The organism is Citrobacter amalonaticus, assembly GCF_018252635.1.
Lineage (GTDB): Bacteria > Pseudomonadota > Gammaproteobacteria > Enterobacterales > Enterobacteriaceae > Citrobacter_A > Citrobacter_A amalonaticus_E.
On the sequence record NZ_JAGTXM010000006.1, the window covers coordinates 1 to 57671 of the forward strand.

The 57671-nt window shown below is 55.0% G+C and carries 49 protein-coding genes and 2 pseudogenes (1 of these 51 running past the window's edge); 30 read left to right on the forward strand and 21 right to left on the reverse strand.

The features are described from left to right. The first annotated feature begins 435 nt into the window (after positions 1–435). Positions 436–1734, forward strand: a complete 1299-nt coding sequence (locus tag KE671_RS17665) for an MFS transporter (RefSeq protein ID WP_206164502.1) — start codon at positions 436–438, stop codon at positions 1732–1734. Here KE671_RS17665 and KE671_RS17670 read toward each other — a convergent pair. From KE671_RS17670 to trxC, 5 genes are all read right to left on the reverse strand, one after another. Next, positions 1731–2054 carry a YfiM family lipoprotein gene (locus KE671_RS17670; protein WP_206164501.1) on the reverse strand — a complete coding sequence of 108 codons (324 nt, stop codon included), beginning with the start codon at positions 2052–2054 and terminating at the stop codon, positions 1731–1733. The genes KE671_RS17665 and KE671_RS17670 overlap by 4 nt on opposite strands. A gap of 46 nt (positions 2055–2100) precedes the next feature. Continuing rightward, positions 2101–3456 (reverse strand): CDP-diacylglycerol--serine O-phosphatidyltransferase, encoded by a 1356-nt coding sequence (gene pssA / locus KE671_RS17675; RefSeq protein WP_206164507.1) that lies wholly within the window; start codon positions 3454–3456, stop codon positions 2101–2103. 113 nt (positions 3457–3569) lie between these two features. Continuing rightward, positions 3570–6230: a bifunctional acetate--CoA ligase family protein/GNAT family N-acetyltransferase gene (locus KE671_RS17680; RefSeq protein ID WP_206164500.1), complete on the reverse strand. Its 2661-nt coding sequence runs from the start codon at positions 6228–6230 to the stop codon at positions 3570–3572. A 35-nt stretch (positions 6231–6265) separates the two neighbouring features. Continuing rightward, positions 6266–6964 carry a tRNA-uridine aminocarboxypropyltransferase gene (gene tapT, locus KE671_RS17685; RefSeq protein WP_206164499.1) on the reverse strand — a complete coding sequence of 233 codons (699 nt, stop codon included), beginning with the start codon at positions 6962–6964 and terminating at the stop codon, positions 6266–6268. A gap of 68 nt (positions 6965–7032) precedes the next feature. Then, on the reverse strand, positions 7033–7452 hold the full coding sequence (trxC, locus tag KE671_RS17690) for a thioredoxin TrxC (RefSeq protein WP_042317510.1): 420 nt from the start codon (positions 7450–7452) through the stop codon (positions 7033–7035). Positions 7453–7658: 206 nt separating this feature from the next. Between trxC and KE671_RS17695 the strand changes: the two genes are divergently transcribed. Next, complete coding sequence (locus KE671_RS17695; RefSeq protein ID WP_206164498.1) at positions 7659–8696, forward strand: tRNA/rRNA methyltransferase; 1038 nt, start codon at positions 7659–7661, stop codon at positions 8694–8696. 32 nt (positions 8697–8728) lie between these two features. On the opposite strand, the gene ung is transcribed toward KE671_RS17695, so the two are convergent. Beyond that, positions 8729–9418: a uracil-DNA glycosylase gene (gene ung, locus KE671_RS17700; protein WP_206164497.1), complete on the reverse strand. Its 690-nt coding sequence runs from the start codon at positions 9416–9418 to the stop codon at positions 8729–8731. Positions 9419–9736: 318 nt separating this feature from the next. Between ung and grcA the strand changes: the two genes are divergently transcribed. Then, a complete protein-coding gene (grcA, locus tag KE671_RS17705; RefSeq protein WP_044253162.1) occupies positions 9737–10120 on the forward strand; it encodes an autonomous glycyl radical cofactor GrcA in 384 nt (127 codons plus the stop codon). 44 nt (positions 10121–10164) lie between these two features. On the opposite strand, the gene srmB is transcribed toward grcA, so the two are convergent. Beyond that, positions 10165–11499: an ATP-dependent RNA helicase SrmB gene (srmB, locus tag KE671_RS17710; RefSeq protein WP_206164496.1), complete on the reverse strand. Its 1335-nt coding sequence runs from the start codon at positions 11497–11499 to the stop codon at positions 10165–10167. 131 nt (positions 11500–11630) lie between these two features. On the opposite strand from srmB, the gene trmN reads away from it, so the two are divergent. Next, positions 11631–12368, forward strand: a complete 738-nt coding sequence (gene trmN, locus KE671_RS17715; RefSeq protein WP_206164495.1) for a tRNA(1)(Val) (adenine(37)-N(6))-methyltransferase TrmN — start codon at positions 11631–11633, stop codon at positions 12366–12368. On the opposite strand, the gene nadB is transcribed toward trmN, so the two are convergent. Further along, entirely contained in the window at positions 12353–13975 is a 1623-nt protein-coding gene (gene nadB, locus KE671_RS17720; protein WP_206164494.1) for an L-aspartate oxidase, read from the reverse strand. The two genes, trmN and nadB, sit on opposite strands and share 16 nt — an antisense overlap. A gap of 260 nt (positions 13976–14235) precedes the next feature. Between nadB and rseD the strand changes: the two are divergent. The 12 genes and pseudogenes from rseD to acpS all read left to right on the forward strand — a co-directional run bounded on the left by rseD (position 14236) and on the right by acpS (position 23884). Beyond that, a pseudogene (gene rseD / locus KE671_RS17725) lies at positions 14236–14401 on the forward strand (rpoE leader peptide RseD). Then, the gene (gene rpoE, locus KE671_RS17730) at positions 14398–14973 is read left to right on the forward strand and encodes an RNA polymerase sigma factor RpoE (RefSeq protein ID WP_000003307.1); all 576 of its coding nucleotides are present in this window, start codon (positions 14398–14400) and stop codon (positions 14971–14973) included. Before rseD ends, rpoE begins: the two are co-directional and overlap by 4 nt. A gap of 31 nt (positions 14974–15004) precedes the next feature. Then, positions 15005–15655, forward strand: a complete 651-nt coding sequence (gene rseA / locus KE671_RS17735) for an anti-sigma-E factor RseA (protein ID WP_206164493.1) — start codon at positions 15005–15007, stop codon at positions 15653–15655. Beyond that, positions 15655–16611, forward strand: coding sequence for a sigma-E factor regulatory protein RseB (gene rseB / locus KE671_RS17740; RefSeq protein ID WP_206164492.1), 957 nt, complete (start codon positions 15655–15657; stop codon positions 16609–16611). The genes rseA and rseB overlap by 1 nt, the downstream gene beginning before the upstream one ends. Further along, entirely contained in the window at positions 16608–17087 is a 480-nt protein-coding gene (gene rseC / locus KE671_RS17745) for a SoxR-reducing system protein RseC (protein WP_206164491.1), read from the forward strand. Before rseB ends, rseC begins: the two co-directional genes overlap by 4 nt. A 282-nt stretch (positions 17088–17369) precedes the next feature. Further along, positions 17370–19169 carry a translation elongation factor 4 gene (lepA, locus tag KE671_RS17750; RefSeq protein ID WP_206164490.1) on the forward strand — a complete coding sequence of 600 codons (1800 nt, stop codon included), beginning with the start codon at positions 17370–17372 and terminating at the stop codon, positions 19167–19169. 16 nt (positions 19170–19185) lie between these two features. After that, positions 19186–20160 carry a signal peptidase I gene (gene lepB, locus KE671_RS17755; protein WP_206164489.1) on the forward strand — a complete coding sequence of 325 codons (975 nt, stop codon included), beginning with the start codon at positions 19186–19188 and terminating at the stop codon, positions 20158–20160. Positions 20161–20433: 273 nt separating this feature from the next. Beyond that, entirely contained in the window at positions 20434–21114 is a 681-nt protein-coding gene (rnc, locus tag KE671_RS17760) for a ribonuclease III (protein WP_042291512.1), read from the forward strand. Beyond that, positions 21111–22016: a GTPase Era gene (gene era, locus KE671_RS17765; RefSeq protein ID WP_206164488.1), complete on the forward strand. Its 906-nt coding sequence runs from the start codon at positions 21111–21113 to the stop codon at positions 22014–22016. Before rnc ends, era begins: the two co-directional genes overlap by 4 nt. 29 nt (positions 22017–22045) lie before the next feature. After that, positions 22046–22756: a DNA repair protein RecO gene (gene recO / locus KE671_RS17770; RefSeq protein WP_206164506.1), complete on the forward strand. Its 711-nt coding sequence runs from the start codon at positions 22046–22048 to the stop codon at positions 22754–22756. Positions 22757–22772: 16 nt separating this feature from the next. Then, positions 22773–23504 carry a pyridoxine 5'-phosphate synthase gene (pdxJ, locus tag KE671_RS17775; RefSeq protein WP_206164487.1) on the forward strand — a complete coding sequence of 244 codons (732 nt, stop codon included), beginning with the start codon at positions 22773–22775 and terminating at the stop codon, positions 23502–23504. After that, on the forward strand, positions 23504–23884 hold the full coding sequence (gene acpS, locus KE671_RS17780; RefSeq protein ID WP_206164486.1) for a holo-ACP synthase: 381 nt from the start codon (positions 23504–23506) through the stop codon (positions 23882–23884). The genes pdxJ and acpS overlap by 1 nt, the downstream gene beginning before the upstream one ends. Here acpS and KE671_RS17785 read toward each other — a convergent pair. Next, entirely contained in the window at positions 23881–24141 is a 261-nt protein-coding gene (locus KE671_RS17785) for a YfhL family 4Fe-4S dicluster ferredoxin (RefSeq protein WP_042999785.1), read from the reverse strand. The two genes, acpS and KE671_RS17785, sit on opposite strands and share 4 nt — an antisense overlap. Positions 24142–24196: 55 nt before the next feature. Further along, positions 24197–25045, reverse strand: coding sequence for a MurR/RpiR family transcriptional regulator (locus KE671_RS17790; RefSeq protein ID WP_206164485.1), 849 nt, complete (start codon positions 25043–25045; stop codon positions 24197–24199). A 116-nt stretch (positions 25046–25161) separates the two neighbouring features. Here KE671_RS17790 and murQ point away from each other — a divergent pair, with 116 nt between their 5' ends. Genes murQ through tadA form a run of 4 tightly spaced genes read left to right on the forward strand, consistent with a single transcriptional unit; the run spans position 25162 to position 28632 of the window. After that, entirely contained in the window at positions 25162–26064 is a 903-nt protein-coding gene (gene murQ / locus KE671_RS17795; protein ID WP_206164484.1) for an N-acetylmuramic acid 6-phosphate etherase, read from the forward strand. A gap of 2 nt (positions 26065–26066) precedes the next feature. Continuing rightward, positions 26067–27431, forward strand: a complete 1365-nt coding sequence (locus tag KE671_RS17800; RefSeq protein ID WP_206164483.1) for a PTS transporter subunit EIIC — start codon at positions 26067–26069, stop codon at positions 27429–27431. 3 nt (positions 27432–27434) lie between these two features. After that, positions 27435–28070 (forward strand): phosphatidylglycerophosphatase C, encoded by a 636-nt coding sequence (gene yfhb / locus KE671_RS17805; RefSeq protein ID WP_206164482.1) that lies wholly within the window; start codon positions 27435–27437, stop codon positions 28068–28070. 25 nt (positions 28071–28095) lie between these two features. Further along, on the forward strand, positions 28096–28632 hold the full coding sequence (gene tadA, locus KE671_RS17810) for a tRNA adenosine(34) deaminase TadA (protein WP_432759339.1): 537 nt from the start codon (positions 28096–28098) through the stop codon (positions 28630–28632). A gap of 14 nt (positions 28633–28646) precedes the next feature. On the opposite strand, the gene mltF is transcribed toward tadA, so the two are convergent. Further along, a complete protein-coding gene (mltF, locus tag KE671_RS17815) occupies positions 28647–30197 on the reverse strand; it encodes a membrane-bound lytic murein transglycosylase MltF (protein WP_206164481.1) in 1551 nt (516 codons plus the stop codon). A 256-nt stretch (positions 30198–30453) separates the two neighbouring features. On the opposite strand from mltF, the gene purL reads away from it, so the two are divergent. The 5 genes from purL to glnB all read left to right on the forward strand — a co-directional run bounded on the left by purL (position 30454) and on the right by glnB (position 39053). After that, the gene (purL, locus tag KE671_RS17825; protein ID WP_206164480.1) at positions 30454–34341 is read left to right on the forward strand and encodes a phosphoribosylformylglycinamidine synthase; all 3888 of its coding nucleotides are present in this window, start codon (positions 30454–30456) and stop codon (positions 34339–34341) included. Positions 34342–35011: 670 nt separating this feature from the next. Next, positions 35012–36442, forward strand: coding sequence for a sensor histidine kinase (qseE, locus tag KE671_RS17830; protein ID WP_206164479.1), 1431 nt, complete (start codon positions 35012–35014; stop codon positions 36440–36442). A gap of 21 nt (positions 36443–36463) precedes the next feature. After that, the gene (gene qseG, locus KE671_RS17835) at positions 36464–37195 is read left to right on the forward strand and encodes a two-component system QseEF-associated lipoprotein QseG (protein ID WP_206164478.1); all 732 of its coding nucleotides are present in this window, start codon (positions 36464–36466) and stop codon (positions 37193–37195) included. Next, positions 37195–38529 (forward strand): two-component system response regulator GlrR, encoded by a 1335-nt coding sequence (glrR, locus tag KE671_RS17840; RefSeq protein WP_086512879.1) that lies wholly within the window; start codon positions 37195–37197, stop codon positions 38527–38529. Before qseG ends, glrR begins: the two co-directional genes overlap by 1 nt. A 185-nt stretch (positions 38530–38714) precedes the next feature. Next, the gene (gene glnB / locus KE671_RS17845) at positions 38715–39053 is read left to right on the forward strand and encodes a nitrogen regulatory protein P-II (protein ID WP_012906673.1); all 339 of its coding nucleotides are present in this window, start codon (positions 38715–38717) and stop codon (positions 39051–39053) included. Here glnB and KE671_RS23110 read toward each other — a convergent pair. Further along, positions 39050–39145: pseudogene (locus KE671_RS23110) on the reverse strand (hypothetical protein); the annotation flags it as partial. The gene glnB and the pseudogene KE671_RS23110 overlap by 4 nt on opposite strands. Before the next feature lie 4 nt (positions 39146–39149). After that, a complete protein-coding gene (hmpA, locus tag KE671_RS17850) occupies positions 39150–40340 on the reverse strand; it encodes an NO-inducible flavohemoprotein (protein ID WP_206164477.1) in 1191 nt (396 codons plus the stop codon). 327 nt (positions 40341–40667) lie between these two features. Here hmpA and glyA point away from each other — a divergent pair, with 327 nt between their 5' ends. Further along, entirely contained in the window at positions 40668–41921 is a 1254-nt protein-coding gene (gene glyA / locus KE671_RS17855; protein WP_042999800.1) for a serine hydroxymethyltransferase, read from the forward strand. Between the two features lie 48 nt (positions 41922–41969). Here glyA and KE671_RS17860 read toward each other — a convergent pair whose 3' ends face one another. Both KE671_RS17860 and KE671_RS17865 read right to left on the reverse strand, forming a co-directional pair. Next, complete coding sequence (locus KE671_RS17860; protein WP_206164476.1) at positions 41970–42392, reverse strand: DoxX family protein; 423 nt, start codon at positions 42390–42392, stop codon at positions 41970–41972. A 75-nt stretch (positions 42393–42467) separates the two neighbouring features. Further along, positions 42468–43661, reverse strand: coding sequence for an ROK family transcriptional regulator (locus KE671_RS17865; protein ID WP_206164475.1), 1194 nt, complete (start codon positions 43659–43661; stop codon positions 42468–42470). A gap of 113 nt (positions 43662–43774) precedes the next feature. Here KE671_RS17865 and KE671_RS17870 point away from each other — a divergent pair, with 113 nt between their 5' ends. The 4 genes from KE671_RS17870 to KE671_RS17885 all read left to right on the forward strand — a co-directional run bounded on the left by KE671_RS17870 (position 43775) and on the right by KE671_RS17885 (position 50622). Further along, positions 43775–47041 carry a DUF5107 domain-containing protein gene (locus KE671_RS17870; protein ID WP_206164474.1) on the forward strand — a complete coding sequence of 1089 codons (3267 nt, stop codon included), beginning with the start codon at positions 43775–43777 and terminating at the stop codon, positions 47039–47041. 71 nt (positions 47042–47112) lie between these two features. Next, positions 47113–48552, forward strand: coding sequence for a sugar porter family MFS transporter (locus KE671_RS17875; protein WP_206164473.1), 1440 nt, complete (start codon positions 47113–47115; stop codon positions 48550–48552). Further along, entirely contained in the window at positions 48552–49394 is an 843-nt protein-coding gene (locus tag KE671_RS17880) for an aldose 1-epimerase (protein WP_206164472.1), read from the forward strand. Before KE671_RS17875 ends, KE671_RS17880 begins: the two co-directional genes overlap by 1 nt. 88 nt (positions 49395–49482) lie before the next feature. Next, positions 49483–50622, forward strand: coding sequence for a 3-phenylpropionate MFS transporter (locus KE671_RS17885; protein ID WP_206164471.1), 1140 nt, complete (start codon positions 49483–49485; stop codon positions 50620–50622). On the opposite strand, the gene csiE is transcribed toward KE671_RS17885, so the two are convergent. The 6 genes from csiE to KE671_RS17915 all read right to left on the reverse strand — a co-directional run. Next, positions 50614–51894, reverse strand: a complete 1281-nt coding sequence (gene csiE / locus KE671_RS17890) for a stationary phase inducible protein CsiE (RefSeq protein ID WP_206164470.1) — start codon at positions 51892–51894, stop codon at positions 50614–50616. The two genes, KE671_RS17885 and csiE, sit on opposite strands and share 9 nt — an antisense overlap. A gap of 234 nt (positions 51895–52128) precedes the next feature. Further along, the gene (locus KE671_RS17895; RefSeq protein WP_206164469.1) at positions 52129–52728 is read right to left on the reverse strand and encodes a KpsF/GutQ family sugar-phosphate isomerase; all 600 of its coding nucleotides are present in this window, start codon (positions 52726–52728) and stop codon (positions 52129–52131) included. Continuing rightward, positions 52725–54362, reverse strand: a complete 1638-nt coding sequence (locus tag KE671_RS17900; RefSeq protein ID WP_206164468.1) for an FGGY-family carbohydrate kinase — start codon at positions 54360–54362, stop codon at positions 52725–52727. The genes KE671_RS17895 and KE671_RS17900 overlap by 4 nt, the downstream gene beginning before the upstream one ends. A gap of 16 nt (positions 54363–54378) precedes the next feature. After that, positions 54379–55332, reverse strand: a complete 954-nt coding sequence (locus KE671_RS17905) for an ABC transporter permease (RefSeq protein ID WP_206164467.1) — start codon at positions 55330–55332, stop codon at positions 54379–54381. Between the two features lies 1 nt (position 55333). Then, positions 55334–56323 carry an ABC transporter permease gene (locus KE671_RS17910; protein WP_206164466.1) on the reverse strand — a complete coding sequence of 330 codons (990 nt, stop codon included), beginning with the start codon at positions 56321–56323 and terminating at the stop codon, positions 55334–55336. Next, on the reverse strand, positions 56316–57671 hold the 3' portion of the coding sequence (locus tag KE671_RS17915; protein WP_206164465.1) for a sugar ABC transporter ATP-binding protein. It continues 153 nt past the right edge of the window; the window shows 1356 of its 1509 coding nt (coding positions 154–1509); the start codon falls outside the window, past its right edge; its stop codon occupies positions 56316–56318. The genes KE671_RS17910 and KE671_RS17915 overlap by 8 nt, the downstream gene beginning before the upstream one ends.

The window sequence follows — 57671 nt, forward strand, 5'->3', positions numbered from 1 at the left end:
AACGCCGTAGCGCCGATGGTAGTGTGGGGTCTCCCCATGCGAGAGTAGGGAACTGCCAGGCATCAAACAGTGAAAAAGCCCATCCTGACGGATGGGCTTTTTTGCGTCTGTAGTAAGCCTGTGACAGGTGCAGATAAGCGCAGCGCCATCAGGCAGAACGCCGGATGGCGGCTTCGCCTTATCCGGCCTACAGTCAGAACGAGGCACCCTGATAACGTAAATGCAATAACGGATATGGCCGCCCAGGATCGTCGACCTCTGCACGCCCCGTCACTCTTAATCTCTGCACTTATTCCGAAATTCTTTCCCTGCTAATTAAAACCGCGATCGCTGTCACACAACAACACATAACAATTATATAACATTTCATTTACTAAAAAGACAGCAAACACAACCGACAAGCACAATCGGATCTTTGGCAGGAGTACAATTTTAATGACTGAAAGCAGTGTAACTGCGAACGGGTCACTGACTGATAGTGATACCCGCCGTCGCATATGGGCAATTGTAGGCGCGTCATCCGGGAATCTGGTTGAATGGTTTGATTTCTATGTTTACTCGTTTTGCTCGCTCTATTTTGCACACATCTTCTTTCCCTCTGGAAACGCGACAACGCAGCTACTGCAAACCGCAGGTGTTTTTGCGGCAGGGTTCTTAATGCGCCCTATTGGCGGTTGGCTATTTGGTCGTATCGCCGATAAACATGGCCGTAAGAAATCCATGCTTTTGTCCGTGTGCATGATGTGTCTGGGATCGCTGGTGATCGCTTGCTTGCCGGGTTATGAAACGATAGGAACCTGGGCACCGGCGCTGTTACTGCTGGCGCGTTTATTCCAGGGGTTATCCGTTGGCGGTGAGTATGGCACCAGCGCAACTTATATGAGTGAAGTTGCTGTTGAAGGTCGTAAGGGGTTCTACGCCTCTTTCCAGTACGTCACGCTTATCGGTGGTCAATTGTTGGCACTGTTGGTTGTGGTTATCTTACAGCAGACCATGGAAGATTCTGCACTCAGAGAGTGGGGATGGCGTATTCCTTTCGCATTAGGTGCGGTACTGGCGGTTGTGGCGCTCTGGTTACGTCGTCAACTGGATGAAACGTCAAAGCAGGAAACACGTGCGCTGAAGGAGGCGGGATCGCTGAAAGGGTTATGGCGTAACCGTAGAGCATTCATTATGGTGCTCGGGTTTACGGCGGCTGGATCGCTGTGCTTCTATACCTTCACCACCTATATGCAAAAGTATCTGGTGAACACCGCAGGTATGCACGCCAATGTGGCCAGCGGCATCATGACGGCGGCGTTATTTGTCTATATGCTCATACAACCGCTGTTTGGCGCGTTGTCGGATAAAATTGGTCGACGTACCTCTATGTTGTGTTTTGGCGCACTGGCAACACTTTTTACTGTACCCATTTTGACCGCGCTTCAGAATGTAACTTCACCCTATGCAGCATTTGGTCTGGTGATGTGTGCGCTGCTGATCGTCAGTTTCTACACCTCGATCAGCGGTATATTGAAAGCTGAAATGTTTCCGGCACAGGTTCGTGCATTAGGAGTGGGGCTTTCTTACGCCGTGGCGAATGCTCTGTTTGGTGGTTCTGCGGAATACGTGGCGTTGTCGCTGAAGTCTGTTGGTATGGAGACTTCGTTCTTCTGGTATGTCACCGTTATGTCGATTGTCGCATTTTTGGTCTCGTTGACGCTGCATCGCAAAGGGAAAGGTCTGCGCCTCTAGCGATGCGCCATTTGCCAGAGGGTATAGCCGGTCGTTGCACCGGCGACATCCCAGGCAAAATCTTTCCAGCTCCAGCCACTCCCTGCGGGGCGACTATCCCAAAGCTCCTTTGCCGCCCCCAGGCTGACCGAGAACATAAACCCCACCATTGCACTACGATCGCGACTCATTCCCTGATGTTGCGCGTACTCATTACCTGCGGCTGAGAGCATCGCGGAAGCAATAAAGTGCTGCGCTTTGTCCTGCCCACTCCAGCGGTCCTGCACCATATGACTACAGCCTGACAGAATAAGGGTACTCAAAAGTAAAATAACGCGCACCCGTGGCCTCCATAGAAAAAACCCCGTTCAGGACGGGGTTTCACTTTTACAGAATACGGCTTATCAGCCTGTCGATTCGAATACGACGTAATCGACGGATCAGTTTGCGAACTTTTACCGGGTAATCGGCAATGCTCTGCAAGTCACGATAGTGCTTAACGACCGTGGTATGCGTACGAATCAGCGCCAGCTCTTTCTCGCGCTGCGCAGCCAGCTCTTGCTTAGGATCGTGGATCAGAATCGCATTTTCCAGATCCAGGCGCCAGGCACGCGGGTTGAGGTTATTGCCGGTCAGCAGCATCCACTTATCATCGATCCACATCCCTTTGAGATGGTAGGTATTGTCGTCATCTTTCCACAAGCGAACGACGAGTTGATCGGTATTGACGTAATACTGCAAACGGCTCAGGAAGCGACGCAGGTTAATCTCATAGAGATAGGGCAGTGCGCCGATGATCTTAAATGGTTCATTTTCCGGGATATAAAAGTCGTTGGCGGTTTTATCACCCACAATGATCTCAACCTTCTTCCCTTCGCGTAACAGTTGAATGATGTTACGGACAAGAATTGCTGGCAGGTTGAAATAGGGGGTGCAAATCGTGAGCTTATGCTCCGCACAGGGCATAAGATGGAAAATGGTTTTGTTTAGTAGGCTGGATTTCCCCAGACCGACCAATGGCGTCACGGACAACTGTTCATTATCGGCATCGCCCTGGAAGTGATAAGCTGCGTCACGAAGCTCCTGGCGGTATAAACGAATGTCGTTTTTAATCTCCGGGCTTTTCGGACGCTGGGTATTATCCAGACGATTCACGCCACGACCGTTCATCAGATTCTGGGTTACCCACTCGAACATGATGTCAGCCATTCTGGCGTTGCGGATTAACTGGTAGCGGTCATAGCGATATTTATCGTGCTGATGCAGATAAACATCGTTCAGACTGGCGCCACTGTACAAGACGCTATCATCAATGATAAAGCCTTTAAAGTGCAGAACGCCGAGGGCTTCACGAGTATTGATCGGTACGCCATATACCGGAACATCGACACCCGGATTTTCATGCGCCATTCGGCAATACCAGTCGGCATTGGTGTTAGATGCTGCTGCGCCAATACGTCCACGCTGCGCACGATGCCAGTCGACGAGGACCCGAACATCCAGATCAGGACGCTGCCGTTTCGCCTCGTAAAGCGCGCTAAGAATGCCTTTGCCACCATCATCCTGTTCCAGGTACAGGGCAATAATGCAAATGCGCTGCTTCGCGCTGGCGATCTTTTCCAGCAGGGTCTCCCTGAACCTGGCGGGAGCATAAAAGAAATCGACATCATCAACTGATTGAGAAATCTTAGGTAGTTGGGCAAGGTGTTGTTGATGTTTATTACGCTTAAATTTTGACAACATCACAGTGCATTTCTTCTCTGTTCATTGAAGGGTCCTCTGTGCTATGCAGACGACATAAGCGGGCAATGATAACACCGTCCCCGTTAAAGTGGTCAACATTTCCAGTACCTTACTCACGATTCCTCGGGCGGAGCCAGATCCAACGACAGCCCGACGATTCCCTCTTCGAGCTGGATATCCACGCTAAACCCAAGCTTACGCGCCAGCGCGACCATGCCACGATTATTTGGCATCGTAATACCATTCAGCCTTCTCAGTCCGTGATCTCGTGTATAGGTAATCAATTTTTCCAGCAATCGACGACCCAACCCTAACCCTTTGAGATCGGAACGAACCAGTACGGCAAATTCAGCATCAATATTATCCGGATCGGAGATCGCTCGCGTCACCCCCAGGATCTCCTCCGTTCGTTCAACGCGCCTCACTGCAACAAACGCCATTTCCCGATCGTAGTCGATCTGCGTCATGTTGGCTAAATCCTCATGAGTAAATTCATTGATCTCGCTGAAATAGCGGTAATAAAGATCTTCCTTGGTGACCCGGGAAATAAACTGCTGAAGCTGGGGTTCATCTTCTGGCAGGATAGGACGGAACAGACATTGCTCGCCATTTTTCATCTCCACCCACTCTTCCAGTTGATGCGGATAGGGGCGAACGGCAAGACGGCTTTCGTTGTCGCCCTCGAATGGGGCGATATCCAGCGTGACATCCAGCGCGGTGAATTCACCAGCGGAGGCCAGCAGCGGGTGAATATCCAGACGCTGAATCTCCGGACAGTCGACAATCAGGTTTGAGACCTGAACCAACAGCTGGCTTAATCCCGCGACATCCAGCGGGCGCAACGCACTGCGGCCGCGGATCTTTTTATTCTTGATCGCCTGAATCACTAAATAGCGCGCCAGGTTCATGTTCAACGGAGGTAACGCCACCACGGCCTGCTCTTCAGGTCGCCACTCCACGCCACCTTCACCCAACATGATCAATGGGCCAAATACAGGATCGTGCTCAACCACCACGCGCAGCTCCTGCGCCCCTGCACGGTTCGCCATACTCTGCACCAGCAGACCATGGATCCGCGCCTGCGGCCAGGCCATTTTCACGCGATCGATAATGGCATTGGCCGCCTGCTGAACTTCATTTGCCGTGCGCAGGTATAGCATTACGCCCTGAACTTCAGACTTGTGCGGGATGTCCGGCGAACGCAGTTTTAGCGCAACCGGGTAGCCAATCTGTTCAGCAATATGGACGGCTTCGATGCTGTCGCCGGCAATCCAGGTCGGGAGCGTATGCAAGCCATAAGCCTGCAGGATCGGCTGCACCTCATGGGTATCGAGTGAGGTTGCTCCCTCGGCAATTGCTTGCTGAAGCAGGTCGTGGGCCTGGGTCGTGTTTGAGGTCAGATTGCTGGGTAGGGCCGGCGTTTCACGCAGTTGTTTCTGGTTGCGCCGGTACTCGACCATATGCATAAACGCGGTGATCGTCCCTTCCGGGGTGCGATAGGTAGGGAGCCCGGCTTCACTGAACAGTCTGCGGGCTTCCTGAGAGGAAAACTCGCCACACCAGTTGGTCAACAGTGAGACAAATTTGCCACGAGAATGGTGCTTAACGGTATCAATCAGTGCCTGAGCACACTCGGTGGCGGGGGCGGCGGCGCTGGGAGAATGGATCACCATCAGCGCGTCAAAATCCTGACTGGCGAGCAGAATATCCAGCGTTCGGGTGTAATGCTCAATGCTGGCATCGTCACGCAGATCCAGCGGGTTGGCGATCTCAACATGGGCAGGTAGCGCATCGCGCAACGTCTGGCAGGTCTCTTCACTTAGCATGGCCAGTTTGCCATTGCGGGACCAGAGTTGATCAAGCGCCAGCGCCGCAGGCGCGGCACCGTTACTGATGATCATCAGCCTGTCACCGCGCAGAGGGCGCATATGGCTGAGCGTTTCCACAGCGGAAAAGAGCTCATGGGTATCTTTTACGCGCAGCAAACCGGCACGCTGGATGGCGGCATCCCAGGCAGGGTCCATTCCGGCGCTGGTATGCAATAGCCGCTGTGCCGCCGGGCTACGACCGCTCTTAATCACCAGGATTGGCTTATTACGAGCGGCGCTACGGGCGGCGGATACAAAGCGGCGGGCGTCGCTGAGATGTTCGAGATAGAGCAAAATGGCGCTGGTTTTGCTGTCACGTGCCAGATAATCCAGGAGCTCATCAACATCAATATCCAGGCTGTCTCCAAGCGCAATAAAGTAGGAGAACCCCATTTCCCGCTGCTGCGCCCAGTCGAGGATAGTGTTGGAAACAGCGGCGGACTGAGAAATAAATGCCAGCTTGCCGCGTTTAATCGGAACCGGTGAGAAGCTGGCATTCAGCCCCTGCCAGGGGGCCAGCAGACCAAGACTGTTAGGGCCAAGCAGACGCATGTTGTAGCGTTGCGCACAGGCCAGCAATTCTGCATGTTGTGCGCCAGGGGCCGAGAGAATAATGCAGGTTTTACAGCCTTTCTCGCCGAGCGCTTCCAGCAAGGCCAGATTGCGGCGGGCATTAGTACACAACACGGCAAGGTCGGGGGTGAAGGGCAGACTGGCGACATCGGGCCAGGCCAGGACGCCCAACACGGCTTTCCAGGCCGGTGTTACCGGCAAAACGGGACCGTTAAATCCTCCCGCCAGCAGGTTGCGCATCATCAGATATCCCGCCCGATTGGGCTTCATCGATGCTCCAATTACCGCGATCGATTTTGGTCGCAGAAGCGCTTCCAGTCCTCGCTGGCTCATACCGGTTTCCCTTACACAGAAGTGACCGAATGATTCTAAACGCTTTCTGCGGATTCTGCTGTGATGCTTCCCTGATGTTGGGTTTTTCCTGCAAGGTAGCGCGTTTTAAAGCGGGTAAAGTGCTCGCCGAGGCTGCTTGCCGCACGGGTATCACCGGCCAGATCCAGCAGCGCAATGGCGACTTCTGCCGTGCAATATTGTCCTTCGGCATGGACCTCGCGCAGGTGATAGGCCGACAGACGCGACAGATCGACTGAGATCACAGGGAGAGCGTCAAGATACGGGCTTTTGCGGAACATCTTACGCGCTTCCGGCCAGGTGCCGTCGAGCATAATAAACAGCGGAGGCTTCCCTGCCGGTGGGGCGAAAATCACCTCACGTTCGTCGCCGGCATACGATGCGGGAAACACCACCATCGGTTGATAATCCGGGTTTTTCACCAGATCCAGCAACGCCTGCGGCGGTTCTGTCCGTGACCACTGAAACGCAGTGGTGTCCGGTAGGATATCGGCGATAAGACGTCCGGTATTGCTCGGTTTCATCGGTTCAGTATCAAACATCACCAGGCAAAAACGGCTCGTTGCCTGAGAAGGCGACAGCGTCGCGCACAGACAAAGTTTTAGTGGCAGCAAGCAGCGCTGGCAACGACGAACGCGATTGCCTCGGGCGAGAAAAGGGCGGGTGGCGCGCGCCAGACGTTCAGCGCGAAGCTTGAGAACAGCGTTTTCAGTCATAGGGAATGCATTGAAAAACGCTATTGTCGCAGAGGTGAAAACGGGGCACAAGATGTGCCCCGTAGCGTTTACAGCGATTCGTTCAGCCAACTGTCAAAGGGTGCCTTGGGGACCGCGCCATTCAGCATGTCGACAACCTGACCCTTTTTGAAGATCATAATGGTGGGAATACTGCGGATACCAAAGCGTGCGCTGAGCTCACGTTCCGCCTCCGTGTTGACTTTCACAAAGCGGACTTTGCCGCTGCGTTCTTCGGCAACATCTTCAAAGATGGGCGCGAAGTTACGGCACGGACCGCACCACGGTGCCCAGAAATCGATCACCACCGGCAGATCGTCTTTGAGCAGTTTATCCAGTGTTTCACCGGTCGCATTGATCACCTCCCCGTCGAACAGGTCGTGACCACAGCGTCCGCATTTTGCCGCATCCTCAACCCGATCGTCGGGAATGCGGTTGATGGCCTGGCAGCTGGTACAAACGGTATTCATAACTAACCTCTGGATGCGTCGGGGTATTGAACGGCAGTGACGCCGATATGTTTCTAATATGTTACATATTATCGATGAGACTGTTTTAAACGACAATCTGTTTTATTCAATGAGTACAATAGTCATAAGCTTTTAAATGAAATAATGGCTAACCTGGTGCACATCGGGTAATCTGCGCGCTTCGCGCAGCGCTGGTGGAGAAAAGCATGAACGATGAATTGAAAAACAAAAGCGGCAAGGTCAAAGTGATGTATGTCCGCAGTGATGATGATTCTGATAAACGTACCCATAACCCGCGTACCGGGAAAGGTGGCGGGCGTCCAGGAAAATCTCGTGCTGACGGTGGCCGTCGCCCCGCCCGCGATGAAAGACCCTCTCAGAACCGCGATCGCAAGCGTGAAGACTCACCGTGGCGGACCGTGTCCCGTGCCCCGGGTGATGAGACGCCTGAAAAAGCCGATCACGGTGGTATCAGCGGTAAAAGCTTTATCGATCCTGAAGTCTTGCGTCGTCAACGTGCGGAAGAGACCCGCGTTTACGGTGAAAATGCCTGTCAGGCCCTGTTCCAGAGTCGCCCGGAAGCGATTGTCCGCGCCTGGTTCATTCAAAGCGTCACGCCACGCTTCAAAGAAGCATTACGCTGGATGGCGGCAAATCGTAAAGCGTACCATGTCGTTGATGAAGCGGAACTGACGAAAGCCTCAGGGACCGAGCATCACGGCGGCGTTTGCTTCCTGATTAAGAAACGTAATGGTACGACGGTTAAACAGTGGGTAAGCCAGGCGGGCGCGCAGGACTGTGTGTTAGCGCTGGAGGATATTTCGAACCCGCACAACCTTGGCGGCATGATGCGTAGCTGCGCGCACTTCGGTGTGAAAGGTGTGGTGGTACAGGACGCGGCGCTGCTGGAGTCCGGTGCGGCGATTCGTACCGCAGAAGGCGGTGCCGAACATGTTCAACCGATTACTGGCGACAGCATCGTTGATGTGCTGGATGATTTCCGTCAGTCGGGCTACACCGTGGTGACAACCTCCAGTGAGCACGGTAAGCCGCTGTTTAAAACTGAACTGCCAGAGAAAATCGTCATGGTGTTAGGTCAGGACGTTGACGGTTTGCCGGATGCGGCGCGCGATGCCAGCGATCTGTGCGTGAAAATCGACGGTACAGGTCTTGTTGAAAGCCTGAACGTCTCGGTGGCAGCCGGTGTGTTGCTTGCCGAATGGTGGCGTCAGAACAAAGCCTGACGGAAAAATGCCAGCGAATCGCTGGCATTTTTTTATTCGCTCTCGGCCGGTAAAACGGGCATCCAGTCAATCGGCTTCTCGCCGCGCTGTTCCAGCCACTGATTTGCCAACACAAAATGGTTACAGCCAAAGAACCCACGATGCGCCGAGAGTGGAGAGGGATGAGGTGCTTTCAGAACATGATGACGTTTCTGATCAATGATCGCGCCTTTCTTCTGCGCATGAGAGCCCCATAGCAGGAAAACCACCCCTTCACGATGCTGGTTGATCAGGCCAATCACTTTATCGGTGAACGTTTCCCATCCCAGACTGGCATGAGAGTGTGCCTGACCTGCCCGCACGGTTAATACTGTATTAAGCAGCAGAACGCCCTGATGCGCCCAGCTTTCAAGATAACCGTGGGCAGGACGAGTGAAACCGGGGATCGACCCTTCCAGTTCCTTATACATGTTCAGCAGCGAAGGAGGTATCGCAATACCGGGGCGAACAGAAAATGCCAGACCATGCGCCTGGCCGGGACCGTGGTAGGGATCCTGTCCAAGGATCACGACCTTGACATCACCCAGCTCAGTGAAGCGAAACGCATTGAACACATCTTTTTGCGGCGGATAAACTGTGATCCCCGACTGACGCTCTCCGGCGACGGTATGCAGCGTATTGATAAAGTAGGGCTGCTGTTTCTCTTCAGCCAGCACATCGTGCCAGGTTAATTCAGTGGCCATCTCGCTCTCCTGCGAATTACTCAATCGTCATAGCTTAACTGCTTCTTTCGATGGCGCAAAATTCTCTCCGCGATGATAAGCGCTATGCACTTAATAAAGTTGAAAATTTGTGTAAAAAGTTTATGTCTGCACATAGCGTAAGTTGATGTAAAACAATAAAATCATCTCAATCACTTACTTGGTTTGTGGATTTTATTGATTTAAATCAATGAATAGAGGGTGTCAGGGGGGTATATATACACTCAAGCAACAATGGTTTTACCAATTGGCCGCGAGCCGGCCAACCCTAATCAAATACTTTGCCGGGGAGGCATCACAATGATTACAGGTATCCAGATTACTAAAGCCGCTAATGACGATCTGCTGAATTCCTTCTGGCTGCTGGACAGCGAAAAAGGCGAAGCGCGTTGCATCGCGGCTAAAGCCGGTTTTGCCGAAGATGAAGTGGTAGCGGTTAGCAAACTGGGTGAAATTGAGTACCGCGAAATTCCGATGGAAGTAAAACCGGAAGTTCGTGTGGAAGGTGGTCAGCACCTGAACGTTAACGTTCTGCGTCGTGAAACGCTGGAAGATGCGGTTAAGCATCCGGAAAAATACCCGCAGCTGACTATCCGTGTATCTGGCTATGCCGTGCGCTTTAACTCACTGACGCCGGAGCAGCAGCGCGACGTTATCGCACGTACCTTTACTGAAAGCCTGTAAGGCTTAACGTTTAAATAAAAACGCCGGGAAATCCCGGCGTTTTTTTATTCTTCGTTTGACTCCTGCGGCGCCGTTGCCGTACTCGGCTTACGACGTTTACCAATGTTCCTGGTATCGCGATGGCGTTTCTTCACGCGCGGTTTATCTTTGTCTTTTTCTTTTTTCTTCTCTTCACGTTTGGCGAGCGCTTTCTTCGACGGTTTGCCTGTCATCTTTTCGCTCGGCGCACGTGAGGTTGGGCGCAACGCATCAATCACCCGGGATTTCAGTGGTTCTTCAATGTAGCGACCAATTTTCAGCAGCAGCAGGTGATCGTGCGCTTCAACCAGCGAGATTGCGGTACCCTTGCGCCCGGCGCGGCCCGTACGGCCAATGCGGTGCAGATAGGTGTCTCCGCTACGCGGCATGTCGAAGTTAATCACATGGCTGACGTCAGGAATATCGATTCCGCGCGCGGCTACGTCGGTGGCGACCAGCACGTTAACGCGACCATCGGTAAGACGCTTAATGCCTTCGTTACGCTTGATCTGCGCCATCTCCCCTTCAAGATAGCAGTTGTTGATCCCCGCCAGACGCAGCATTTCAGCCAGTTCGTGCACGCGCTCGCGCTTGCGGACAAACACGATGGTACGGGTGGCGTCGTCTTGTTTCAGCAGGTGCTTCAGCAGTTCGAATTTGTGTTCGAAGTTATCCGCACGATAATACCACTGGTGGATCTTCTTACGCTCGCGAGTGGATGGCGTTGCGGAGACTTCAACCGGCTCTTCCAGCAGACGTTCGGCAAAATCTTTAATCGCATCGCCTTCCAGCGTGGCGGAGAACAGCATCGTCTGTTTGCGCCAGCGCGTTTCCCCGGCGATGTGCTCGATGTCCTGGGCAAACCCCATATCCAGCATCCGATCCGCTTCGTCGAGGATCAGCGTTTCCACGGCGCGGCAGTCAAAATTCTCTTCTTTAATATATTGCAGCAGACGCCCGGTGGTGGCGACCACAATATCCTGGTTTTCGCTGAACACTTCGGCGTGGTTCATGTACGCTACGCCACCGGTAATCGTCGCGATATCCAGGTGGGTGTTTTTAGCCAGTTCGCGGGCATGATCGGCGACCTGCATCGCCAGTTCGCGAGTTGGGGTCAGGATTAAAATACGCGGCGGGCCAGATTTTTTACGCGGAAAGTCGAGCAGGTGCTGCAACGCGGGCAGCAGATACGCCGCCGTTTTACCGGTGCCTGTCGGCGCAGAACCGAGTACGTCACGGCCTTCGAGCGCAGGCGGAATGGCGGCAGCCTGAATGGCGGTCGGGCGAGTGAAACCTTTTTCCTGGAGGGCATCCAGCAGGCTTTCATCGAGTTCAAGTTCGGAAAAAGTCGTTACAGTCATGTTCTACCTCTGTGTGGGGCGCTGATTATAGACGTTACGGCTGCAATCTTCATCTGTTTGTATGGATATCGCTTCTCAGGTATTGTTTTCACCTGGTGCTGTTGCCGTTTTTCCTGCAAGGTTTTTAATTCATGCCTCAGTCTACATCCGTCCTTCGTCGTAATGGATTTACGTTTAAACAGTTTTTTGTCGCGCACGATCGTTGTGCGATGAAAGTCGGAACAGATGGGATTCTGTTAGGGGCATGGGCTCCGGTGGCGGGCGTAAAGCGGATCCTTGATATCGGTACTGGCAGCGGACTATTGGCGCTGATGCTGGCGCAGCGAACTGATGAAAGCGTCACCGTGGATGCCGTTGAACTGGATAGCGACGCCGCGGCGCAGGCGCAGGAAAACGTTGCCCAGTCGCCATGGGCGGATAGGGTGATGGTGTTGGAGAATGATGTCCAGCACTGGGCTGAGCGCCAGACCGTGAAATATGACCTCATCATCAGCAACCCACCTTATTACGAGCAGGGCGTCGAGTGCGCCACACCGCAGCGGGAACAGGCACGCTATACCACGATGCTGGATCATTCCGCATTGTTAGCGACGGCGACGGGGCTTATTACGGAAGAGGGGTTCTTGTGCGTCGTGCTGCCGGAAAGTATAGGCAATACCTTCACGCAGCAGGCGTTAAATATGGGCTGGCATTTACGGCTACGCACCGACGTTGCTGAAACCCAGGCGCGGTTGCCGCACAGGGTGCTGTTGGCATTCTCCCCAAAAAAGGGGGAATGCTTTAGCGACAGGCTGGTGATTCGCGGGCCGGATCAGCGTTACTCCGAAGGTTATACGGCGCTGACCCAGGCATTTTACCTGTTCATGTGAGCATGTAACGGTGAGAGCACCGATGGGCCCGATTCCTCCAGCAGTGCCGGATAATCGAGCGTGTAGTGCAGACCGCGGCTTTCTTTACGCATCATCGCACAGCGAACAATGAGCTCGGCGACCTGAACCAGGTTGCGTAGCTCCAGCAAATTATTCGAGACGCGGAAATGGGCATAATACTCGTCGATCTCCTGCTGTAACATGGTGATACGGCGCAGGGCGCGCTCCAGGCGTTTGGTGGTGCGCACAATTCCCACGTAGTCCCACATAAACAGCCGCAGCTCATGCCAGTTATGCTGGATCACCACCAGTTCGTCAGGGTTGTCGACGCGACTTTCATCCCAGGCGGGCAGCACAGTGACGCTACGGGCGTAAGGCATTCGTCTGTCGATATCTTCCGCTGCGGACCATCCGTATACCAGACACTCCAGCAGCGAGTTTGAGGCCATCCGGTTCGCGCCGTGCAGGCCGGTATAGCTCACTTCCCCGATCGCATACAGGCCGTCCACATCGGTACGACCGAAGTCGTCAACCATCACGCCACCGCAGGTGTAGTGTGCTGCCGGCACGATGGGCACCGGTTCTTTGGTCAGGTCGATACCCAGGCCCAGCAGCTTTTCGTAAATCATTGGGAAATGCTGGCGTACAAAGGCTTCTGGCTTATGGCTGATATCAAGGAACATACAGTCCGCACCGAGACGCTTCATTTCATGGTCGATAGCGCGGGCGACGATATCGCGCGGCGCCAGTTCCCCTCGCGCGTCAAAGTCCGGCATAAACCGCGTGCCGTCCGGGCGTTTGAGATGGGCGCCTTCTCCACGCAGCGCTTCGGTAAGCAGGAAATTACGTGCCTGAGGATGATACAGCGCAGTTGGGTGGAACTGATTAAATTCGAGATTGGCGACCCTGCACCCTGCACGCCAGGCCATCGCAATACCGTCGCCAGAGGAAATGTCCGGATTCGTTGTATATTGATACACCTTTGATGCGCCGCCGGTCGCCAGCACGACAGACTTCGCGTGACAGGTTTCCACTGCTTCTTTATTCCGATTCCAGACCCATGCCCCAACGACGCGGCGGGTACCGGGCAGGCCAATTTTGTCGGAAATGATGAGATCGACGGCGTTACTGCGTTCCAGTACCCGAATGTTCGGATGACTTTGCGCTTTGCTGACCAGCGTCGTTTCCACCTCTTTACCGGTGGCGTCAGCAGCATGCAAAATGCGGCGATGACTATGGCCGCCTTCACGCGTCAAATGATAACTCTCTTCGCCGTTAGGCTGAACCTGGGTATCAAACAACACTCCCTGGTCAATCAACCACTGTACGCAGGGGCGGGCGTTACTGGCGACAAACTCCACCGCATGGCGATCGCAAATACCGGCGCCGGCAATGAGCGTATCTTCTACATGTGAATCAATGCTGTCGGTTTCATCGAAAACGGCGGCAATCCCGCCCTGCGCATAGAATGTGGAGCCTTCGCTGACGGGACCTTTACTCAGAACAATCACCTGGTGCTTTTCAGCCAGGCGTAGCGCCAGAGAGAGTCCGGCAGCGCCGCTACCAATAATTAACACGTCACAAGAAAGTTCAGGCGTAGTTTTCATGATTTTTGTTTAATGTACTAAACAGTGTTTGGCCAGCATAGCACCAGAATCAGCAAATCAGCACGTTTTATTTTCAGTGTTGTTGTAATGACTAAACAAACCGGTGTGATGTAAACAGATGTCTACCGGGGAAATAATTTTGCGCGGCGGGCCGTAAGCATCAGATTAGAGGATGAAATAAAGTGGCCATTGGGTTACTCTGCAACCGGTTTATGGGCATTTTTAAAGATAGTGCGTTGTTCGGACTCGGTAGACTTATAATGAGAGATAATGACCGTCTACAACATGACAAACAAAAAACAGATGCGTAACGGAACTTTACAAAAACGAGACACTCTAACCTGTTGCTTGCTCATAGTGCAGCTAATGGAGTGGCGTTTCGCGAACGCGTGGAAATTTGGTTTGGGGAGACTTTACCTCGGATGAGCGAGCAGTTAACGGACCAGGTCCTGGTTGAACGGGTCCAGAAGGGAGATCAGAAAGCCTTCAATTTACTGGTAGTACGCTACCAGCATAAAGTGGCGAGTCTGGTTTCCCGCTATGTCCCGTCGGGCGATGTTCCCGATGTGGTGCAAGAATCATTTATTAAAGCCTATCGTGCGCTGGATTCATTCCGGGGAGATAGCGCTTTTTATACCTGGCTGTATCGCATTGCGGTGAATACAGCGAAGAATTACCTGGTGGCTCAGGGGCGTCGTCCGCCATCAAGCGATGTGGATGCGATTGAAGCAGAAAACTTCGAAAGTGGCGGTGCGCTGAAAGAAATTTCGAACCCTGAGAACTTAATGTTGTCAGAAGAACTGAGACAGATAGTTTTCCGAACTATTGAGTCCCTCCCGGAAGATTTACGTATGGCAATAACCTTGCGGGAGCTGGATGGCCTGAGCTATGAAGAGATAGCCGCTATCATGGATTGTCCGGTGGGTACGGTGCGTTCACGTATCTTCCGAGCGCGGGAAGCTATTGATAATAAAGTTCAACCGCTTATCAGGCGTTGACGATAGCGGGATACTGGAAAAGGTATTAGGCATGCAGAAAGAAAAACTTTCCGCTTTAATGGATGGCGAAACGCTGGATAGTGAGCTGCTCAACGAACTGGCTCATGACCCGGAAATGCAAAAAACCTGGGAAGGCTATCACCTGATCCGCGATTCTATGCGGGGTGACACGCCCGACATGCTTCATTTCGATATTTCCGCTCGCGTAATGGCCGCTATTGAAGATGAGCCGGTACGCCAGACGGTGCCATTCATTCCAGAGGCCCAGCCTGCGCCACAGCAATGGCAGAAAATGCCATTCTGGCAAAAAATGCGTCCATGGGCCGCGCAACTTACCCAAATGGGCGTTGCCGCGTGCGTATCGCTTGCAGTTATCGTTGGTGTCCAGCACTATAATGGACAATCTGAAACGTCCCAGCAGCCTGAAACGCCGGTGTTCAATACTTTGCCAATGATGGGTAAAGCCAGCCCGGTCAGCCTGGGAGTACCTTCTGATGCGACCGCGAACGGTGGACAACAGCAGCAGGTACAGGAGCAGCGTCGTCGGATCAACGCTATGTTGCAGGATTACGAACTGCAACGCCGACTGCACTCCGAACAGCTTCAGTTTGAGCAGGCACAGACACAGCAAGCCGCTGTTCAGGTGCCAGGAATTCAAACTCTAGGAACGCAATCGCAGTAATGAAGCAACTTTGGTTTGCCATGTCACTTGTGACGGGTAGCCTGTTCTTCTCTGTCAACGCCTCGGCCAACACTGCGTCCGGGGCGTTGTTGCAGCAGATGAACGTGGCGAGCCAGTCACTCAATTACGAGCTGTCATTCGTCAGCATCACGAAACAAGGCGTTGAGTCTCTGCGTTATCGCCATGCACGCCTGGAAAACCGTCCGCTTGCACAACTGTTGCAAATGGATGGTCCGCGTCGTGAGGTGGTCCAGCGTGGGAATGAAATCAGCTACTTCGAACCCGGACTTGAACCGTTCACCCTGAACGGTGACTACATTGTTGACTCCCTGCCATCGCTTATTTATACCGATTTCAAACGTCTCGCCCCCTACTATGATTTCATTGCAGTGGGTCGTACCCGGATTGCCGATCGCCTGTGCGAGGTGATTCGCGTGGTGGCGCGTGATGGTACGCGATACAGCTATATTGTCTGGATGGATACGGAAACGAAGCTGCCGATGCGGGTTGATCTTCTCGATCGTGATGGCGAAACATTAGAGCAATTCCGGGTGATCGCTTTCACTGTGAATCAGGATATTGGCAGCGGAATGCAGACGCTGGCGAAAGCCAGTTTGCCGCCGCTGCTCTCCGTTCCGGCGGGTGAAAAAGCCAAATTCAGTTGGAACCCGACCTGGCTTCCTAAAGGGTTTAGCGAAGTGTCCAGCGGGCGCAGACCGTTGCCGACGATGGACAACATGCCGATTGAATCGCGTCTCTACTCCGACGGTCTGTTTAGCTTCTCGATTAACGTCAACCGGGCGACGCAGGCCAGCACCGACCAGATGCTGCGCACCGGGCGCAGAACGGTCAGCACGAGCGTACGCGACAACGCGGAAATCACCATTGTCGGTGAATTGCCGCCGCAGACAGCGAAGCGTATTGCCGACACCATTAAGTTTGGAGCCGCGCAATGATCAAAGAATGGGCTACCGTGGTGTCATGGCAAAACGGAGAGGCATTGGTGAGCTGCGATGTGAAAGCGTCCTGTAGCAGTTGCGCTTCACGTTCCGGATGTGGCACCCGCGTGCTAAACAAACTCGGGCCGCAGACCACGCATACCATTGTGGTGGCGAGCGATGTGCCGTTAGAGCCTGGGCAGAAAGTGGAACTGGGGATTGCCGAAGGCAGTCTGCTGGGTTCTGCCATGCTGGTTTATCTGTCGCCGCTGGTGGGGTTATTTCTCATCGCATCGCTTTTTCAGGTGCTGTTTGGCTCTGATCTTGCGGCGTTAAGCGGCGCGATACTCGGTGGCGTCGGCGGATTCCTGATTGCCCGCGGCTATTCCCGCAAACTTGCCGCACGTGAAGCCTGGCAGCCGGTTATCTTAAACGTCGCCCTTGCACCAGGTCTGGTGCGCGTTGAAACACCCTCTACCGAAACGACCCCATGATATTCTTGCCGGATGGCGGCTTCGCCTTATCTGGCCTACAAACGATCGGCAAGCCAGGTAGGCCCGATAAGCTTGCGCCATCGGGCATCATGCCTCTCTTACTCTGTTTTACATCAGAAAAGCGATGCCGTTTCCAGTTCCCGCTATCCTGACTCTATGAACATTTCCTCGCCTTCGCGTTGTAGTGTAGAATGCGGCGTTTCAGTTAAACAGACGTTAAGCTCAGAACAGCGACTTCTCAAAGCCTGTCGAACCAGGCGTAAGGCACAATAATTACACTCTATGAAGAACATACGTAACTTTTCGATCATTGCTCACATCGACCACGGTAAATCGACGCTGTCTGACCGTATTATTCAGATCTGCGGTGGCCTGTCTGACCGTGAAATGGAAGCGCAGGTTCTCGACTCGATGGATCTTGAGCGTGAGCGCGGTATTACTATCAAAGCGCAGAGCGTAACGCTCGATTTCAAATCCGCTGATGGTGAAACTTACCAGCTTAACTTCATCGACACCCCAGGCCACGTTGACTTCTCGTATGAAGTTTCTCGTTCGCTTGCCGCTTGTGAAGGCGCACTGCTGGTGGTGGATGCCGGGCAGGGCGTTGAAGCGCAAACCCTGGCAAACTGCTACACCGCGATGGAAATGGATCTCGAAGTGGTGCCGGTCCTCAACAAAATTGACCTGCCAGCCGCCGATCCCGAGCGTGTCGCCGAAGAGATTGAAGACATCGTCGGTATTGATGCGACCGATGCCGTGCGCTGCTCGGCGAAAACCGGCGTGGGCGTGACTGACGTTCTGGAACGTCTGGTGCGTGATATTCCGCCGCCGCAGGGCGATCCGGATGGCCCATTACAGGCGCTGATCATCGACTCCTGGTTCGATAACTATCTCGGCGTTGTCTCGCTGGTGCGTATTAAAAACGGCACCCTGCGAAAAGGTGAGAAAATCAAAGTGATGAGTACCGGTCAGACCTATAACGCTGACCGTCTGGGGATCTTCACGCCTAAACAGGTTGATCGTACCGAGCTGAAATGCGGCGAGGTAGGTTGGCTGGTGTGCGCTATTAAAGACATCCTCGGCGCACCGGTTGGCGATACCCTGACTCAGGCACGTAACCCGGCAGAAAAAGCGCTGCCAGGCTTTAAAAAGGTGAAACCGCAGGTTTATGCGGGCCTGTTCCCGGTCAGCTCTGATGATTATGAAAACTTCCGCGACGCGCTTGGCAAGCTGAGCCTCAACGACGCCTCTTTGTTCTATGAACCGGAAAGTTCTACTGCGCTGGGCTTCGGCTTCCGCTGTGGCTTCCTGGGGCTGTTGCACATGGAGATCATTCAGGAGCGTCTGGAGCGTGAATACGATCTGGACCTGATCACCACCGCGCCGACCGTAGTATATGAAGTCGAAACTACCGCGAAAGAGACGATTTACGTCGACAGTCCGTCCAAGCTGCCGCCGCTAAACAACATCTATGAGTTGCGTGAGCCGATCGCGGAATGTCACATGCTGCTGCCTCAGGCATACCTCGGTAACGTGATTACCCTGTGTGTTGAGAAACGTGGCGTACAGACCAACATGGTTTACCACGGTAACCAGGTGGCGCTGACCTATGAAATCCCGATGGCTGAAGTGGTCCTCGACTTCTTCGATCGCCTGAAATCCACCTCGCGCGGTTATGCATCGCTGGATTACAACTTCAAACGCTTCCAGGCTTCCGACATGGTGCGTGTTGATGTCTTGATCAACAACGAACGTGTCGATGCGCTGGCGCTGATCACTCACCGTGATAACTCGCAGAGTCGTGGTCGCGAACTGGTGGAGAAAATGAAAGATCTGATCCCACGTCAGCAGTTCGATATCGCCATCCAGGCAGCAATCGGGACGCACATCATTGCGCGCTCTACTGTGAAACAGTTGCGTAAAAACGTTCTGGCAAAATGCTATGGCGGTGATATCAGCCGTAAGAAAAAGCTGCTGCAGAAGCAGAAAGAGGGTAAGAAGCGTATGAAGCAGATCGGTAACGTTGAGCTGCCTCAGGAAGCGTTCCTCGCCATTCTGCATGTCGGTAAAGACAGCAAATAATCCTTAAGGAGTTGGCATGGCGAATATGTTTGCCCTGATTCTGGTGATTGCCACATTAGTCACGGGCATTTTATGGTGCGCAGATAAGTTTATTTTCGCGCCAAAACGTCGGGAGCGTCAGGCGGCAGCGCAGGCTGCTGCCGGAGATTCACTGGATAAGGCAACGTTGAAGAAAGTTTCGCCGAAGCCTGGCTGGCTGGAAACGGGCGCTTCGGTATTTCCGGTGTTGGCTATCGTGCTGATCGTGCGTTCGTTTATCTATGAACCTTTCCAGATCCCGTCGGGTTCGATGATGCCGACGCTGTTGATCGGTGACTTTATCCTGGTGGAGAAATTCGCTTACGGTATTAAAGATCCGATTTATCAGAAGACCCTGATCGAAACGGGTCATCCCAAACGCGGTGATATCGTGGTCTTTAAATACCCGGAAGATCCACGTCTGGATTACATCAAGCGTGCAGTCGGCTTACCGGGTGATAAAGTGACCTACGATCCCGTTGCGAAAGAAGTGACTATTCAGCCGGGCTGTCGTTCAGGTCAGGCGTGTGAAAACGCGCTGCCGGTCACCTATAGCGACGTTCAGCCGAGCGATTTTGTGCAGACATTTGCACGTCGTAACGGTGGTGAAGCGACCAGTGGTTTCTTCGAGATCCCGCTGAGCGAAACGAATGAGAACGGTATTCGTCTGTCTGAGCGTAAAGAGACGCTGGGCGAGGTGACGCACCGCATTCTGACCGTGCCGATTGCTCAGGATCAGGTGGGGATGTATTACCAGCAGCCAGGACAGCCGCTGGCGACCTGGATTGTGCCGCCGGGCCAGTACTTCATGATGGGCGACAACCGCGACAATAGCGCGGATAGCCGTTATTGGGGCTTTGTCCCGGAAGCGAATCTGGTCGGTAAAGCTACTGCCATCTGGATGAGTTTTGACAAACAAGAAGGCGAATGGCCGACGGGCGTTCGTTTAAGCCGCATTGGTGGTATCCACTAATTGCCGCGAATCGTTCACGTTGTCGTCGTTATGACGGCAACGTGAATTATTTCTTCGATAAATCCGCCCAGACTAACGACATCCCTTGTCGTTGTGTATAGAATATTCCCCCGAAGTTTCAGGTTGGCGCCTCCAGGTCGCCACGGCACACGAAACAGCGTTGGTCCCCCTATATGAGCAAACATAAGCTGCTTAATGCGGCCGGAAGAATGCTACATATATCAGGTCTGTTTCGTGTGCTGAATTGTTGACGCATTTATTTATTGGTATCGCATGAACCCCATCGTAATTAATCGGCTTCAACGGAAGCTGGGCTACACTTTTACTCATCAGGAGTTGTTGCAGCAGGCATTAACTCACCGCAGTGCCAGCAGCAAACATAACGAGCGCTTAGAGTTTCTTGGTGACTCAATTTTAAGTTTTGTGATTGCGAATGCGCTATATCACCGTTTCCCGCGGGTAGACGAAGGTGATATGAGTCGTATGCGCGCAACGCTGGTGCGTGGGAATACGCTGGCTGAATTAGCCCGTGAGTTTGATCTGGGCGAATGTCTGCGCTTAGGGCCGGGAGAACTGAAAAGTGGTGGCTTCCGTCGTGAGTCGATTCTGGCCGATACCGTCGAGGCGCTGATTGGCGGGGTTTTCCTCGACAGCGATATCCAGACCGTTGAAAAGCTGATCCTCAACTGGTATCAGACTCGTCTGGACGAAATCAGTCCAGGCGATAAGCAAAAAGATCCGAAAACGCGTTTGCAGGAATATTTGCAGGGTCGCCATCTGCCACTGCCCTCCTATCTGGTGGTGCAGGTGCGTGGTGAAGCGCACGATCAAGAATTTACTATCCACTGCCAGGTCAGCGGCCTGAGTGAACCGGTGGTTGGCACAGGTTCGAGCCGTCGCAAGGCGGAACAGGCTGCCGCCGAACAGGCGCTGAAAAAACTGGAGCTGGAATGAGCGACGAAAAAACGTATTGCGGATTTATTGCCATTGTCGGTCGCCCAAACGTTGGTAAATCCACGCTGTTGAATAACCTGCTCGGGCAGAAGATTTCGATCACCTCCCGTAAAGCGCAGACCACGCGTCACCGTATTGTCGGGATCCATACCGAAGGGGCTTATCAGGCGATTTACGTGGATACCCCGGGTCTGCACATGGAAGAGAAGCGTGCAATTAACCGTCTGATGAACAAAGCGGCCAGCAGCTCCATTGGTGATGTTGAACTGGTGATCTTTGTGGTGGAAGGTACCCGCTGGACGCCGGATGACGAGATGGTGCTCAACAAACTGCGTGGCGGTAAAGCGCCGGTGATTCTGGCCGTCAATAAAGTGGATAACGTGCAGGATAAAGCCGAGCTGCTGCCGCATCTACAGTTTCTGGCCAGCCAGATGGACTTCCTCGACATCGTGCCGCTCTCAGCGGAAACCGGGATGAATGTCGATACCGTCGCGGGCATCGTGCGCAAGCATCTTCCGGAAGCGGAGCATCACTTCCCGGAAGATTACATCACCGATCGTTCACAGCGTTTTATGGCGTCTGAAATTATCCGTGAAAAGCTGATGCGTTTCCTTGGTGCTGAACTGCCATACTCCGTGACCGTAGAAATCGAACGCTTCGTGTCAAACGAGCGCGGCGGTTATGACATCAACGGGCTGATCCTTGTCGAACGCGAAGGGCAGAAGAAGATGGTCATTGGCAACAAAGGGGCCAAAATCAAGACCATTGGTATTGAAGCGCGTAAAGACATGCAGGAAATGTTTGAAGCGCCGGTTCACCTTGAACTGTGGGTGAAAGTGAAATCTGGCTGGGCCGATGACGAACGCGCGCTGCGCAGTCTCGGTTACGGCGACGATCTCTAAACCTGCGCTCTGAACAGGCGACGAGTATGATGGAGGGCTGGCAGCGCGCATTTGTCCTGCATAGTCGTCCCTGGAGCGAAACCAGCCTGATGCTGGACGTATTCACGGAAGAGTCGGGTCGTGTGCGCCTGGTTGCCAAAGGTGCACGTTCTAAACGCTCTAATCTGAAAGGCGCCCTCCAGCCTTTTACCCCCCTGTTAGTTCGCTTTGGCGGACGTGGCGAAGTCAAAACGCTGCGTAGCGCGGAAGCGGTTTCTCTGGCGCTTCCTCTAAGCGGTATCACGCTGTACAGCGGCCTGTATATCAACGAACTGCTTGCTCGTGTGCTGGAGCACGAAACCCGCTTTTCTGAACTCTTCTTCGATTACCTGCACTGCATTCAGGCACTGGCGGGGGCAACGGGAACGCCGGAGCCGGTGCTGCGCCGTTTTGAACTGGCGCTACTCGGTCATCTTGGCTATGGGGTTGATTTCCTGCACTGTGCGGGCAGCGGCGAGCCGGTGGAAGACACTATGACCTACCGCTACCGAGAAGAAAAAGGCTTTATCGCCAGCGTCGTGATTGACAACAGCACCTTTACCGGACGCCATTTGCGGGCGCTGGCAGAACGCGAATTCCCGGATGTCGATACGCTACGTGCGGCGAAACGCTTTACCCGCATAGCCCTGAAGCCGTATCTTGGTGGTAAACCCTTAAAGAGCCGCGAATTATTCCGGCAGTTCATGCCGAAGCGAACATAAAATCACGAGGATTGTCATGGCTGAATTACTGTTAGGCGTCAATATTGACCACATTGCCACGTTACGTAATGCACGCGGTACCGCGTATCCAGATCCTGTCCAGGCGGCATTCATTGCCGAACAGGCGGGTGCCGATGGTATTACCGTTCATTTGCGTGAAGACCGCCGCCACATTACCGACCGTGATGTTCGCATTCTGCGCCAGACGCTGGATACACGTATGAATCTTGAAATGGCGGTAACGGAAGAGATGCTGGCGATTGCCGTTGAAACCAAACCCCATTTTTGCTGCCTGGTGCCGGAAAAGCGCCAGGAAGTGACAACCGAAGGCGGACTGGATGTGGCCGGGCAGCGCGATAAAATGCGTGATGCCTGTAAACGTCTGGCCGACGCCGGGATCCTTGTCTCGCTGTTCATTGATGCCGATGACGCGCAAATCAAGGCGGCTGCTGACGTCGGCGCGCCGTTCATTGAAATTCATACCGGCTGCTACGCAGAGGCAAAAACCGATGCGGAGCAGGCACAGGAACTGGCGCGCATCGCAAAAGCCGCCACTTTCGCCGCGAGTCTGGGACTGAAAGTGAATGCGGGTCATGGTCTGACCTACCACAACGTCAAAGCTATCGCCGCACTACCAGAAATGCACGAGCTGAATATCGGTCATGCGATTATCGGTCGCGCGGTGATGAGCGGGTTGAAAGAGGCCGTTGCGGAAATGAAGCGTCTGATGCTGGAAGCGCGCAGTTAATGGCCATTCTTGGATTAGGTACCGACATCGTGGAGATTGCGCGCATTGAAGCCGTGATCTCCCGGTCCGGTGACCGGCTTGCCAGGCGGGTGCTCAGCGAGAACGAGTGGGCAATCTGGGAAACGCACCAACAGCCGGTGCGTTTTCTGGCAAAACGCTTTGCCGTTAAAGAGGCGGCCGCGAAAGCTTTTGGTACCGGGATTCGCAATGGGCTGGCGTTTAATCAGTTTGAAGTATTTAACGATGAACTCGGTAAACCGCGCCTGCGGCTATGGGGAGAGGCGTTAGCGCTGGCGGAAAAACTGGGTGTTGCACATATGCATGTGACGCTGGCCGATGAACGCCACTATGCCTGCGCCACGGTCATTATTGAAAGTTAGATTTTATCGGCGTGATGCATCTGGACAAACTTGTCCCAAAGCTGTTCTTCCGTTTCGACATGTGCCGGATCTTTGAGGATCGTATTGGGGATCGGGCACACCTTCTGGCAGGTGGGCGTGTCGTAATGACCGACGCACTCAGTGCACTTGTCGCTGTTAATCTCATAGATGCTGTCGCCCATTGAAATGGCCTCATTCGGGCATTCGGGTTCGCACATATCGCAATTAATGCATTTTTTAGTGATTAACAGGGCCATCAGGAAACTCTCAAAACAACACAAACCGGGCGGGCATTATACGCGCATTCTTTGCTCAGACCAGTTTTTTTACCAGCGCCTCACTGTGGCGGATACGTTCTGGCGCATGCTCCAGATCCTGCTGTACCAGCGCCATAAAAAGCAGATCGGTGAGCATCATCTGCGCGTGGGTGGAAGAGATCGCCGCGCTACGGGTGGCCTGTTCTTCCGCGATGGTATACAGGCAGTGACTGGCGCGCTGCTGAAGCGCATTGGGGGTGAAACCCGTGATTGCCAGGATCTGCCCGCCGACGCGTAAAGTCTCTTCTGCCGCCAGGTTCAGTTCCCGACGCTCACCGCTATAGGAAATCGCCAGTAGCAGATCGTCCGGCGTCAGCGCCTGAACCGTGGCCAGCAGGGCATGCATATCGCGCTCAACAATGGCGTTCAGGCCAATTTTCATCAGCTTCCAGGCAAAATTCTGCGCCACCAGGCCGGATGCGCCAATCCCGGTTAACACGATCCGGCGGGCGTTACGCAGCATCGTCACGCTTTCACTTAGCTTCTCTTCCATGTTGACATCCAGCGTGGCATGCATCGCCGCCACATTCTCTTTGATCAGTTTCTCGCCGACCAGGCGCAGGGGATCATCGCCACGAATTTGGTTATGCACCGGCACAGAATGCGGATTCGGATTGCTGGCCAACGCTTCGCTTATCGCCAGTTTAAGCGCCGGGAATCCCTTATAGCCGAGTTTTTGCGCGAACTTCACCACGCTCGACTGGCTGACGCCCGCTTCAGCCGCCAGTTGCTGAGAGCTGAGATGGCGGGCGGCGTCGGGGTGTATCAGAAGGTAGTCCGCGAGTTTTTTATCGCTCTGCGCAAATCCCGGATAGCGCTGGCGGATACGAATCAAACAGTTCATGGTCTCTCCCGACGAAAACGTGATGGCGGCGACAAAATGAAATTTCACTCGCCTGCACGAATATTATATTCCATTATTGGTGTTTAATATGAATTAAAAATTCCTGAGGAGCAAATATGAATCTTGGCGCTTTAGTATCAGAAACCCGTAATCCGCAAACAATGGACCTCGATGCGTTATCAACACTGGATCTGGTTCACTGTTTTAATCAACAGGATACGCTGGTAGCGGAAGCAGTAAAAGCAACATTGCCCGATGTTGCGAGCGCCGTCGATGCCGCAGCTGAAGCGTTAAAATCCGGTGGCCGGATTATCTATATGGGGGCGGGAACCAGCGGGCGACTCGGCGTGCTGGATGCGTCTGAATGCCCACCAACGTTTGGCGTTCCTCACGGGTTGGTGGTGGGGCTCATCGCCGGCGGTCCGGGAGCATTGCTGAAAGCCGTTGAAGGAGCAGAAGACAACGCGCAGCTGGGTGAAGACGATCTTATCGCCCTGAACCTTGCGCCACAGGATCTGGTCGTCGGGCTGGCGGCCTCAGGACGTACGCCGTATGTCATTGGTGGACTTAAATATGCCCGTAAAACGGGCTGTACCACGGTCGCTATCTCCTGTAATCCTGACTCGCCTATTGCGCAGGAAGCGGATATCGCGATTTCACCCGTGGTCGGGCCGGAGGCGCTGACGGGCTCAACGCGCCTGAAATCCGGCACCGCGCAAAAACTGGTGCTTAATATGATTTCCACCGGGGCGATGGTGAAGTTTGGCAAGGTCTACCAGAACCTGATGGTGGATATGAAAGCCACCAATATCAAACTGATGGATCGTGCGTGTCGAATGGTGGTTGAAGCCACAGGTATTACACGCGCAGAGGCGGAAACGCTGCTCAAGCAAACTGACTTTGACGTCAAGCCAGCCATTCTTATGGCGCTGAGCGGTCTTAACGCCGATGCGGCGCGCGAAAAACTGGCTGCCCATCAGGGATTTTTACGGGCTGCGTTAGCAGATTCATCGAGGTAACTATGGATAAGACGGCGACCCTTGCCAGCGACATTCTGCTGGGGATAGGCGGAGAGCAAAATATTCTGCGTCTGGAAAATTGCATGACGCGCGTCCGGGTGGAAGTGAAAGACGATACGGTGCTGGATATCCCGCATTTGAAACAGCTGCCGGGCGTCAGTGGCTACGTGAAGCAGGGGGCGCAGCATCAGCTCATCGTCGGGCCTGGCAAAGCGGCAAAGGTTGTTGATGCTATGCGCTCGCAGCTGGCGCAAGGGAGCGCACGCCCGGAAGATGATGACATTGAGCGCACGAAATCGCAGGTGAAGGCGAAGTACAAAGCGCCGATGAGCGATGCGCTACGCAAGCTGGCGAACGTTTTTATCCCCCTGATCCCGGCGTTTATCGCCTCCGGTTTAATCACCGGCATCATTAACATTCTCAAACGCCCGGATATCGTCGGTGATTTCGCCACCCATTACCCCAATATGCTGGGGCTGATGGGGATCTTCGGCAGTGCGGTCTTCGCTATCATGAATATTCTGGTGGGGGTGAATACCGCCAAAGTCTTCGGCGGTTCGCTGGCGATGGGCGGCGTGATGGCGGGTATTCTCTCGAGTCCACAACTGGCGCAAATTACCCTCTTCGGCGAAGCGCTGCAGCCAGGACGCGGCGGGGTCATCGCCGTGCTGTTGGTGGTGGCGCTGATGTGCTGGATCGAGCGTAAGTTCCGTGACATTTTGCCGGGATCGCTGGAGCTTATCCTCAACCCGCTGCTGACGACGATCATCACCGGTACGATTGCGATTGTGGCGCTGCAACCGCTGGGAGGCTGGATTTCGGAGTCGATCGCTCATGGCGCGTCATGGGCGATCGATCGTGGCGGCTTTCTGGTGGGCGCGGTTCTGGCGGGGACATTCCTGCCGCTGGTGCTGACAGGGCTGCATCAGGGGCTGGTGCCGATTCACGTCGAGCTGGTGCAGGCCCATGGCTATAACGCGCTCTTTCCCATTCTGGCGATGGCGGGGGTCGGGCAGGTGGGGGCAGCAATTGCCGTGCTGATGAAAACCCGTAACGCGCGGTTGAAAAAAGTGATTAAGGGGGCGTTACCGGTGGGATTACTCGGTATTGGCGAACCGCTGATTTTTGGCGTTACGCTACCGTTGGGTAAGCCCTTTATTGGCGCTTGCCTTGGTGGCGCAGTAGGCGGAGCGTTGATCAGCTACTGGAAAGTCGCTACCGTGATCACCTTCGGTATTTCCGGATTGCCGCTGGCGTTAACGATTGTTGCCGGAAAAGTGTTGTTCTATCTGTTAGGCTATTTAGTAGCAGTGATAGCCGGGTTCCTGTTTACCTGGCTGTTAGGATTCAACGATCCCGAGGAGTAAGGTTTGACCCATCACGCGCGTCGTGTCGTTTTTTTCGATTTAGATGGCACGTTACATCAGCAGGATATGTTCGGTAGTTTCCTGCGCTATCTGTTGCGTCGCCAGCCGCTGAATGCGCTGCTTGTGCTGCCGTTGTTGCCCGTGATTGTCGGCGCGTTACTGATCAAAGGACGCGCCGCGCGATGGCCGATGAGCCTGCTGCTGTGGGGATGTACCTTCGGTCATAGCGAAGCCAGTCTACAGGCCAGGCAGGCCGATTTTGTTCGCTGGTTCCGGCAGAGTGTCACGACGTTTCCTCAGGTACAAGAGCGTTTAACCACCTATCTGCTCAGCTCCGATGCCGATATCTGGCTCATTACCGGTTCACCGCAGTCGCTGGTGGAACAGGTCTACGTGGACACGCCGTGGCTGCCTCGCGTGAATCTGATCGCCAGCCAGATGACGCGCGGGTACGGCGGTTGGGTGCTGACCCTGCGCTGTCTGGGGCATGAAAAAGTCGTGCAGCTGGAGCGTAAAATTGGCACGCCGTTGCGCCTTTACAGCGGCTATAGCGACAGCAATCAGGACAACCCGCTGCTCTATTTTTGCCAGCACCGCTGGCGCGTCACGCCCCGGGGAGAACTTCAGCAACTGGAATAGTTAAAAGACGAAAGGGGTAGCGACCATGTATAATGCGCCCGCTATGTTTACCGGAGTACCCCCTTTGTCAGATGTTGAATTTAGCCACGAATACTGGATGCGTCATGCGTTAACGTTGGCGAAGCGCGCCTGGGATGAACGTGAAGTCCCGGTCGGTGCCGTATTGGTGCACAACAATCGCGTGATTGGCGAAGGGTGGAACCGCCCGATTGGCCATCACGATCCGACCGCGCACGCTGAGATCATGGCGCTGCGCCAGGGCGGTCTCGTCCTGCAAAATTATCGTCTGATTGACGCGACGCTGTATGTGACGCTTGAACCGTGCGTTATGTGTGCTGGTGCGATGGTGCACAGCCGTATCCGTCATGTGGTGTTCGGCGCGCGCGATGCAAAAACCGGCGCTGCCGGCTCGCTGATCGATGTTCTGCATCATCCGGGAATGAATCATCGCGTTGAGGTTACCGAAGGGATCCTGCGTGAGGAGTGCGCGACGCTGCTCAGTGATTTCTTCCGCATGCGCCGTCAGGAGATCAAAGCCTTGAAGAAAGCCGCAAGCCAGTAGCCATTACGGCCTGTTTACTTATTCTCTTCTTTCTTCTGTGGTAAACGCAGCAGCGACGGCGAGTGCGTCAGATAGCTGGATGATGATTGCGACAGGAAGGCGGCGAGCGGTCGCCGCTGTTTACCAAATTCCGTTGGTGAGACGACCGGATACTCTTCTGCCAGTTTCATTTCTTCGGCCAGTTGCTTTTCTTTCTCCTGCAAATAGCCCTGCAGGCTTATCTGATATTTACGGATGTTCTCAACGTAGGCATACGCCTCATGTCCGCGCGCGTAGCCGTAGGTCAGCTTACTGTAATACTGTTTTTGACTGAGCAACGGCAGACGCTGTTTGACGTCTGCCCAACTGTCGGGGTTTCCCTTCGTTTTGGCCGTCAGCGCACGCGCATCAAGCATATGCGCATAACCCATGTTATAGGCCGCCAGCGCAAACCAGATACGCTCGTTCTCCGGCACGGTGTCCGGTACTTTACTCATCATGTCTTGTAAATAGCGAGCTCCACCGCTGATGCTCTGCTCAGGATCGGTCCTGTCGGTCAGACCGAGACTTTGCGCGGTGTTTTTGGTGAGCATCATCATGCCGCGCACGCCGGTTGGCGATGTGGCCTGCGGATCCCAGTGCGATTCCTGCCAGGAGATCGCTGCAAGCAGTTGCCAGTCAATCTCCTGGGCGTGTTTTTCAAACAGCGGTTTCAGGTCGGGGAGCATGGCGTCAACCGCGCGCAGAAAGGTGCGGGTATCGACATAGTCGAAATCATCGCCGTGCCCCAGATACTTTTCTTCGAGACGCGCCAGGGAGCCGTCCTCATTCATACCGTTAAAGAAATCGAGCAGGGCGGCAGACAACGTATTGTCATCATCCAGCGGACTAAACCAGGTTACCGGCTGTTCGTCGGTGATATCCAGCGCAACGGCCAGTTCGGGATGAACGCGCTGGTAGAGGCTGATGGCGACAGAGTCAGCAATGGTGTAATCCAGCTGTCCGGCAATCACTGCATCAAGCAGTTCCGTTGAACCTTTTTTCTCATCGATCCGCCAGCTTAGCTCAGGGTATTTTGTCTGTTTCAGGGTTTGCAGATCGTTCGCCACCACATGCCCCGGGGTGATAGTGAGCTGACTTTCCGTCACGCTGCCCAACGTACGGGGACGATACTGGCCCACTTTGTAGACCAGTTGCTGGGACACCGAATAGTAGGTCGGTCCCGGCTGGTAGTTTTTCACGCGTTCGCTGTTGTAGACCAGCCCGGCCGCCAGCAGGTCGGCGTTGCCATTATCCAGGTCGTCAAACAGCTGGCTGATGTTCTGGCGTACGGTAATCTTAAGCTTTACACCAAGATAGCTGGCGAACTGCTGCGCCAGCTCGTAATCGAGCCCGTACAGTTTACCCTCGAGCTTCGTCCAGGTGAGCGGCGACTCAATCGTGCTTACGCGCAACTCTCCCCGCGACTGGATCGCGGCGATACGATTATCGGCTTTACCAAACCAGGGGATTGAGGGCCAGAGGGCCGCTGCCAGTAGCAGCGTCAGTATGCCGATGAACAGATAATTAATCTTTAATTTTTTCAATTAGTTAATTCTCTGAACCGTGCGTAGCCTCAGAATGGGAGTAGGAATAGAAAGACCAGGAATATTCATCAATGAGCGGCATTTTGCTTAAACTTGCGTCAGTTGGCAACAAATTACAGCTATCGGTAGCATCGTATGATAACAACGCGGGGCGATTTTATTTCGACGCAAACGGTTTCGTCGGCGGTTCATATTCTTTATAATGACGCCCGTTTCCCCACTTGGGCACACTGAAAGCTGAGAAGACGAGAGACTTATGATGGAAATTCTGCGTGGTTCGCCTGCACTGTCCGCATTCCGTATTAACAAACTGCTGGCACGTTTTCAGGCTGCCAACCTCCAGGTAAGCAATATTTACGCCGAGTACGTCCATTTCGCTGACCTGAACGCCCCGTTGAACGAGGATGAGCACGCGCAGCTTGCCCGTCTGCTGAAATATGGCCCCAGCCTGAGCAGCCACACCCCGGAAGGGAAACTGCTGCTGGTGACGCCTCGCCCTGGCACCATCTCCCCCTGGTCTTCCAAAGCGACAGATATCGCCCATAACTGCGGTCTGCAACAGATTGACCGTCTGGAACGCGGCGTTGCATATTACGTTGAGGCCTCTACGCTGACCGCAGAGCAGTGGCAGTGGGTTGCCGCGGAGCTGCACGATCGGATGATGGAGACGGTGTTCTCTTCATTAACCGACGCGGAAAAACTGTTTGTTCACCATCAGCCAGCGCCGGTTGCAAGCGTTGACCTGCTGGGTGAAGGCCGTCAGGCGCTGATTGACGCTAACCAGCGTCTCGGTCTGGCGCTGGCGGATGACGAAATTGATTACCTGCAGGATGCGTTTACCAGACTGGGGCGCAACCCGAACGACATCGAACTCTATATGTTTGCGCAGGCGAACTCTGAGCACTGCCGCCACAAGATTTTCAACGCCGACTGGGTAATCGATGGCAAGCAACAGCCGAAGTCGCTGTTCAAGATGATTAAGAATACTTTTGAAACCACTCCTGACCATGTGCTTTCTGCGTATAAAGACAACGCGGCGGTGATGGAAGGGTCTGAAGTGGGGCGTTACTTTGCCGACCATGCTACCGGTCGCTACGATTTCCACCAGGAAGCGGCACACATCCTGATGAAGGTGGAAACCCATAACCACCCAACGGCGATTTCTCCATGGCCGGGAGCGGCGACCGGTTCTGGTGGTGAAATCCGTGATGAAGGGGCTACCGGACGCGGCGCGAAGCCAAAAGCGGGTCTGGTAGGCTTCTCCGTCTCTAACCTGCGCATTCCGGGCTTTGAGCAGCCGTGGGAAGAAGACTTCGGCAAGCCGGAGCGTATTGTGACCGCGCTGGATATCATGACCGAAGGCCCGCTGGGCGGCGCGGCGTTTAACAACGAATTTGGTCGTCCGGCGCTGAACGGCTATTTCCGGACTTACGAAGAAAAAGTGAACAGCCACAACGGCGAAGAGCTTCGCGGCTATCACAAACCGATTATGCTGGCGGGTGGGATTGGTAACATCCGTGCCGATCACGTGCAGAAAGGCGAGATTGTCGTCGGGGCGAAACTGATCGTTCTCGGCGGCCCGGCGATGAATATCGGCCTGGGCGGCGGCGCGGCGTCCTCGATGGCCTCCGGCCAGTCTGACGCGGATCTCGATTTTGCCTCCGTACAGCGTGATAACCCCGAAATGGAACGCCGCTGCCAGGAAGTCATCGACCGCTGCTGGCAGTTGGGTGACGCCAACCCGATCCTGTTTATCCATGACGTCGGCGCCGGCGGTCTGTCGAACGCGATGCCTGAACTGGTTAGCGACGGCGGACGCGGCGGTAAATTCAAACTGCGTGACATCCTCAGCGATGAGCCGGGTATGAGCCCGCTGGAGATCTGGTGTAACGAATCCCAGGAACGCTATGTGCTGGCCGTGGCGGCGGATCAACTGCCGCTGTTCGACGAGCTGTGTAAGCGTGAACGTGCACCGTATGCGGTGATTGGTGAGGCGACAGAAGAACTGCATCTGTCGTTAAACGATCGTCACTTCGACAACCAGCCTATCGATCTGCCGCTAGACGTACTGCTCGGTAAAACGCCGAAAATGACCCGCGACGTTCAGACGCTGAAGGCGAAAGGTGAGGCACTGGATCGTACTGACATCACGATTGCGGACGCCGTTAAACGCGTTCTGCATCTGCCGACGGTGGCCGAAAAAACCTTCCTCGTGACCATTGGCGACCGCACCGTGACCGGAATGGTGTCCCGCGATCAGATGGTCGGTCCGTGGCAGGTGCCGGTGGCAAACTGTGCGGTAACCACCGCCAGTCTCGACAGTTACTATGGAGAAGCGATGTCAATTGGCGAACGTGCGCCAGTGGCGCTGCTCGACTTCTCTGCTTCTGCCCGTCTGGCGGTTGGGGAAGCGCTGACCAACATCGCCGCCACGCAGATTGGCGATATCAAACGCATTAAGCTTTCCGCGAACTGGATGGCGGCAGCCGGTCATCCGGGTGAGGACGCGGGCCTGTATGAAGCGGTTAAAGCGGTCGGTGAAGAACTCTGTCCGGCGCTGGGTCTGACCATTCCGGTGGGTAAAGACTCGATGTCGATGAAAACCCGCTGGCAGGAAGGCAATGAACAACGCGAAATGACCTCGCCGCTGTCGCTGGTGATTTCCGCTTTTGCCCGCGTGGAAGATGTGCGTCATACCATCACGCCGCAGCTTTCTACTGAAGACAACGCGCTGCTGCTGATAGACCTGGGCCGTGGCCATAACGCGCTGGGTGCCACGGCGCTGGCGCAGGTGTACCGTCAGCTTGGCGATATACCGGCAGATGTGCGTGACGTCGGGCAACTGAAAGGCTTTTATGACGCGATGCAGGCGCTGGTGGCGCAACGTAAACTGCTGGCCTATCACGACCGTTCCGACGGTGGTCTACTGGTAACGTTGGCTGAAATGGCCTTTACCGGTCACTGTGGTATTCAGGCGGATATCGCGGCCCTGGGCGACGATCGTCTGGCGGCGCTGTTTAACGAAGAACTGGGTGCGGTGATTCAGGTTCGCGCAGCGGATCGCGACGCAGTGGAAGCGCTGCTGGCGCAACACGGTCTGGGCGATTGCGTACATTACCTGGGCCAGGCCGTCACGGGCGATCGTTTTGTTATTGAGGCCAACGGTCAGGTCGTCTTTAGTGAAAGCCGCACGACGCTGCGTATCTGGTGGGCTGAAACCACGTGGCAGATGCAGCGTCTGCGCGATAACCCGGAGTGTGCCGATCAGGAGCACGATGCCAAAACCAACGATGCCGATCCGGGCCTCAGCGTGAAGCTGACGTTTGATATCAACGACGATATCGCGGCACCCTATATTGCGACCGGTGCGCGTCCGAAGGTCGCCGTGCTGCGTGAGCAAGGGGTGAACTCTCATGTGGAAATGGCGGCAGCGTTCCAGCGCGCAGGCTTTGACGCGATTGACGTACATATGAGCGATCTGCTCGGTGGTCGAACCGGTTTGGGTAACTTCCAGGCGCTGGTGGCCTGCGGTGGCTTCTCTTATGGTGACGTACTGGGCGCAGGTGAAGGCTGGGCGAAATCAATTCTGTTCAATAACCGCGTGCGCGATGAGTTCGAAACCTTCTTCCATCGCCCACAAACGCTGGCGCTGGGGGTGTGCAACGGCTGCCAGATGATGTCGAACCTACGCGAACTGATCCCAGGCAGCGACCTGTGGCCGCGCTTTGTGCGTAACCATTCGGATCGCTTTGAAGCCCGCTTCAGCCTGGTTGAAGTGACCCAGAGCCCGTCACTGCTGTTGCAGGGCATGGTCGGCTCGCAAATGCCGATTGCCGTTTCGCACGGGGAAGGGCGTGTTGAAGTTCGTGATGCCGCCCATCTGGCGGCACTGGAAAGCAAAGGCCTGGTCGCGCTGCGCTTCGTCGATAACTTCGGCAACGTCACGGAAACTTACCCGGCTAACCCGAACGGTTCGCCGAACGGGATTACCGCAGTGACCACCGAAAATGGTCGCGTAACGATTATGATGCCGCACCCGGAGCGCGTATTCCGTACCGTCAGTAACTCATGGCACCCGGAAAACTGGGGCGAGGATGGGCCGTGGATGCGTATCTTCCGCAACGCACGCAAGCAGTTGGGGTAAGGTACACGTAATGATTAAAGCCCGGTTGACGTACCGGGCTTTTTTTATGGCAGGTGCAGGATACTTTTTTGACTTCCCGTACTCACAATAACTCCCCCGCTTAAGCCCGTCGCGATCGGTCAGGATGAGGGCCGAAGGTGCTCAGCCGTCATGTCGTGTGTCTTGCGTATCTTTATAATCACTCTCGCTAATTTGGCCTGTCGGGAATTCACGACAAATATGCGTGAGGAGTGTCTCTAAAAAGAGACATTTAACTGATTGATTTATATGGCTCTAAGTATATTGCATTTAAGGTGTTGTCAATTGACGACGGTTTGGTTAAAAAACGGTCATTCTATTCATGATATAAAAGTTATTTAAAGTTCAATAAATTCATTGTGTTAAATAATTGTTTTGAATGTTGGCACAGTTACTGCATAATAGTAGCCAGTGGCTCATTCACCTTCTTATGTCAGCCCCTTCGGGACGTGCTACATAAACTTCGAATGACGCACAACAAGGTGCCTGCCGTCCAACTTCTGATAATAGCTTTGCTTTATCAACCATCGGGCGAAACGTCGAGTTAGGCACCGCCTTATTCCATAACAAAGCCGGGTTCAGCCCGGCTTTGTTGTATCTGGCGTTTCCCTCAGTTAGCATCGTGCTATTCATCTCCTGTGAGAGTAACGCATTGAAGCGCTGGTCTGTTTTCCCCCGGTCATTACGCCAGCTGGTGACGCTGGCATTCCTGCTGATCCTGCTACCGCTGCTGGTGCTTGCCTGGCAGGCGTGGCAAAGCCTGAACGCACTCAGCGCCCAGGCGGCGCTGACGAACCGTACCACACTTATTGACGCGCGCCGCAGCGAGGCGATGACCAATGCCGCGCTGGAGATGGAACGCAGCTACCGTCAGTATTGTGTGCTTGACGACCCGACGCTGGCGAAGGTGTATCAGAGCCAGCGCAAACGCTACAGTGAAATGCTGGACGCTCATGCGGGCGTTCTGCCGGATGATAAGCTGTATCAGGCGTTGCGCCAGGATCTCAACGGTCTGGCACAACTGCAATGCCGTAACAGCGGACCCGATACCGCCGCCGCCGCGCGGCTGGAAGCGTTTGCCAACGCCAATACCGAAATGGTGCAAGCGACGCGTACCGTGGTTTTTTCACGCGGGCAGCAGTTACAACAAGAAATTGCCGAACGCGGGCAGTTCTTCGGCTGGCAGGCGCTGGTATTGTTTCTGGTGAGTCTGGCGATGGTGCTGCTGTTCACGCGGATGATTATCGGGCCGGTAAAGGGCATCGAGCGGATGATCAATCGTCTTGGGGAAGGGCGATCGCTGGGCAATACGGTCACCTTTGCCGGACCGCGAGAACTGCGTTCCGTTGGACAACGAATCATCTGGTTGAGCGAGCGCCTCTCCTGGCTGGAGTCTCAACGCCATCAATTTTTGCGCCATCTCTCCCATGAGCTGAAAACCCCGCTGGCCAGCATGCGTGAAGGCACCGAACTGCTGGCGGACCAGGTGGTGGGGCCGCTGACACCGGAACAAAAAGAGGTGGTTGGCATTCTTGATGACAGCAGCCGCAATTTGCAAAAATTGATTGAGCAACTGCTTGATTACAACCGCAAACTGGCTGACAGCGCCATTGAAATGGAAAGCGTAGAGATTGAACCGCTGGTGGATATGGTAGTTTCCGCTCATAGTCTACCGGCCCGCGCTAAAATGATGCATACCGACATTGAGCTGGCGGCCGATCGCTGTCTGGCCGAGCCGATGTTACTGATGAGTGTGCTGGATAATCTTTATTCCAATGCGGTGCACTATGGGGCCGAATCCGGTAACATCCGTATTCGCAGCCGCTTACAGGGATCAACGGTGTACATCGATGTTATCAATACCGGAACCCCTATTCCTGAAGCGGAAAAAACCATGATTTTCGAACCTTTTTTCCAGGGAAGTCATCAACGGAAAGGGGCAGTGAAGGGGAGCGGACTGGGGTTGAGTATCGCCAGAGATTGTATCCGCCGTATGCAGGGGGAGCTGTATCTTGTCGATGAAGAGGCGCAAGAGGTTTGCTTCCGCATAGAACTGCCATTATCTGCAACGAAAAACGACTAAATAACGCTAAGCCTGGTGAATATGCCACACGTTTTTGTTCACATTTTCCAACGTTTATTCTCCCGTCAGGTCATCCTGGCGGGCATGCCCTGCCTTGCGCTGATGGGCTGTACGCCCCATGCGGTGAAACACATCACCGGAGAGGCGCCGCAGGATACCCTCCCGACGTATCAGCTCGCGGACTACCTGTCGGTTGAGTGTACCGATATCTGGACATTGCAGGGACAATCGACGGATACCAACCCTCTTTACTGGCTGCGCGCCATTGACTGCGCGGATCGCCTGCTGCCGGTGCAGTCGCGTAGCGAAGCTCGTATGCTGAGTGACGCCAACTGGCAAAACGCTTTTAAGCGCGGCATCTTGCTGGCGAACGCCAAAATCACCCCACTGGAGCGTCGCGAAAACATCTCTCGACTGGATGCGTTCAGCTCACAGATCCCGGCGCAGGTGCGCCCGCTTTATCAGATCTGGCGCGACGGACAATCGTTACAGCTCCAGCTCGCCGAAGAGCGCCAGCGTTACAGCAAACTGCAGCAGACGACCGATGGCGATCTGGATACGCTACGTCAGCAGCATCAGTACTTACAGGCACAGCTCGATCTTACCACGCGTAAACTGGAGAACCTGACCGACATCGAGCGTCAGCTTTCCACCCGTAAACCGGCGGGAAATTACAACCCGGATGCGACGCACGGCGGTGACAAGTCTGAGGGACAAACGCCGGTGCCATCACAAGATGAGGTAACCCCATAATGAGTCGTAAACCGGCGCATTTACTGCTCGTGGATGATGATCCTGGCCTGCTAAAACTGCTGGGTATGCGCCTGACCAGTGAAGGCTATAGCGTGGTGACCGCTGAAAGTGGGGCAGAGGGACTGCGCGTTCTGAATCGTGAAAAAGTGGATCTGGTGATAAGCGATCTACGCATGGATGAGATGGACGGCATGCAGCTGTTCAGTGAGATCCAAAAGGTGCAGCCGGGAATGCCGGTCATCATTCTGACCGCCCACGGTTCGATTCCGGATGCGGTCGCCGCAACGCAAAAAGGCGTGTTCAGCTTCCTGACTAAACCCGTGGATAAAGATGCGCTGTATCAGGCGATCGACGAGGCGCTTGAGCAGTCGGCGCCCGCCACGGATGATAGCTGGCGTGAATCTATTGTCACCCGTAGCCCGCTGATGTTGCGTTTGCTGGAGCAGGCGCGGATGGTGGCGCAGTCCGACGTCAGCGTGTTGATCAATGGTCAGAGCGGTACCGGGAAAGAGATCTTCGCCCAGGCTATTCATAATGCCAGCCCGCGCAGCAGCAAACCGTTTATTGCTATCAACTGCGGGGCACTACCGGAACAATTGCTGGAGTCGGAGCTTTTCGGCCACTCGCGCGGCGCGTTTACCGGCGCAGTGAGTAACCGTGAGGGGTTGTTTCAGGCGGCGGAAGGCGGGACGCTGTTCCTTGACGAGATTGGCGATATGCCCGCGCCGCTACAGGTCAAACTGCTGCGTGTCTTGCAGGAGCGTAAAGTCAGGCCGCTTGGCAGCAACCGCGACATCGATATTGATGTGCGTATCATCTCGGCAACCCACCGTGATCTGCCGAAAGCGATGGCGCGCGGCGAGTTTCGCGAAGATTTATATTACCGCCTCAACGTGGTGAGTCTGAAGATCCCGGCGCTGGCGGAGCGAACCGAAGATATTCCTCTGCTGGCAAATCATCTGCTACGTCAGTCAGCGGAGCGGCATAAACCGTTTGTGCGGGCGTTTTCGACGGATGCCATGAAGCGGTTGATGACAGCCAGTTGGCCGGGCAACGTGCGTCAACTGGTGAACGTGATCGAACAGTGTGTGGCGTTGACCTCTTCGCCGGTGATCAGCGATGCGCTGGTGGAACAGGCGCTGGAAGGAGAAAACACTGCACTGCCGACCTTTGTTGAAGCGCGTAACCAGTTTGAACTGAACTATCTGCGCAAGTTGCTGCAAATCACCAAAGGCAATGTGACGCATGCGGCAAGAATGGCGGGCCGTAACCGGACGGAGTTTTATAAACTCTTATCACGCCACGAGCTGGATGCAAACGATTTCAAAGAATAACGTTGCGTAATATGTTACGTTTATACCCTAAATAATTCGAGTTGCAGGAAGGCGGCAAGGGAGTGAATCCCCAGGAGCTTACATAAGTAAGTGACTGGAGTGAACGAGTGCAGCCAACGCACATGCGACTTGAAGTATGACGGGGATATCCGATTAAAAGACAGGCGACCTTTTCAAGGACTAGCATGAAAAAGATTGATGCGATTATTAAACCCTTCAAGCTCGATGATGTGCGTGAAGCGCTGGCTGAAGTCGGTATTACCGGGATGACCGTTACCGAAGTGAAAGGCTTTGGACGTCAGAAAGGGCATACCGAGCTGTACCGTGGCGCGGAATACATGGTGGATTTTCTGCCGAAGGTGAAAATTGAAATCGTCGTGCCGGACGATATCGTTGAAACCTGTGTAGATACCATTATCCGTACGGCGCAGACGGGCAAAATTGGCGACGGGAAGATTTTCGTCTTTGATGTGGCGCGTGTGGTGCGTATCCGTACCGGTGAAGAAGACGACGCGGCAATTTAAGCCGCGCCGCGCTTGCCGGATGGCGGCGTGAACGCCTTATCCGGCCTACAACATCCCGTAGGCCTGATAAGCGCAGCGCCATCAGGCATGACGTAATTACAAGACCTTATGCGGGCCGAAGCATTCGTAATGAATGTTTTCGTTATTCACGCCCAGTTCAACAAGTTGCTTCGCGGCAAACTGCATAAAGCCCACCGGACCGCACAGATAGTACTGCATTCCCGGAATATCGATCGCCCCTTTCATCGCCTTCAGATCCATCAGCCCAACGCTATCAAACGCCCCTTTCGCACGATCGGTCTCGCGCGGTTCGCGATACCAGGTGTGGGTGCTAAAGCGTGGCAACGTTTTACCCAGTTCGTTCACCTCATCGGCAAACGCATGGACATCGCCGTTTTCTGCGGCGTGGAACCAGTTGACCTGCGCGCTGTGGTTCGCTTTTGCCAGCGTATCCAGCATCGCCAGCATGGGCGTTTGACCAACGCCGGCAGAAATCAGAGACACCGGCGTATCGCGGGCGACCGCCATAAAGAAATCGCCAGCCGGCGCGGCTAAATGAACAATATCGCCGATGTTTGCATGGTTATGCAGCCAGTTTGATACCTGACCGCCCTCTTCACGCTTAACGGCAATACGGTAGCCTTTGCCATCCGCTTTACGGGTCAGAGAATACTGCCGAATCTCCTGATGCGGAAAACCTTCCGGCTTCAGCCAGACTCCAAGATACTGACCTGGCTGGTATTCGGCCACGGAACCGCCGTCAAGCGGTTCAAACTCAAAGCTGGTAATCACCGCGCTGCGCGGGGTTTTCGCCACAATGCGGAATGGACGCGTACCTTCCCAACCGCCGGTTTTACTGGCGTTCTCACTGTAGATTTGCGCTTCGCGATTGATAAAGACATTCGCCAACACGCCGTAGGCTTTACCCCACGCATCCAGCACTTCCTGGCCCGGACTGAACATTTCGTCGAGGGTTGCCAGCAGGTGTGTACCGACAATGTTGTACTGTTCAGGTTTTATCTGGAAGCTGGTGTGCTTCTGGGCGATTTTTTCAACCGCAGGCAGTAGGGCAGGCAGATTCTCAATATTGCTGGCATAAGCGGCAATGGCATTAAACAGGGCTTCACGCTGGGAGTCATTCCGCTGGTTACTCATGTTGAAAATGTCTTTGAGTTCAGGGTTATGAGCAAACATGCGATCGTAAAAATGGGCGGTCAGTTTGGGACCTGTTTCAACCAGCAGGGGAATAGTGGCTTTTACAGTAGCGATGGTTTGGGCGTCAAGCATACGGTCTTCCTTTATGTGAATCTTTAATGATGTATATCAAATGCATCTTATAAAAAATATCCCTGCTTTGTAAATGGTTCTTTGATGCTTTACGTATTAAACGTTACAACGTGAAAAATCTGCATCACAAACCTGAAAAGAAATCCGTTGAAATTCGTAAGGTCTTCATTCCGAAAAGCCTTGTGTAGTGTGAAGGTAATCGTTTGCGTAAATTCCTTTGTCAAGACCTGTTATCGCAGAATGATTCAGTTATACTGTTGCCCGTTGTCCAACAGGACCGCCTTTTAAGGCCAAAAATTCAATCGTTAGCTGAGTCAGGAGATGCGGATGTTAAAGCGTGAAATGAACATTGCCGATTATGATGCCGAACTGTGGCAGGCTATGGAGCAGGAAAAAGTACGTCAGGAAGAGCACATCGAACTGATCGCCTCCGAAAACTACACCAGTCCGCGCGTCATGCAGGCGCAGGGCTCTCAGCTGACTAACAAATATGCTGAAGGATATCCGGGCAAGCGCTACTACGGCGGTTGCGAATACGTCGATATCGTTGAGCAACTGGCGATTGATCGTGCGAAAGAACTGTTTGGCGCTGATTACGCGAACGTACAGCCGCACTCTGGCTCTCAGGCTAACTTCGCGGTCTACACCGCGTTGCTGCAACCGGGTGATACCGTTCTGGGTATGAACCTGGCGCAAGGCGGCCACCTGACTCACGGCTCTCCGGTTAACTTCTCTGGCAAACTGTACAACATCGTACCTTACGGTATCGATGAGTCCGGTAAAATTGATTACGAAGAGATGGCGCAGCTGGCGCAGACGCACAAACCGAAAATGATCATCGGCGGCTTCTCTGCTTATTCCGGTGTGGTTGACTGGGCAAAAATGCGTGAAATCGCCGACAGCATCGGGGCGTACCTGTTCGTTGATATGGCCCACGTTGCCGGTCTGATTGCCGCAGGTGTTTACCCGAACCCGGTTCCACATGCGCACGTCGTGACCACCACCACCCACAAAACCCTGGCAGGTCCGCGCGGCGGCCTGATCCTGGCGAAAGGTGGTGATGAAGAACTGTACAAAAAACTGAACTCTGCCGTATTCCCAAGCGCGCAGGGCGGCCCGCTGATGCACGTGATTGCCGGTAAAGCGGTCGCACTGAAAGAAGCGATGGAGCCAGAGTTCAAAGTCTACCAGCAGCAGGTTGCGAAAAACGCCAAAGCGATGGTGGAAGTGTTCCTCAACCGTGGCTACAAAGTGGTGTCCGGCGGTACTGAAAACCACCTGTTCCTGCTGGATCTGGTGGACAAAAACCTGACCGGTAAAGAAGCGGACGCCGCGCTGGGTCGTGCCAATATCACCGTGAACAAAAATAGCGTGCCGAACGATCCGAAGAGTCCGTTCGTCACTTCCGGTATCCGTATCGGTTCTCCGGCCATCACGCGTCGCGGTTTTAAAGAAGCTGAAGCCAAAGAACTGGCGGGCTGGATGTGTGACGTGCTGGACAACATCAATGATGAAGCGGTGATTGAGCGCATCAAAGGTAAAGTTCTGGATATCTGCGCGCGCTTCCCGGTTTACGCGTAATTCCGTTTTGCTGTAACAAAAGGCCGCCTGATGCGGCCTTTTTTCTTTTTAGCGCCGGTCAATCGAAATCGCGCCCGGCCCCGTCAGCGCCAGCAGCAGGAATCCGCCTGCAATACTGACATTCTTATAAAAGTTAATCATATTCGGCCCCACCGCATCACCGGTCATATTCCAGAAGTGATGACCGATCACGGCGGTACCCAGCGTATAGAAAACGAAAATAACTGCCAGTGGGCGAGTGAAAAAGCCCAATACAATCAGTATTGCTGCCGGAACCTCCATGACAACGGCAACGATCGCAGCAAGCATCGGCGCAGGTGTGCCGAGAGAGGTCATATACTGTACGGTACCGTCAAACCCTGTCAGTTTAGGAAAGCCAAAAATAATAAACAGAATTGCCAGCGCAATACGGGCAATCAATAAAAACAGATGACGTGATTCTCCAAACTCAAAATAACGTAACGTGTTCATAGCAGGCTCATTAGCATGAGTAACGTACTTTAAAATTAATACACAACCCCGAGCCTCGCCATTCACGCCATAAGCTTATATTTCGTTCAGTTGCGACTCCACGTACAGGTAACCAATTCCCATTAGCTGCTGGGGGCGGGTCAGCGTGCCAAAGCTAATCTGCGTCGCTTTCGCTCGCGGATTATCGCCGTGATCGAAAGGGTTAAATCCCGTCTGTTGCCGTAGCGTATTGAGCCAGGACTCACCGAAGGCGCAACTACGTCCGTATAGCCAAATCTGGTTAATATTCAGGATATTAAGAAAGTTATACAGGCTTAAGCCAATCGCGCTGGCGGCATGTTCCACCCACGCCTGAATGCGTACATCACCCTTGCGCCAGGCATCGATCAGTAAATCCGTGGTCAGCGTTTCCGGATCTCTTCCCGGCACCGGCTGCGCCTTCATCCAGACTCTGGCCTGTTTTTTCAATGCGCTCAGGGACGCGACGGTTTCCAGACAGCCGTAACGGCCACAATCGCAGGCAATGCCGTCGGGGTTAACAATGGTATGTCCAATCTGACCGCTGCCGTACAGGCTGCCGCGCCAGATACTGTCGTGAATGACGAACGATGAGCCAATGCCGTAATCGACGTTAATCACGCAGAAGTCCTCGTTGGCCGCCGGGTTTTGCCACTTTTCCGCCAGCGCCAGCATTACGCAGTCGTTGTCCAGACGGACCTGGATGCCGAGCTGCTCCTCCAGCAGATACTTGATTTCCACCGGCGTTTTCCAGGGTGCCTGCGGCATTGTCTTCGACGCACCGGTGATCGGATCCACCTGACCATGGACACCCAGTGCGAGGTTGATCGTGGTGTCGGGATAGCGCTGACGCCAGCGTCGCCAGTGGCTGGCTATTGCGGCGAGTAGTGCTTCAGGCGTTGCGGCGTTGATCGCCTCATGTTGCCAGTCGCCAACCGCCACCAGCCGGGCATCGGCCAGTTGGCTGGTCAGACTGGTGGGGGTGACGTTGATACACAGCGTCCACGCACCCTGTACCGGCAGATGAAAACTCCCGCTGCTGAGCCCGCGCTGACTCAGCGTTTCCCGTGAGTGGCATATCCGGCCTTCGTCCAGTAACTCTTCAAGAATGTTACTCACTGCCGGGATCGACAGGCCGGTAAGCTGTGCCAGTTGCGATTTACTGAGCTGCTTTTCACGCCACAAATGCGACAGGAAGATCTGTTTATTCGCCTGTCTGACCCGGGCGTTATTGAATCCCGAACGCTGCATACACTTAACTCCCTTAACTATATTGCGTGAGCATTGCGCATTTTACCGCCAGTTAACTGCCACACAATAGCCGCAAGAGGACATTTTACTTTTGTTTATTAAGTGGAGGCGGCATGTACGGTTCAGTTAAGGTCTGGCAGGAAACTCTCTCACTACCGACCTGGACGGTGGGTGAGGAAGATCCAAACCCGATGTTCCTGGAAAAACGGGTTTATCAGGGGTCTTCAGGCGCAGTTTACCCTTACGGTGTGATCGACACCCTGACCGGCAAGCGCGAGATGCGCGAGTACCATGCTGTGTGGATGGAAAACGATTTCATTCGCATCATGCTGTTGCCGGAACTGGGCGGACGTATTCACCGTGCGTATGACAAAGTGCAGCAGCGCGATTTTGTCTATTACAACGAAGTGGTGAAGCCTGCATTGGTTGGCCTGCTCGGGCCGTGGATTTCTGGCGGGATCGAATTTAACTGGCCGCAGCACCACCGCCCCACCACTTTTATGCCGGTGGATTTTACGCAGCGGGCAGGGGAGCACGGCGAACAAACCGTCTGGATGGGCGAAGTGGAGCCGATGCGCGGTCTGCAGGTGATGACCGGATTCACCCTCTACCCGGATCGCGCCCTGATAGAAATCACCGGTAAAGTCTTCAATGGCAACGCCACGCCGCGCCATTTTTTATGGTGGGCAAACCCGGCGGTGAAGGGCGGCGACGATCATCAAAGCGTGTTTCCGCCTGATGTCACGGCGGTGTTCGATCACGGCAAGCGTGATGTTTCCGCTTTTCCGATCGCCACGGGTACCTATTACAAAGTCGATTATTCGGCGGGGGTGGATATCTCACGCTATAAGAATGTGCCGGTGCCGACCTCGTACATGGCGGAAAAATCGGACTACGACTTTGTCGGCGCCTGGCATCATGGTGAACGTGGCGGTTTGTTGCACGTTGCCGATCATCACATCTCGCCGGGGAAAAAACAGTGGAGCTGGGGCTACGGGGATTTCGGCGTGGCCTGGGATCGCAATCTGACCGATGAAAATGGCCCGTACATCGAATTAATGACCGGGGTGTTTACCGACAACCAGCCGGATTTCACCTGGCTTGCGCCTTACGAAGAGAAGGTATTCGTCCAGAACTTCCTGCCCTACAGCGAATTAGGGATGGTGCAAAACGCCAGTACCGACCTGGCGCTGCGACTGGTGCGGGATGAAACGCAACTCTCCGTGGGCGTATATGCGATAGCGCCGCTCAATGATGTGCTGGTCACTCTGCGTGCAGACGGCGCGCCTTTCTTTGAAACCACACTGACGCTGGCGCCGGGAAAAAGCTGGCTGACGACACTTGCCGATTCGGGCTATGCGCGGATCACCATGACGGTCACCCGTCACGATGGTCGGGTATTGCTGCAATACGAAGAACATATTGCTGACGATCTGCCGCTGCCCTCGGCGGCAACAGCCCCTGCGCAGCCGGAGGCGTTATCCAACACCGATGAACTCTACTTCATCGGTCAGCATCTGGAGCAGTACAACCACGCCAGCCGCTACGCCGGGGATTACTATCGCCGGGCGCTGGAAATTGATCCGCTGGATTACCGCAACAACGTCGCGCTAGGGACGCTGGCGCTGAACCACGCTGACTGGACGCAAGCTGAACGCTGCGCGAAAGCGGCATTAGAGCGGGCGCATCACCTGAACAAAAACCCGCGCGATGGTGAAGCCAGTATGCTACTTGGTGCAGCACGGGAGCGTCAGGGGGATTGCCAGCAGGCCTGGGATCACTACTACAAGGCGAGCTGGAGTGGAAACTGTCGCGATGCGGCCTTCTGGGCTCTGGCCCGGCTTGCGATGGCGCGTGGCGATAGTGCGGATGCACTGGAAAAAGTGACGCAGAGTTTGCGCTTTAACGGTAGCAACAACCTGGCGATGGGGCTGAAAGCGCTGGTTCTGGCAGAGCTGGGACGCACGTCAGAGGCGTTGAAGTATATTGAACAGCAGCTTCATGGCTATCCGCTCAGCTACGCGCTTCACTATGCCCGCTGGGCAATACGCCGGGATGAACAGTCGAAAACGGCGCTTATCGCCATTACCGGTCGCCGCGGGACTAACGCCTGCGAACTGGCGGGATGGTTACTCTCTTTCGGTCAGAAAGCGGCGGCACGCGAACTACTGGAACTGTTGGACAGTCAGGAAACGCTGCCGTTGCTGTGGCGGGCGTCGCTGAGCGACAATCCGCAGCCGTTCATCGTAAAGGCGCGTGCCTGTCTGCACAACCGGGTGCGTTTTCCGAACACGCTCGACGAAGTCCAGATGCTGCAAACGCTGTCGCACAGTCCCTACGCCCGCTATCTGTTGGGCTGCTTCTGGTACAGCAAACGCCGCTATGAGGAGGCGCTTTCCTGCTGGCAATTCACCTTGCAACAGGAGCCTGAATTTGCGCCCGTCCATCGTCTGTTGGGGATCTATGCGTGGAACAAACAGCACAATGCCGCCAGGGCGCACCAGTATTTGTCGCAGGCTGTGGCGCTGGAGCCTGATAACGCCCGTTTCCTGTTTGAGCTGGATTACCTCAATAAGCTGTTGGCGGCGCCTGTTGAACAACGTCTGCAGCAGCTTGAGTCACGCAACGCGGTGGTGTTTCAGCGTGACGACTTGACCGTGGAGTTGCTTAGCTTGTGGAACGGACTGGGCCACTACGATGACGCCGCGAAGGTGCTTGGCGAGCGCGTGTTCCATCCCTGGGAAGGGGGGGAAGGGAAAGCGACCGGACAGTATTTGCTGAACCAGATGCATCGGGCGCTGGCGGCGATCGGCAGAGAGGAGTTCCCCGACGCGGTCAGCCTGCTACAACAGGCGCTGATCTATCCGCATAACCTGGGGGAAGGGCGCTTACCCGGACAAACCGATAACGATATCTGGTATCTGTTGGGCTATTGCGCTCAACGTCAGGGATATCATGACGAAGCACAGCGTTACTTTGCCCGCGCCACCCGTGGCGGAAGCACGCTGGATGCCGGACGCTACTACAACGATCAGCCTGTGGACTATCTCTTCTGGCAGGGCATGGCGCTGAAACAGTTGGGCGAACGTGACGACGCAGAACAACTTTTCCACAGCTTTCTGCACTGGGTGGCGTCACAGCGAGACCATGTACCGGAAGTGGATTTCTTCGCCGTCTCACTACCGGATCTGGTGGTGCTTGATACCCCGGCGGAGGCCAGGCACCAGCAACACTGCCTGTTTATCACGGCATTGGGGCATCTGGGGCTGGGAGATTTACCTGCCTGTCAACAGGCGCTTGACGCGCTTTTGCAACAGAATCCGGCACATGACAAAGCTCTCTTCCTGCGCCATGTCATCAGACTGGAGTTATTGCACTAAACCCTGAACTGGTGGCGGTAACGCCACCGGAAACCTACTGTTCCCTGCGTTTCCCTGAAAGAGGAATCATAATGAATAACGCGCAGACGCATTTGAAAATCGGCTACGTCTGGACCATCTGTCTGGTCGCGGCCTGTGGTGGATTGCTGTTTGGCTACGACTGGGTGGTAATTGGCGGGGCAAAACCTTTTTATGAAGCGTACTTCTCGATAACCGATCCGGCGCAGTCGGGTTGGGCAATGAGCTCTGCATTGGTAGGGTGTATTTTTGGCGCGCTGATTTCTGGCTGGTGTGCGGATAAATTTGGTCGAAAAGTGCCGCTGATCCTTTCCGCTATTCTGTTCAGCGCCTCCGCATGGGGAACCGCCGTTGCCAGCAACTTCGACATGTTCGTGATTTACCGCATCGTTGGCGGCGTCGGGATTGGCCTTGCGTCAGCGCTCAGTCCGCTGTACATCGCCGAAGTCAGTCCGGCGGAAAAACGCGGGCGCTTCGTGGCAGTGAACCAGTTGACCATCGTCATTGGCGTCCTGGCTGCACAGTTGATCAACCTGATGATCGCCGAACCCGTTGCCACAGGGGCCACGCAGCAGGCGATCGTTGAGAGCTGGAACGGACAGATGGGCTGGCGCTGGATGTTTGGTGCAGAGCTGGTTCCCGCACTGGCGTTTCTGGTGCTGATGTTTTTCGTTCCTGAATCCCCGCGCTGGCTGGTGAAGGCAGGCAAACCGGAGCGTGCGCGTGCCATGTTGCAACGCATTGGCTCAGCGGAATATGCCGGGCAGACGCTGAAGGAGATTGAGCACACGCTGATCAAAGATAATCATAACGTCGCATGGTCAACGCTGCTGCAACCACAGATCAAACCGATTGTGATCGTTGGTATGGTGCTGGCGGTCTTCCAGCAGTGGTGTGGGATCAACGTGATCTTTAACTACGCGCAGGAGATTTTCGCCTCCGCCGGTTTCGACATTAACGGGACGCTGAAATCCATCGTCGCCACCGGTATCATCAACCTGGTCTTTACGGTTGCCGCGCTCCCGCTGGTGGACAAAATTGGCCGCCGTAAGCTGATGTTGTTTGGTGCATCCGGGTTGACCGTGATTTATGTGTTGATTGCCGGCGCTTACGGTATGGGGATTATGGGCTGGCCCGTGCTGGTTTTGGTACTGGCGGCGATTGCCATTTATGCCCTGACGCTGGCCCCTGTCACCTGGGTGCTGCTGTCCGAAATCTTCCCTAACCGCGTGCGCGGGTTGGCGATGTCGCTAGGGACCCTGGCGCTATGGATTGCCTGCTTCCTGCTGACCTATACCTTCCCGCTGCTCAATGCCGGGTTGGGCGCTGCCGGGAGTTTCCTGCTCTACGGCGTGATTTGTGCGATGGGCTATGTGTACGTTCTGCGTAATGTCCCGGAAACCAAAGGCGTCACCCTGGAGGCCCTTGAGGAACAACTGGCGGCAAGACACCTGAAGGCCAGCCCGTCAGCACAGCAGCGCAGTGTCCGCTGATGGCTGCGCCGCTGACGCTGCATAACGCGCATCTGTGGATGCGCGTGGACCCGCAGGGCGGTAGGTTGCTGGCGTTGTTTTCGTTACAACATCTGCAACCGGTTTTACATGCCGGCGAGGGGAAAATCGCCGGTGATGGTGGGCTGTTTCCGATGTTACCCGTTGCTAATCGCGTGGCCGGTAACCGTTTCAACCAGCGTGGCGCTGAGGTGCGGTTGCCGTTGCATGAGGCTGATGACCAGTTTTTCCTGCACGGTGACGGCTGGCTTAAACGCTGGGAGGTGACGGCGGTGAACGATGATAGCTGTTCGCTGTGTCTGCGCAGTGAACTGGCATGCGGCTACGATTATCTGGCGGAACTTCACTATCAACTGGAAGGAATGACACTCAACGCCTTGATGACAATCACCCATCTGGGCAAGCGCCCCATGCTGTACGGCTGCGGGTTCCACCCGTTTTTTGCTTTTGGTGCGCAAAGTACGCTGCAGTTTTCGGCCAGCGGTTACTGGCCGGAAGGCGAGCACCATTTGCCGATGGCCTGGCAGAGTGAACTGCCGACGGAGGCCGATTTTACCGTGGCGCAATACGGCACGGATCGCTGGCTGAACGTGGGGTATTCCGGCTGGAGCGGGCAGGCGGTTATCTATCACGATGTGATGAAGGTCACGATTTCTGCGCAAACTCCCTGGCTGATGCTTTTCAGAATGCAAGGTCAGTCATTCCTTTGTCTGGAACCACAGACGCACCCGGTAAATGCCCACCACATGCCGGGGCAGCCGGGATTACAGATGTTAGGCCATGGAGAACGGTGCCGTTTCGCCATGAAGATTCGCGTTGATTAGTGGCAAATCGTTGTTATGTTGCTGTTAATGTTCACTTGCGCCAGCCTGCGTTTATCGCCAGACTATCGCCTCCACACGGGAGGGGATCATGTCTTTGCACTCCACGCGCTGGCTGGCGCTCGGTTACTTCACCTACTTTTTTAGCTACGGGATTTTTCTTCCTTTCTGGAGCGTCTGGCTTAAAGGGCTTGGCCTCACGCCGGAGACCATTGGCCTGCTGTTGGGCGCTGGACTGGTGGCGCGTTTTCTCGGGAGTCTGATTATTGCCCCACGGGTCAGCGACCCGTCGCGACTGATCTCCGCGTTACGCATTCTGGCGCTGTTGGCGCTGATCTTTGCGCTGGCCTTCTGGGCCGGAACCCACGTCGCCTGGCTGATGGTGGTGATGGTCGGTTTTAACCTCTTCTTTTCACCGCTGGTGCCGCTCACAGACGCGCTGGCGAATACCTGGCAAAAACAGATTACGATGGACTATGGTCGGGTACGGCTGTGGGGCTCGGTGGCGTTTGTGATCGGTTCGGCGTTGACCGGAAAACTGGTCAGCGTATTTGATTATCGGGCGGTTCTGGCACTGTTGACGCTGGGCGTCGCCTCCATGCTGCTGGGAATGCTGATTCGCCCCAGCGTGCTGCCCGAAGGGGAAAGCCGTCACCAGGAGAACGCCGGCTGGCCCGCCTGGCGTGCGCTGGTTATGCAGAGCTGGCGATTTCTGGCCTGTGTTTGTCTGTTACAGGGGGCACATGCCGCCTACTACGGTTTTAGCGCCATTTACTGGCAGGGCGCGGGGTATTCCGCTTCGGCGGTCGGCTATCTCTGGTCGCTCGGCGTGGTGGCGGAAGTGATTATCTTTGCCCTGAGCAATAAGCTGTTCCGCCGCTTTAGCGCCCGCGATCTGTTACTGCTCTCCGCCATTTGCGGGGTGATTCGCTGGGGACTGATGGGCTGGACGACGGCGCTGCCGTGGTTGATTGTGGTGCAGATTCTCCATTGCGGCACCTTTACCGTCTGTCACCTGGCGGCGATGCGCTATATTGCGGCGCGTCAGGGAAGCGAAGTCATTCGTCTGCAGGCGGTCTATTCTGCCGTGGCGATGGGGGGCAGTATCGCTATCATGACCGTGTTTGCCGGTTTCCTGTATCAGAATCTGGGCAACGGCGTCTTCTGGGTGATGGCGCTGGTGGCATTGCCAGCCATGGTGCTGCGGCCAAAAGTGGCCGCTTCAGCCTGATTCCAGCATCTTGCGGATCTGCTGCTGCTGGTGCGGCGTCAGCGCCTGATCCGCATGAATCAACGGCGGCGAAAAGAGCGGCAGCAGCGTGGCGTAAGGGGTGACAATCAGCGCCACGCCGCGCGGCGAGCCTTCCTGCTGGAAAGTCCGCATCGGTAACGGCTTGATGTTCAGCGGCAGCAGCGTCAGTTCACGCAGTTGTTGCTCTATCTGCTGTTCCAGTTGCGGGTTATCCCCGGTCAATAAGACGACCTGCTTCTCATGCAAATCATTATCCTGCATTAGCCACGCGCCGAAAATCACCGCCACCAGTCCCGTCTCTTCTTCGGAAAACTCAACGTCATACTCTTCTTCAAACCCGCGTAACGCGTCGCGAGTGGTGCGCATCAGTCGCGGATAGAGGCGGGCGAACTCTTCCGGTAGCGTGTTATCGATACCGATAGAAAACAGACTGCGGTTCAGCGCCTGGGCGAGGTGAATATAGAGTTGCGCGTTCAGACCGTGTTCGTCATTGAAGCGTACGGCACCCATTTCGCGAAAGCGGAGGATTAGGCGAGCGATCGCCAGGCGCAGCCGCCGGTTCTGCTGATGGTTATCGCGAATCGGATCCGGGATGCGGATCATCGAAAACAGCAGCGCCATAAACAGCGATTCCGTAAGCGGCGCATTTTGCATTACGCGTCGCTGCCAGTGGCGGCCAATCTCTTGGGCCAGCGGGTACTCGGCGCAGGACTGCGCCCAGCGCTGCTGGACAGGATTGAATTCCGGCGAGATCCCCGCGTGATGCTGCAACAGACAATATTGCAGATAGAGGCGCAGGAACTGGATGTCCCGGCACTCAAACGGTTTTTGCAGGCGACGTGCGCAAAGGTTAATCAGTGCATGCAGATTGGTATCGTCATACAGCGTGCGCAGGATCCCCCGTTGTTTCAGCTCAATTTTGAGGGCGGGGGCAAAGTGTTGGTTAATGAACGCCGGACACAAACGCAGGCCGCGTCTGAGCCAGTGTAAGAGGCAGAGGCGTTGGTTAAGCGCAGTACCTTCGATCCGGTAGCACCCATTCGGACCAGTGCTAATGCTGAGTCGATGATAACGCTGGATCTCCAGTCCCGTTTCGACGACATCCTCACGGGCAATAGTATCATCGACACCATTAAGCGCACTGAACATTTCCGCGGTGGCAATCTGCCCCGGCTGGAAAAGCGTCAGCAAAACCTGGCAACGGCGCTGGGGAGCAGAAAGTACAGATGGTGGAGCAAGCGTTGGCATCATCTGTCGGATCTCCCGTAGGTATGTTAGATAAGAATAGCTAAAGTTTTTCCATAGCTATTACGAATGAAATGTTTTGCGTCAGGATTGCAGGGAGAGGTCACAGAATTTTTCACGTGTGCGGCCGTGAAAGAGAGTTTAACGCAGCGCTTTATTAGGATTTTTCGCGTTTTTATCTGTAGGGTACGCCGTAAAAAGCCTCGCCGGCAGAGGCGAGGCTGAAAGGTTTTTAATGGATTAACGTCCCTGTCGCAGGGTTAAACCGACATCGCCACCCGGATGCACGGCCAGCAGCGTTTCTCTGGAGTAGCCGCTTTCACTCATCAGGCAGGCGCAGGCAGCATCAAAGATCGCAATCACCAGCATGATGGAAGTGGTCGCCAGCATATTTAGCGGATCCGCCTCGCGCTGGACGCCGGTGGAAATTACCAGCCGGGCGGCGCGAGCAATGGCGGAGTCCGGGTTTTCCGTGACGCTGATAATCGGTACGTTTTTTACCGTCAGCCCGGGCAGCAGTCGCGTCAGTTCGTCAGAGTTGCCTCCGCGCGAGATCAGAATGACACGGTCGTCCGCGCGTAAAAAACCGAGGTCGCCGTGCGCGGCATCGGTGGCGTTGAGGTAGATCGCCGGGCGCTCAACGCAGGATAACATGTGGGCGATTTTTCGCGCCGCAATGCCGGAGGTGCCGACGCCAGTGACCACGATTTTTCCGCGGCACTCGCGCAGTTCCATCATTAATGCGTTCCAGACCGTTTCGTTCAGATGCTGACCCAGTCCGGCCAGCGCCTCGCTGTAGAGGGTCCAGGTGTCGGTGGCCTGTTGCCATGGGCTACTCATATGTCCTCCTGCATCAACTGGCGGTACTTCATGTGATCCTGGTACATCTCGTGGAACACCTGATATTTGCGGTCGTAATACTGCTTAATACGATTGGTCTGCGGGGTGACCGTTTTACCAATCCGGCTCATCGCCGACATCGCCTCCGGGAACGTTTCGAACACGCCGGCGGCGAGGGTGCCCATCATTGCGCCGCCCAGCAACATTGCTTCGCTCTCTTCCGGCAGCAGCATGGCGCAACCGGTGGCATTGGCGTGTTCCTGCACAAAGACAGGGTTCTTGGTACCACCGCCGCTGGCCATAATGGTGTCGATGCTGTAACCGCTTTGATTCATGGTCTCAATGATATGGCGCGTACCCAGCGCGATGGCCTGAATGGTCGCCAGATAGTGCAGCGCCATGTCTTCCGGCGTGCGGGAAAGCTTCAGGCCACTGATCGCCCCGGTCAGCGTCGGATTAGCGCGCGGCGAACGGTTGCCGTGGAAGTAGGGAAGGATATGAATATCGCGGGTCAGGAAGGCGATATTCTCCGGCTCGCCCGCCATTTTCCGCAGCAGCGCGTTCAGCACTTCATAAATGGTTTGCCCCTGCGCTTTGGCTTGCGCCAGCAGCGTATCGTAACAAGGGTGCGACTGAATAATGTGGTCGATCAGCGCGCCGGTCGCGGACTGTCCGCCTTCATTGAGCCAGTATTCCGGTAACACGGCGGAATAGTAGGGACCCCAGACGCCACCGATAAAGCGCGGCTCTTTAGAGATCGCCATGTGACCGGTTGAGGTGCCGCCAATCAGCGCAACGCGACGGTCAAAGTCAGCGACTTCGCCTGAGACGCCGCAGGCGCCAAGCGTGCCGAGGGTACCCGCGTGGGCGTCGATGATCGACACGCTGACGGCGGTGCCCGGAATCAGGCCCATTTCACTGGCGGCACGCTGGGTCAACCCATGGCCGAGCGGTTCGCCCATCGTTTTCACGTAACGGCCGATTTTTGCCGCATCGTGTTCCAGCAGATCTTCCAGGCCGATTTCGCGGAAATAGCTGGCATCCCATTTGTCTTCATGGCCCATGTAGGTCCATTTGCACACCGTGGAGCAAAGTGAACGCGTATCGTCACCGGTGGCGCGCCAGGTCAGGAAGTCGGGTAAATCAAAATAGTAGCCCGCGTTTGCCCAGGTGTTAGGCATATGTTGTTTCAGCCATAACAGCTTCGGCGTCTGCATTTCCGGGGAGATGATCCCGCCCACGTAGTCCAGTACCCGATGGTGCATCGCGTTGATGCGCTCGGCCTGGGTGATCGCGCGGTGATCCATCCACACGATAATGTTTTGTTCGCTGCGCCCGGAAGGGCTGATGGTCAGCGGTTTGCCCTCTTTATCCAGCACCACCAGCGAACAGGTGGCGTCAAATCCCAACCCTTTCACCTGGATGGGATTGATATCGGACTGATTAATGGCATCACGAACCGCGTTGCAGACGGCCTGCCAGATGTTATCGGACGACTGCTCGACGAAATCGGCCTGCGGGCGGTAAATCTCAATCGCGCGAGTGGCCTGACCGACCATTCTGCCGTTGAGATCAAACACCCCTGCGCGAGCGCTGCCGGTTCCTACATCCACACCAATAAAGTAACTCGCCATAATTTTTCTCCTGAAATCAGGCTCTACGATTCTGTAATGCGATAAAGAGGATGAGTACCGCGCCCCAAAGCGCCATCGTCAGATAGCTACTGATCCCCAGCAAGTTAAAGCCGCTTTCCAGCATTTGCAGCACAATCAGCGCCAGCACCAGGCCGATGATACGGCCAAATCCACCGTCCGGATTGATGCCACCCAGCACTGAAGCGAGAATAGTGACCAGCAGATAAGACTCGCCGTATCCGGCCTTCGCCGAGTTGAATTTCGCCATCATCAAGATTGCGGCCACCCAGCCGAGCAGAGCGGAAATAACGTAGACGGAAATCTGCACCCGAACGGTGTTCACGCCGCTGTAGCGGGTTGCCTGTTCGTTGGACCCCATCAGATAGAGACTGCGTCCGAGCGTGGTGTGTTCCAGCAGAACCCACAGCAGCACGGCGACCAGTATGAAGAGCAGCAGGGCAACGGGAATACCCGCGAGGGTGGCGTTGCCGAGATACTGGATCGCCGCCGGGAAGCCGGAAATCACCGTGCCGTTGGAGAGCAAGATGTTCAGCCCGGAGATCAGCGTCATGGTCCCGAGCGTGGCGAGGATCGGCGATACGCCAATCCAGGCGATCAGCGCGCCGTTCAGCGTACCTATCGCGACGGCGACCGCTGCTCCGGCCAGCAGCGCCAGCATGAGGAACAACGGATTGTCCGGATGAGTGACGATGACGGCGGCCATGACCAGCGAACAGGCATTGGCACCGGCGATAATCGACAGGTTAATGCCGCCCGTCAGCATGGTCATGCCCATTCCCAGCGCCAGCATGCCGAGGATCGGTAACTGTGAGCCGATGGACTGGAAGTTGGCGACGCTGAAAAAGCGGGAGCCCAACAACGCCGAGAAGACGACAGCAACGACGATAATAATCACGCACTGCAGGCGGATGATGGCATCACCGGGTAATACTTTTGCGAACGCTTTCATCTCAAAGCTCCCTTGCCAGTTTGCGTTTTTCGTTCCACGCCGTGGCGCTGATGCTGACCAGAATAATGACGCCGCTGAAAACGGTATGCCAGTATGAGGAGACGCTGAGCAGCGTCAGACCGTTTTGTAAAAAGGCCAGCAAAATTACCCCCAGCAGCGTCCCGGTCAATGTGCCGCGCCCACCGCTCATGCTGGTACCGCCCAGCACAACCGCCGCCAGCACCGTCAGCTCAAAACCGAGCAGGGAGTTCGGCGCCACGGACTGTGTGATCTGCGCCTGCACAACTGCCGCTACGCCCGCGAGGATGCCCATATAGCCGTAGACATAAAAATGCAGTTTCAACAGGTTCAGCCCGAGACGGGAGGCGGCGTCGCGGTTGCCGCCCATCGCGTAAATCTGGCGACCAAGACGGGTATAATTCATCAGGATCGCGGTGAAGACGATCACCGCCGCCAGACACAGTAACGGCAGGGTAATACCATAGTCATAGCCATCGGCCGCAGTGAATGAAAGCCAGTTGATGCCGTTCATGAACCAGTCCGGGAAGCCGTACAGCCAGGTACCTTTGGTGGCGTAAACCAGCAGACCGTAATAGACGTTAAGCGTAGCGATGGTAATGATGATGGCGGGCACGCGTAGCCAGTAGACCAGAAAGCCGTTAATCAGCCCGAGCAATAACCCGACGGCGATGGCGATGGTCAGCGCCAGCAGAAAGTTGCCGCCGTGGGCGATCACCCAGCTTGCCATCGCGTATTGCGCTATCGCCGTCATCGCCGGAAACGAAATATCGATTCCCCCGGAGATCAGCACGACAAACAACCCGCAGGCGAGAATACCGAGAATGGCATAACTGGTGGCGACGTCCGTCAGGTTTCCGAGTGACAGAAACTCGTCGGTGCTGACGCTCAGCCCAACGGCAAGCGCAACCACCAGCAGGCCCAGCCAGAATTCATGGTGCCCGACTAAACGGGAGAGACGAAAGTTATTCATGGATGACCTCGACCACCTCTGCAATGTCCTCTTCACGACAGCGATGCGGATTAAACTCGGCGACCAGCTTCCCGCGACGCATGACCAGTACGCGGTGGCTGTTGTAATACGCTTCCGGGATCTCATCGCAAATCATCAGCACCGCCATTCCCTGTTCCGCAAGATTGCGGGCGATTTGGTAGATCCCCTCTTTGTTAGCGATATCAACCCCCACCGTCGGGGAGTCCAGGATCAGGATACGCGGCTGGGTCGCCACCCACTTGGCAATGGCGATGCGCTGGGCGTTGCCGCCGGAGAGCGTTTTGACCGGCAACTGCGGATCGGCCACCTTGATGTTCAGTTCACGGATCAGATCGGCGACCAGCGTTTTTGCTTTACCGTGGTCGAGCAGGCCGCTGCGGGTATGCAGTTTGTCGAAGACCGTGACAATGGTGTTATCGTAGATTGACTGCTCCATGATCAGCCCCTGGGTCAGGCGATCTTCCGAGACATAGCCGATCCCGTGCCTGATGGCGTCATGGTTGTTGCGCAGTTGAACCGGCTTCCCGTTGATGCGGATTTCACCGCCTTCCGGGCGGGTCATGCCAAACAGACTCAGACAGAGTTCGGTGCGGCCCGCACCGAGCAGGCCGACTATCGATACGATCTCACCGCTGCGCAGCGACAGGTTGATGTCCTGGTATTTTCCTTTGCGGCTGAGGTTGCGCAGCTCCAGCATTGGCTCTTGCTCAACCGGTGGTTTTTCCGGCAGCGGACTGTAGTGGAAGCGTTGACCGGTCATCAGGAATGCCAGTTCATGACTGTCGAGTTCGCTGGCGGGGTACGTCCCCACCAGTTTGCCGTCGCGCATCACGCTGATGCGATCTGCCACTTCCATCACTTCATCAAGACGGTGGCTGACGAACACCACGCATATCCCGTCGGCTTTCAGTTCGTTGACCACGCGCAGCAGGCCGTTGACCTCCTGGCGCGTCAGGGACGCGGTGGGTTCGTCCATAATCACCAGACGCGCATCGGCAGCAATGGCGCGACAAATTGCGACGAGCTGACGGTCGGCAATGGAGAGTTTTTCCACTTTTTTATCAGGATCGATGCTGACGCCAATCCGCTTCATCGCCGCCAGCGCCTGTTGCTTCATCGTGCCGCGCCGCACCCAGAGGTCACCGCCGGGCAGATAGCGGTTGACGGCAATATTCTCCGCCACGCTGAAGTTAGGAAAGAGGGACAAATCCTGATAGATAACCTGAATGCCGTAATGCGAAGAGAGCTGCGGCGACAACTGGTGGAACAGTTTGCCATCCAGCAGGATCTGCGCCCCTTTTTCCGGCTGATAGACCCCGGAAATCAC

Bases quoted from the DNA above. Each gene is read 5' to 3' on its own strand.
- KE671_RS17665 (WP_206164502.1), top strand. From the start codon at position 436: ATGACTGAAAGCAGTGTAACTGCGAACGGGTCACTGACTGATAGTGAT.
- pssA (WP_206164507.1), bottom strand. From the start codon at position 3,456: ATGTTGTCAAAATTTAAGCGTAATAAACATCAACAACACCTTGCCCAA.
- KE671_RS17680 (WP_206164500.1), bottom strand. From the start codon at position 6,230: ATGAGCCAGCGAGGACTGGAAGCGCTTCTGCGACCAAAATCGATCGCG.
- tapT (WP_206164499.1), bottom strand. From the start codon at position 6,964: ATGACTGAAAACGCTGTTCTCAAGCTTCGCGCTGAACGTCTGGCGCGC.
- trxC (WP_042317510.1), bottom strand. From the start codon at position 7,452: ATGAATACCGTTTGTACCAGCTGCCAGGCCATCAACCGCATTCCCGAC.
- KE671_RS17695 (WP_206164498.1), top strand. From the start codon at position 7,659: ATGAACGATGAATTGAAAAACAAAAGCGGCAAGGTCAAAGTGATGTAT.
- ung (WP_206164497.1), bottom strand. From the start codon at position 9,418: ATGGCCACTGAATTAACCTGGCACGATGTGCTGGCTGAAGAGAAACAG.
- grcA (WP_044253162.1), top strand. From the start codon at position 9,737: ATGATTACAGGTATCCAGATTACTAAAGCCGCTAATGACGATCTGCTG.
- srmB (WP_206164496.1), bottom strand. From the start codon at position 11,499: ATGACTGTAACGACTTTTTCCGAACTTGAACTCGATGAAAGCCTGCTG.
- trmN (WP_206164495.1), top strand. From the start codon at position 11,631: ATGCCTCAGTCTACATCCGTCCTTCGTCGTAATGGATTTACGTTTAAA.
- nadB (WP_206164494.1), bottom strand. From the start codon at position 13,975: ATGAAAACTACGCCTGAACTTTCTTGTGACGTGTTAATTATTGGTAGC.
- rpoE (WP_000003307.1), top strand. From the start codon at position 14,398: ATGAGCGAGCAGTTAACGGACCAGGTCCTGGTTGAACGGGTCCAGAAG.
- rseA (WP_206164493.1), top strand. From the start codon at position 15,005: ATGCAGAAAGAAAAACTTTCCGCTTTAATGGATGGCGAAACGCTGGAT.
- rseB (WP_206164492.1), top strand. From the start codon at position 15,655: ATGAAGCAACTTTGGTTTGCCATGTCACTTGTGACGGGTAGCCTGTTC.
- rseC (WP_206164491.1), top strand. From the start codon at position 16,608: ATGATCAAAGAATGGGCTACCGTGGTGTCATGGCAAAACGGAGAGGCA.
- lepA (WP_206164490.1), top strand. From the start codon at position 17,370: ATGAAGAACATACGTAACTTTTCGATCATTGCTCACATCGACCACGGT.
- lepB (WP_206164489.1), top strand. From the start codon at position 19,186: ATGGCGAATATGTTTGCCCTGATTCTGGTGATTGCCACATTAGTCACG.
- rnc (WP_042291512.1), top strand. From the start codon at position 20,434: ATGAACCCCATCGTAATTAATCGGCTTCAACGGAAGCTGGGCTACACT.
- era (WP_206164488.1), top strand. From the start codon at position 21,111: ATGAGCGACGAAAAAACGTATTGCGGATTTATTGCCATTGTCGGTCGC.
- recO (WP_206164506.1), top strand. From the start codon at position 22,046: ATGGAGGGCTGGCAGCGCGCATTTGTCCTGCATAGTCGTCCCTGGAGC.
- pdxJ (WP_206164487.1), top strand. From the start codon at position 22,773: ATGGCTGAATTACTGTTAGGCGTCAATATTGACCACATTGCCACGTTA.
- acpS (WP_206164486.1), top strand. From the start codon at position 23,504: ATGGCCATTCTTGGATTAGGTACCGACATCGTGGAGATTGCGCGCATT.
- KE671_RS17785 (WP_042999785.1), bottom strand. From the start codon at position 24,141: ATGGCCCTGTTAATCACTAAAAAATGCATTAATTGCGATATGTGCGAA.
- KE671_RS17790 (WP_206164485.1), bottom strand. From the start codon at position 25,045: ATGAACTGTTTGATTCGTATCCGCCAGCGCTATCCGGGATTTGCGCAG.
- murQ (WP_206164484.1), top strand. From the start codon at position 25,162: ATGAATCTTGGCGCTTTAGTATCAGAAACCCGTAATCCGCAAACAATG.
- KE671_RS17800 (WP_206164483.1), top strand. From the start codon at position 26,067: ATGGATAAGACGGCGACCCTTGCCAGCGACATTCTGCTGGGGATAGGC.
- tadA (WP_432759339.1), top strand. From the start codon at position 28,096: ATGTATAATGCGCCCGCTATGTTTACCGGAGTACCCCCTTTGTCAGAT.
- purL (WP_206164480.1), top strand. From the start codon at position 30,454: ATGATGGAAATTCTGCGTGGTTCGCCTGCACTGTCCGCATTCCGTATT.
- qseG (WP_206164478.1), top strand. From the start codon at position 36,464: ATGCCACACGTTTTTGTTCACATTTTCCAACGTTTATTCTCCCGTCAG.
- glrR (WP_086512879.1), top strand. From the start codon at position 37,195: ATGAGTCGTAAACCGGCGCATTTACTGCTCGTGGATGATGATCCTGGC.
- glnB (WP_012906673.1), top strand. From the start codon at position 38,715: ATGAAAAAGATTGATGCGATTATTAAACCCTTCAAGCTCGATGATGTG.
- hmpA (WP_206164477.1), bottom strand. From the start codon at position 40,340: ATGCTTGACGCCCAAACCATCGCTACTGTAAAAGCCACTATTCCCCTG.
- glyA (WP_042999800.1), top strand. From the start codon at position 40,668: ATGTTAAAGCGTGAAATGAACATTGCCGATTATGATGCCGAACTGTGG.
- KE671_RS17860 (WP_206164476.1), bottom strand. From the start codon at position 42,392: ATGAACACGTTACGTTATTTTGAGTTTGGAGAATCACGTCATCTGTTT.
- KE671_RS17865 (WP_206164475.1), bottom strand. From the start codon at position 43,661: ATGCAGCGTTCGGGATTCAATAACGCCCGGGTCAGACAGGCGAATAAA.
- KE671_RS17870 (WP_206164474.1), top strand. From the start codon at position 43,775: ATGTACGGTTCAGTTAAGGTCTGGCAGGAAACTCTCTCACTACCGACC.
- KE671_RS17875 (WP_206164473.1), top strand. From the start codon at position 47,113: ATGAATAACGCGCAGACGCATTTGAAAATCGGCTACGTCTGGACCATC.
- KE671_RS17880 (WP_206164472.1), top strand. From the start codon at position 48,552: ATGGCTGCGCCGCTGACGCTGCATAACGCGCATCTGTGGATGCGCGTG.
- KE671_RS17885 (WP_206164471.1), top strand. From the start codon at position 49,483: ATGTCTTTGCACTCCACGCGCTGGCTGGCGCTCGGTTACTTCACCTAC.
- csiE (WP_206164470.1), bottom strand. From the start codon at position 51,894: ATGATGCCAACGCTTGCTCCACCATCTGTACTTTCTGCTCCCCAGCGC.
- KE671_RS17895 (WP_206164469.1), bottom strand. From the start codon at position 52,728: ATGAGTAGCCCATGGCAACAGGCCACCGACACCTGGACCCTCTACAGC.
- KE671_RS17900 (WP_206164468.1), bottom strand. From the start codon at position 54,362: ATGGCGAGTTACTTTATTGGTGTGGATGTAGGAACCGGCAGCGCTCGC.
- KE671_RS17905 (WP_206164467.1), bottom strand. From the start codon at position 55,332: ATGAAAGCGTTCGCAAAAGTATTACCCGGTGATGCCATCATCCGCCTG.
- KE671_RS17910 (WP_206164466.1), bottom strand. From the start codon at position 56,323: ATGAATAACTTTCGTCTCTCCCGTTTAGTCGGGCACCATGAATTCTGG.